The sequence below is a fragment of the Paraburkholderia diazotrophica genome (assembly GCF_900108945.1).
Taxonomy (GTDB): domain Bacteria; phylum Pseudomonadota; class Gammaproteobacteria; order Burkholderiales; family Burkholderiaceae; genus Paraburkholderia; species Paraburkholderia diazotrophica.
On record NZ_FNYE01000031.1, the window covers coordinates 1 to 57,671 of the forward strand.

The window sequence follows — 57,671 nt, forward strand, 5'->3', positions numbered from 1 at the left end:
TGAGGTTGACCCGGTTCAGCGGACAGATCTGCAGTCAGAGATTGAATGTGATTTAGCCTCCATTGGGCGTTGAGCAGCGGGTTGTCCACGGACGGGCAGCGGGGCGCCTCTCTCGCCCATGACGCTGCCCGGCGGTGGGCAACCCGCGATGCGATGTCGGTTGATGTGGCGCATGCAGGTTTTCAAATTCGAGCGGCGAGCAATAACCGATGCTGCTGTGCAGGCGGCGTACGTTGTACCAGCCTTCCAGGAATGAGAACACACTTCGACGCGCCTGTTCATGAGTTGCGAAGTGCTCGCACGACAGCAACTCTGCTTCAAGTGTGCCGAAGAACGACTCACACATCGCGTTGTCATAGGCGTCGCCGGCCGTCCCCATTGACGGTTGCACGCCGGCCTCGCGACAACGTCGGCCGAAGGCAATGGACGTGTACTGGCAGCCTTGGTCCGAATGCAGAATCACACCCTCGTGGTGTCGCTGCAGCAGTGCCATGTCGAGCGCACGCAGCATCAGTTCCGTGTACAGATGGTTCGACATCGCCCAGCCCACAATGCGCCGGCTAAACACATCGAGCACCACAGCGAGATACAGAAACCCCTCGCCGGTTGGAATGTAGGTGGCATCTGCCACCCACAGCACGTTCGGCGCGTCGGCGCTAAAGTGCCGGCGTACCAGATCGGGTGCACGTCGTGCCCCCGCACGCGGCCGTGTGGTACGTGGCCAACGCCGGCGGCTGGCGCCACACAGGCCGGCCATGCGCATCAGACGCGCTATCCGCTTGCGCCCAACGTGCATGCCTTCGCGCGCCAGTTGCGCATGGATGCGTGGCGCGCCATACGTGCCGCGCGAACTCGCATGCAGCGTACGGATGCGTGCCAGCAGTTGTGCATCACTGCCAGCATGCTGCGATGGCTCGCGTATCAGCCACGCGTAATAGCCGCTCGTCGAGACCCCGAGCAGCCGCGCCATCGTGGCTATGGGCCAGCGGGCCCGGTTCGCTTTCATGAATCCGTACCCTTCGGTGGCACGGTTCCCGTCTCCCGCGCGAACCAGGCCGCCGCGTGAGAGAGGATGTCGCGCTCCATTTTTAACTGGCGATTCTCACGGCGCAGCCGCGTAAGTTCCTGCCGCTCGGCCGTGGTCAGCCCGTCATGACGCACCCCCGCATCACGATCGGCTTGCGCAACCCAGTTGGTGATGGTCTGCGCCGTCGGTTCGAACTCGCGCGCGAGTTCCTGCGGTGTACGCCCGGCCTTGACCAGTTCCACCATCTGCGCCCGGAATTCCGCCGGGTACGGTGTGCGAGTCTTGCCCATTTCGGCACCTCCTGTAAAAGGATAGGTGTCCGTTTTTGCGGGTCAACTTCACTACGAGGGCGCATTCAAAGGGAACGGCCCGGTATTTCCTCCCGCTTCGGGCAAACGCAGACGATGTGGCAGCAGAGGCGCGTAGCCGTATTGAGGACGACATTGAGCAACTGGCGGGGGTGGCGGAATGACGGACCCGCGCTACAGCGATGCTCCGGCCTATGTGCGCGATTATGCTTGTCCGAGTAATCAATTGATGATCGCCCGTTGGCGTTCGATAACACCACGGCTTGACGTATCGAGCAGCGCATGGACGCGCTCAAGGTGTGATCGTTTCAGGACTACGCTGCGATGATCGAGGATGACAACGGGGTTGATCGATTCTATTGGGGGCCGCCAGCCTTACGCTAGCAGCAATGTTGAGATCCGCTTTTCAGCTACCTCAATACAAGTTAGCGCAACGGGCAAGACAGGATTCGCCGACGTATGGTTATAGAACAGCTGCACCGTCTCCAGAAAGCGAGTCCCGTCTAAAGGAAGGATCACCAGTTTCTCGCGATTGACGCCTCGCCGCGCGACTGCAAGCGGCATCAGGGCAAGAAACGGATACGCGGCGATCATCGCTTCGTTCGCTTGCAATGAAATGGATTGCACGCAGCCATCAGGAAACTCAAGTTCGCGTTCGTGCATCCACACTTGCAGCGCGAGAAAGGTCGGCGCTTCGCGCGGCGGCAGGATCCACGGCAGCCCCGCGAGGTCAGACGCGCCGATCGTGCGGCGCGCCGCGAGCGGATGCTCGCGCCCGCAGACCACGACGATCGGATCATTCAGAACAGCATGCGAAGCAAATGCCGCCGCTTCGGCGCGCGGCGGCCCCGTGCGGCTAAGGACGAAATCGAGCGCGCCCGCGGCGAGCAACGGAAACAGGCGGTTGCTGGTGGCCTCGTAAAAGCTCACGTTCACATGCGGCGCGCGCTTTTTCAGTTCGATCACGAGCTCCGGTGCGAAAACGGGCATCACCGTCGCGACCGCGCCCACCGAAATCTTGCCCGAGATGCCGCTGGTCAACGCGTCTACCTCGAAGCGCGCCTGTTCGAGCTGATGAAACACCTCGCGAGCGCGCTTCATCAGCGTCTCGCCGACGGGCGTAAAGAACAGCCGGTTGCCGACACGCGTCAGCACGGGCACGCCCAGGCCCGCTTCCAGTTCCGCAAGCTGTTTCGATACAGCAGGCTGCGTCACGTTGAGCTTTTCGGCGACGAGCCGGATTTGCCCGAGGCTGTCGAACATTGTGAGCAGGCGCAGGTGACTGAGTTTCAGCCCGGCCTGAAAAAAGCGCTCGATCGGATCCATAGAAGATGGACTGTCGGAAAGCGAATAACCAATAGTTATTCGCTTTACAAAAAATGTCAATTGCCCGTCATACGCCTTTGGACCACTATGGGCCGAAGGAGACGCAGCAATGCAGAGCACAAGCCGCTTAGACAGCACGATGAAACCCACAAACGTTCTTTTCATCCTGTCCGACGAACATCAGCACAACCTGATGGGATGCGCCGGACACCCGCTCATCAAGACGCCCGCGCTCGATGCGCTCGCGCAGCGCGGCACGCGCTTCAGCAACGCCTACACGCCGTCGCCGATTTGCGTGCCGGCGCGCGCGAGCCTCGCGACGGGGCGCTATGTTCACGACATCCGCTGTTGGGACAATGCAATCGCATACGACGGCAGTTCGCCGGGCTGGGCGCAGCATCTGTCGGCGAGCGGTGTGCTGACGGAATCGATCGGCAAGTTGCACTACAAGGCCGAGGCGTCGCCCGTCGGCTTCCGGAAGCAGCACCACGCGGTGCATATTCTCGATGGCATCGGCCAGGTGTGGGGCTCGGTGCGCAATCCGATGCCCGAGACAATGGGCCGCTCGCCGCTCTACGACAAGATCGGCCCGGGCACGTCCGACTACAACCGTTTCGACATGCGTGTCGCCGATACGGCGTGCGACTGGCTTGGCGAGCACGCCGACGACACGAAGCCGTGGGTGCTGTTCGTCGGCCTCGTCGCGCCGCATTTTCCGCTCGTCGTGCCGCAAGAGTTCCTCGATCTGTACGATCCGGGCGAGATCGACCTGCCGGCGCTGCATCCGTCGACAGGTTACGTGCGGCATCCGTGGGTCGAGCGTCAGGCGCGGCATATGGATCACGACGCCGCGATCGGCAGCGATGAGCGCCGGCGTCTCGCCGTCGCGTGCTATTACGCGCTCGTGTCGTTTCTCGACGCGCAGGTCGGCAAGGTGCTCACTGCACTGCGCGAGAATGGGCTCGACGAATCGACGACGATCATCTACAGCAGCGACCACGGCGACAATCTCGGCAAGCGTGGCATGTGGAACAAATGCCTGATGTACCGTGAATCGACAGGTGTGCCGATGATCGTCGCCGGCCCGGGTGTTCCGGCGGGGAAGGTGAGCGAGACGCCAGTGTCGCTGGTCGATATCCAGAATACGCTACTCGAATGCACGCGCTGCGATGCGGCGCTGATCGACGGTCCGGGCGAGTCGCTGGTTGAACTGGCATGCGCGGAAGACGTACCTGATCGGCTCGCGTTCAGCGAATATCATGCCGTCGGCTCGGAGAGCGCCGCCTACATGCTCGCGGACAGCCGCTACAAGTATCACCATTACCTTGGCATGCGGCCGGAACTGTTCGATTTAAAGAACGACCCTGAAGAGCTGCACGATCTTGCGCCGTTGCCCGAATACGCCGGCGTGCTGGCGCATTTCGAAACACAGCTTCGCGCGCTGCTCGATCCCGAAGCCGCCGATGCCGCCGCAAAAGCCGATCAGGTCAGATTGGTGGAAGCATTCGGTGGCCGCGACGCGGCGCTGAAAACGGGGACGCCCGCTGCGACGCCCGTACCGGTCGAATAGTGCGTGTCGTAGATCCACAGATAAATACGATGACGGAGACAACTCGATGACCTCAGCAGACATTGCGGCGGTGCCCCGCCAGCCAGCGATCAGGCGAAAGTGGAAGACGGTGATACTTGCGAGCCTCGGCGGCTCGCTGGAGATCTACGACTTCATCATCTACGGTGTGTTTGCGCGTGAGATTGCGCGGCAGTTTTTTCCCGCCGCCGATCCACTCGCGTCGCTGATCAGCACGTTCGGCGTGTTCGCGATCGGCTATGTGTCGCGTCCGTTGGGCGGCATCGTGTTAAGCAGTCTCGGCGACCGCTTCGGGCGGCGCGTGATTTTTCTCGTGTCCGTGCTGGCAATGTCGGCGGCGACGATCGGTATCGGACTGATTCCGGGCTATGCGTCGATCGGTGTGATGGCGCCTGTGTTGCTCGTGCTGCTGCGTCTCGCACAAGGCTTTTTCCTCGCAGGCGAATTGCCTTGCTCGATTACGTACGTCGTCGAGGAGATTCCGGGGCGTGCGAGCCTCGTCAGCGGACTTGTGATCTTCTGCCTGAATTCCGGCGTGCTGACTGCGACGCTAATCAGTCTCGCGCTGCACTCGACGCTCGATGCCGCCGATGTGCTCGCGTACGGCTGGCGCATTGCGTTCATCTTCGGCGGCGTGATCGGACTCATCTCGTACTGGCTGCGCACGTCCCTCGAAGAATCGGGCGAGTATCAGCGGCTCAAGAGCCACAAGGTCAAGCGTCCGTTCAGGAAAGTGCTGACCGATTACCCGAAGCAAGTCGCGATCGGAGTAGGCGTGGCCGGGATCGTGAATGCCTCGAACAGTCTGCTTTTTGTGGTGCTGCCTTCGTACCTGACGACCGTCCTGCACTATGCGCCAACCGCTGTCAGCGGCGGGCAGAATCTCGGTATCGCGACTATGTCTGCGTCGCTTCTCTTCTTCGCGTGGCTCGGCGATTCGGTGCCGTCGCGGCATTGGCATCGCATCGGGTCGCTCGTGATGCTGCTCGGCAGCTATCCGTTTTACCGGCTCGTGGCCGCGCATGAGATCGATCCGCTGTTTGCGTTCGTGATCATCGGCATGGTGGGCGGCTCTGTAAACGGCGCGTACGCGTATCTGCTCGCCGACCTCTTCCCGACCAACGTGCGTTTCAGCGGCATCGCGCTGTCGCTCAACCTCGCGACCGTGATTTTTACAGGCATTACGCCGCTAGTCGTCACGCAACTGCTTCATCACACGGGCGCATTGACAGCGCCTGGCATCTTTCTGACGGGCGTCGCGCTGATCGCGTTGATTGCAGGTGCTTTCATCGGCCGCTTCGGCGGACAGATTGAACGCGCGACGACCTGAGCGGGAGACCAGAAACATGCATGCACAGGATACGGACGCGCTGCACCTCGCACTCGTCGAAGCACTCGGCGCGGATTGCGTGTCGCTCGATGCCGCCGTTGCCGAAGCGCACGCCGGCGACTGGAGCGACGCACCTCGCATGCGGCCGCGCATGACCTTGCTGCCGCGCACGCCTGAAGATGTTGCGCGCGCATTGCGCGTGCTGGCGAAGCATCGACAAGCTGTCGTCGTACAGGGCGGATTGACTGGGCTGACGGGCGGTGCGACGCCGCAAGCGGGCGAGGTCGCGCTGTCGCTTGCGCGCGTCAATGCGATCGAATCGTTCGACAGGATCGGCGGAACGCTGACGGTGCAGGCCGGGGTGCCGCTGGAACAGTTGCAAACGTTCGTCAAAGCGGAAGGCTGGTTCTTTCCGCTCGATCTTGGTGCGCGCGGCACGTGCCAGATCGGCGGTAACGCGGCGACGAATGCGGGCGGCAATCGCGTGATCCGGTTCGGCACGATGCGCGAGCTGATTCTCGGACTCGAAGTCGCGCTGCCCGATGGCACGATGCTGTCGATGATGAACCGGGTCACGAAGAACACGACAGGTGTCGATCTCAAGCAGCTTTTTATCGGCTCCGAAGGCATGCTGGGCGTAATCACTCGCATCGTGCTCAAACTGGAGCCGAAGCCGTCGACGGCCAACACGGCGTTGTGCGCGGTCGCATCGTTCGATGACGCGGCGCGGCTTCTCAAGTATCTGCGCGCGCGGCTCGCAAGTCTCTCTTCGTTTGAGCTGATGTGGCAAGACTTCATGAGCGCGGCGATGGATATTGCCCATTTGAAGGCGCCGTTCGGTGACGCGTATCCCGCGTACGCGCTGGTCGAAACGCTGGGCGAATCGGATGACGACGACAGGCGCGCGCTCGAACAGTCGCTCGAACGGATGCTTGAAGAGGGCATCGTTCAGGACGTGATCATTGCGCAAACCATCGACCACGCAAAGCAGTTGTGGGCATACCGCGAGACCGTCGGCGAATTGCTGTCGAAGCTCAAGCCTCATGCGGCGTTCGACATCGGCATACCGATGGACAGGATGGAGCGCTTGGTGGAGGATGCGCGAGCTTCCTTAAGCGAACGATTCCCGCAGCAAACGCATCTGTTCTTCGGCCATCTCGGCGATGGGAATCTGCACCTGCTTTCGGGTCCGTATGCGGACGCTACCGACCTGCTGCAAGTCGAAGAGCTGATCTATGCGGCCGTGAGTAAAGCGGAAGGCTGCATTTCCGCCGAACATGGCATCGGGGTGATCAAGGGGCCGTTCCTGCACTACAGCCGCTCAGAGCCAGAAATCGAATTGATGAAGAAACTCAAGGCGCTGTTGGACCCGACGGGGATTCTTAACGCGGGGCGTGTGATGAAGTAAGGTCAGGCATGCGCCTTATGCCGAACTCGGCACAAGGCGCACGCCCGTCATACTTTCGTCGATGCGCTCACGGCATGAAGAAATCTGGCGGCGGTGCCGCGCAGACACTGGAATACTTCAAGGCGCTGTATCAGGTCGAGGCGCTGGCCAAAGCCGATCTGCCCGAAGGGGAGACGCGCGTTGACTGTACCGGCTGCGCCAGCAGCATAGCGCGCCACTGCTCGAAGCATTCAGGAAGTGGCTGGATGAACAGGAGCCGCCGGTCCTGCCAGGAAGCTTGCTGAACAAGGCGATCTCATACACACCCAACCAGTGGAACTATCGTAGCCGGTATGTGAGCGATGGGCGTGCGCCGGTCGGCATAACGTCATCGAGCGCGACATCTGGCCATTCGTCCTCACGGCTGTCCAGCGATACAGTTGCCGGCGCAAAAGCGAGCGCGATGGTCCACAGCCCGATGCTCATTTGTCGGGCCTGCAATGTCGAAACCTACGCATACCTCGTGCATGTGCTCACCGAATGACAGCAACGACCGCCCGACGGACATCACCGATCTCCTGCCGTTCAACTTCGCGAAACACCCAACCCAACTGCGGCAGTGAAAACCCATTTGATCCAATGCGTAACAGGTCCCGTCCAGTGCGCAGCTCCGGCGCCTTCGCGCAAACTTCGGCGGTCGACAATCCGATCGCGACTTGTACGTTTGCATGTCACTGGACCCGCAGGACGGGCGATAATGCGAGTCCTCTGGGTCAAATGCAATGCTCCGCTCAAATCCATTGCCAAGTCCTACACCATCTACACGCTTCATGCGCAGATCCGTGATATCGAACCTCCCGTATGGCGACGAATCCGGGTCGACGGCAACATCACCTTGCGCAAGCTGCATCACATCCTGCAAGCGGCCTTCGGGTGGACCGACTCCCATCTGCACGACTTCGAGATAGACGAACGTACTTACGCAATGGGCGACAACGACAACATGCTCGATTTGTTCGCTGAAGATCCTGAACTGCTGGATGACCGCAAGGCACGACTACACGGACTCATCTATCAAGGACATCGTTTCCTCTATCGATATGACTTCGGTGATGATTGGCATCACGACGTCCACGTCGAAGAAGTCGCGCGGACCGACCGGGAACCTCACAGCGAAGCATGGATTCTCGCTGGACAACGAGCATGTCCGCCGGAGGATGTTGGCGGTACGCACGGATATGACGAGATGTTGCGTGTTCTGAGCCAGCATCCGGGGAGCGACCAGGCCGAGGAGTACGGGACATGGGCTGGCGACGACTTCGATTCCGAACGGTTTGACCGACGCGCGGCCAATGCAACCCTCCTGAGGATGGCGTGGAACAACTGGGGCAAAAAATAGCTAACATTCACTGCTGAGCGCTACTTTTAGCGATCTGGTGTGTCTTAATCTAGCGCCCACGTTCATGCAGCAGAAAAGTCAACGACTAATGCAGTGTGAAATCATGGAGCAAACTTGGCAGAGTGTCACAGCCTGATTTTCTGAGCGAGCACTGAAGCCCGTGGACTTTCTCTTTCCGAGCCGGCTTCATGCCTCACCGCATGTGTCGACACGCCAGTACGCCCGCATCGTTCACCGTCGGGTCGCATCGATCGGACTCGATGACGCGGCGTACGGCACTCGCACGATGCGCCGCGCGAAGGCTTCGCTGATTTATCGAAGCACCAAGAATCTGTGCGCGGTTCAGTTGCTGCCAGGCCATATCAAGCTCGAAAGGTCCAGTGCAATACCTCGGGATTGAGGCGGACGACGCGCTTGAGGTTGCTGAGCAAACCGAAGTCTGATTCCTTCATGACCGGGGAGGGGACGCTTGCCGGCCCATGACGCGACATTCGGCCCATCAGATTAACGACCAGGAGACGGCGAACACCCGTCACAGGACGGAACGCGCCTTGCTGTCGGCTTCGCATTTGAGCCCGCCAGCGCGAACAGCTATGACTTACGGAACCTCCTTCCCGCCTTGGCTGAACGCGCTTTCGGCCATCTGGATCATTTTGGGCGCCATTTGTGCCGTCGCTATCGTGGTTGACGAAGTTCGACATCCACAGAAGATGTGGATCATGAATGTCGTCTGGCCGCTAACGGCGTTATTCGGCAGCGTCCTATGGATTGCCGCCTATTACGCGTGGGGACGAAATGTTGCTGGTGCCGGAAGGGAGACCGACGCGCAGCCGTTCTCCGCGATGGTGATGAAAGGAACGAGTCACTGCGGCGCCGGCTGTGCGCTCGGCGACATCATCGTCGAATGGACCGCTTTCGCATTTCCCCCTTTGGCAGTCTGGTTCGGGTGGCACACTGCGTTCGCCGAAAAGACGTTTGCTGTCTGGATCCCCGACTTTATCGTCGCCTTCCTGCTCGGCATCGTGTTTCAGTACTTCACGATCAAACCAATGCGCGGGCTGTCTATAGGCGCAGGTGTGGTCGCGGCCGCCAAGGCGGATATCGCGTCAATTACTGCGTGGCAGGTCGGCATGTATGGACTTATGGCCATCATCCAGTTCCTGTGGTTCAAGCCGGCTTACGGGGGAATTGCGAAGGTTGCGAGCCCGGAGTTCTGGTTCGCCATGCAACTCGCCATGCTTGCAGGATTCGTAACCAGCTATCCCGTTAACTGGTGGCTGATCCGTTCAGGTTTGAAGGAAAAGATGTAAATCTGCATCGTCGTCCTGCGTTGTAAGTCGGATCGCCGGGTCTCGAACGCGACAGGCACCGTGCCGAAATCATATGCGTGAATGGCGTGTCCCGACGACTCGACTGGAAGAGCGGCCCGGTGCGCCGCGCGATGCATCGGCAGACATAGAGGTCGAGGCCATGCATAGAGACCGAGGCTCATGCCGCCCGTTGAGCCATCGTGCGCGGACGGCAGCCCGGCTCAGCGGTTCAAACAGCGTGGGTAACTCCGCGGCCGGAATCAGCGCGCCCGGGCTTGAGACGTCGAGCGTAAGCACACCACCTGGTCCTATGCGTCCACGCTGACGGGCCTCCGTGCCGTATTGGACCGCACTCGTCAGCAGGTGTCGGGATTTTCACACTGGTGCATGCCATGTCCGATGATCTGCTGCTCACGGCGGAGCTCCGTGTTGGCTAAGCCTCTTGCGGGACAGAGGAGCAAGGGTTTTTACTGATGCTGTGCGGGCTGCGTCATCGCGCTTGAAATGCGACGGGCCGGACGTTACGCCTGCTGCGTCACACGACGACGGTTCGTGATCGCAAGTTATTGTATCTGCGAAACATTTTGGCCTTGAACGGCACACTCGAAGTTCAAACCTGAGTGAAAAAAGATCAGCGTTACATGAACCTCGACACCTCGAAAACTGATTCGACGCCCCTTCTTGAAAATGTAATTCCCCGTCCATATAATTAGCACTCACTGCACGAGAGTGCTAACAACTTCGCCGGCTGGCTCAGCCAGTTGGCTTTTTCCTCAGCGTACTTCAGTCCCAATCAAGAGAGGATATATCCATGAACCTTCGTCCTTTGCATGATCGCGTGATCGTCAAGCGTCTGGATCAGGAAACCAAGACCGCATCGGGCATCGTGATCCCCGACGCAGCAGCAGAGAAGCCGGATCAAGGTGAAGTGCTGGCCATCGGCCCGGGCAAGCGCGACGACAAGGGTAACCCGATCGCGCTTGACGTGAAGGTCGGCGACCGCGTCCTGTTCGGCAAGTACGCAGGCCAGACCGTCAAGGTCGAGGGCAGCGAACTGCTGGTGATGCGCGAAGAAGACATCATGGCCGTTGTCAACAAGTAAGCACTTGTTCCGGTTCATTCTCAAGAATTCAAGGAGTTAGAAGATGGCAGCTAAAGACGTCGTATTCGGCGATTCCGCCCGTGCCAAGATGGTTGAAGGCGTGAACATTCTTGCCAACGCAGTGAAGGTCACGCTGGGCCCGAAGGGCCGTAACGTTGTTCTCGAGCGCAGCTTCGGCGGCCCGACGGTCACGAAGGACGGCGTGTCGGTCGCGAAGGAAATCGAACTGAAGGACAAGCTTCAGAACATGGGCGCGCAAATGGTCAAGGAAGTGGCTTCCAAGACCAGCGACAATGCCGGTGACGGCACGACGACGGCAACCGTTCTGGCCCAGTCGATCGTTCGCGAAGGCATGAAGTACGTCGCATCGGGCATGAACCCGATGGACCTGAAGCGCGGCATCGACAAGGCTGTCGCTGCAGCAATCGAAGAGCTGCGCAAGATCAGCAAGCCTTGCACGACGAACAAGGAAATCGCGCAAGTCGGCGCGATTTCGGCGAACAGCGACACGTCGATCGGCGATCGCATCGCTGAAGCAATGGATAAGGTCGGCAAGGAAGGCGTCATCACCGTCGAAGACGGTAAGTCGCTGCAAGACGAGCTGGACGTCGTCGAAGGCATGCAGTTCGACCGCGGCTACCTGTCGCCGTACTTCATCAACAACCCGGACAAGCAAGTCGCCGTTCTGGAAAACCCGTTCGTGCTGCTGCACGACAAGAAGGTGTCGAACATCCGTGATCTGCTGCCGGTTCTGGAGCAGGTCGCGAAGGCTGGCCGTCCGCTGCTGATCATCGCTGAAGACGTCGAAGGCGAAGCGCTCGCGACGCTGGTTGTCAACAACATCCGCGGCATCCTGAAGACCGTCGCTGTGAAGGCTCCCGGCTTCGGCGACCGTCGCAAGGCAATGCTGGAAGATATCGCGATCCTGACGGGTGGTCAGGTCATCGCTGAAGAAACCGGCCTGTCGCTGGAAAAGGCAACGCTGCAGGAGCTGGGCCAGGCGAAGCGCATCGAAGTGGGCAAGGAAAACACGACGATCATCGACGGCGCTGGCGAAGCAGCGAGCATCGAAGCGCGCGTGAAGCAAGTGCGCACGCAGATCGAAGAAGCCACGTCGGACTACGACCGTGAAAAGCTGCAAGAGCGCGTGGCGAAGCTGGCTGGCGGCGTTGCAGTGATCAAGGTTGGTGCCGCGACCGAAGTCGAAATGAAGGAAAAGAAGGCACGTGTCGAAGACGCACTGCACGCAACGCGCGCAGCTGTGGAAGAAGGCATCGTGGCGGGTGGCGGCGTCGCGCTGATCCGCGCTCGCAGCGCAATCAGCGGCGTGAAGGGCGACAACGCCGACCAGGACGCAGGCATCAAGATCGTGCTGCGCGCGATGGAAGAGCCGCTGCGCCAGATCGTCACGAACGGCGGCGAAGAAGCCAGCGTCGTGGTGGCGGCAGTTGCCGGCGGCAAGGGCAACTACGGCTACAACGCAGCAACGGGCGAGTACGGCGATCTGGTCGAAGCGGGTGTCGTCGATCCGACGAAGGTGACGCGCACGGCGCTGCAAAACGCAGCTTCCGTCGCTGGCCTGCTGCTGACGACGGACGCAGCTGTCTGCGAACTGCCGAAGGAAGATGCACCGATGCCTGGCGGCATGCCCGGCGGCATGGGCGGCATGGGCATGGACATGTAATTTCCGGCAACGGAAATATATGCGGGAAGTGCGCCGCAAGGCGTGCTTCCCAAAAACAGAAAACCCGCAGCGATGCGGGTTTTCTGTTTGCGCTTCCGGGAGGCAATCCGTGTTTTGGCCGTCCGATGCCGCGATGTCGATTGCTTCAGCGAGCCAACAGGAAGTGCGCGCACAGGTGATCAAGCACATGCGACACACTGGCCATTTCGGTCTGCACGGCTGTATCGATGAGAAGATCGGGATTCTCAGGCGATTCGTAGGGTGCCGACACGCCGGTGAACGAGCCCAGGGTTCCCGCGTGCGCTTTCGCGTAGAGACCTTTCGGATCGCGCTTGGCGCAATCGTTTGCCGAAGCGGACAAATAAGTTTCGACAAACCGCTCGCGTCCGATGATGTCGCGGGCCATCGCTCTGTCGTCGCGCATCGGGGAAATCAGCGCGGCAATCACGATCAGGCCAGCGTCGTTCATCAGTTGCGCGACATGCGCAACCCGGCGGATATTTTCCCGGCGGTCTTCCTTCGAAAAGCCAAGATCGCTCGTCAGACCGTGACGAACATTGTCGCCGTCGAGCACGTAGCATGCATGACCCATCGACATGAGCTCGCGTTCCAGATGAAACGCGATGGTCGATTTGCCGGCGCCCGACAGGCCAGTCAGCCAGACGGTGACGGGCTTGTGCCCGAACTTCAGGGCACGGTCGAGTTCCGTTATCGTTCCATTGAAACGTTGCACAAAACGTTGAATGCGTTCTGCAGGTACCGCGCTGTTCCCGCGAGCGTTGCGATCGCCCGTTCCGCGGTCAAAGGTCTGAGACGGCCTCGGTTCAACGATGCGGGCGTCGCCAGGACAAACATTTTCCAATTAGCTATTTTCCTTTTTCGACCGAACAGATAGGCAGGCTTGCCGTTGCACTGCTCGAACGGGCGCTTGGGTGCGAGTCGCACCGTGGTGGGGCAAGCGAACATTAGCAGCGGGAGAATTCGGCTTACAGTTCGTCAACTCTAATCCATCAGATTTAACGCTACTGTAACATTTGATTACCGAAGTAATAGCCGGTTTGCCAATTCGTCCTTGACCGTTGGGCTGGTAGGGTGCTGTGAATCGCCCTGTGCACTGTGCGAGCAGAAGGCCTAACCCTGACAGGTCAGTGCCGCGCCTCGCCGGGCGGCGGTTCCTTGCCTCCGGCAAGCGGCACGTCTTCATCGCTGCTGCGTGCCCAGAAGAAGCGGTCCGGCAGGTAAGCGCCCATGCCCGGACGAAACGCGGCCTGCGTCGCTTGGAACAGATACTCCTGTGCTTCGCGCACGGCTTCAGCGGGCTCCTGACCGTTCGCCAGCAGCGCGGCGATTGCTGCGCCGAGCGTATCGGTGATGCCCATGACGCGCTGCTGGGCGCGATCCCACATGTCCTGCCGTATCTGGCCGTCGTCGCTGAATAGCGTGTTGACGAGCCGGTGCGTGCCCGTTTCCGTCGACAGAATGTATTCGCACCCCTGCGACAGCAGATGCGAGATCGCGGCATCGAGCGCCGGCGCTTCGGCGTCGCCGTCCGGTTGCGCGAGCGCGAGCAGTGCGGCGGTGTCGGCGACGAGCAGCGTCGTCTGTGGCGCGAGCAGATCGGCGATCGCCTCACGCAGTTCGTCGGCGGCGAGCACGTGTTCGTCGTCGAGCGTGAAGTCGGGGGCGAGGATCAGCGGGATGTCGTCGTAATCGGCGACCACTTCGGCGATTGCGCTGACCACTTCCGCGCGCGTCGCCGCACCGACCTTGAACGCGGCGATGGGCATGTCTTCCAGCAGCATCCGCGCCTGGGTCGCGACGACTTCCGGGTCGAGCCCGGTCACTTCGTCGCAGTTCGCCGAGTCGCGCACCGTGTAGCCGGTCAGCACGGACACGCCGTGGCAGCCCATGCTGGCAAGCGTCATCAGGTCGGCTTGCAGCCCGGCGCCGCCCGTCGGATCGGAGAGGCCGAAGGTGAGAACGATGGGAGGGGTGTCGCTGGCCATGAAATCTTAGATGAGTCGATAAGCGGGACGTTCGTGGGTCGTGACGCGCGAGGCGCCAATGGGGCCCGCAGACGGCTCAATTATGCGGCTTTATATCGGCATCCGGCATTTTTTCGCATCAGTCGGCCCGTCCCATCATCGATAAAGCGGCCACAGGCCGCGCCGAGCCGCTCGGGCCCCGCATCCGCTAGGCATGGGGGCGCCAACACGGTACCATCATGGCTCCCGTTTCCACGGACTTTTCGACGCGACTCAAGAATGGAATATAAGAGCTGGATGTGCCTGATCTGCGGCTGGATCTACGACGAAGAAGCCGGTCTGCCAGAGGAAGGAATCGCGCCGGGCACGCGCTGGGAAGATGTCCCTATCAACTGGACCTGCCCCGAGTGTGGCGCGCGCAAGGAAGACTTCGAGATGGTCCAGATCTGAGCGACCCATCGTTCGGCGACGGGCGGCGTCTGTTTGCCCGTCGTTTGAAGCGAAGCGCCGTAAGGCTCGAATAGCATGTTTTCGCGCGGGATGGAACATCCGCGCACACGCGGTGTCGCAGGTAACGCTTCACCGGGCTTTCATTGCGCTTTATGGCGCGCTATTGCGCCTGATTGCGGTTTTGATCCAGCAGGTGCTGTCTCGTCAGCGTCGGCGTTTGCCGACGATCGCCGACGTGTGCGACGGGCGCGCTTTTCGTCTCACGTAGCCGTTGCCGAAGCCGGTCGTATCGCGTCTTCAGGTCGTCAAAAGACGCGGCGCCGGTTCCGACCCGACGTCCGATGGCCCTGCGGTTGCTTCACTTTCGCCACTGCGGCAGTTCGGCGGCGCCATGCCGGTGTCCGCCTGACATGCCGGCGTTCCTGCAGCCTGCTCATGACTCCTCGATCCGCATCGCCCGATACGCTCGACGCTTTACCGAACCCCCGCGGCGGCGCCGTCCGTCCGGCGGAACAGGCCATTGCCGACGCCCTCGACGCCTTCGACGAGCGCCGCGACATGACCGCGCAACTGCTCGTCGCAGTGCGCGCGCTGCGCGAGGCGGGTTGGGTGGCCGCGCAACGTTTCACCGACGCACTCCTGCTGGTGTCGCCGATGGCCGTCAGCGGTCTCGCCGACGAGGCACCCGCGCGCGCCACGTTCGGCGCGGCGTTGCAGGCGTTTCACGCGGCACTGGAGCGGCGCAATCTGCGCGAGCTGAACTGCTCGCCCTTGTTGTTCTCGCACTACCAGGCACTCAGCACGCATATCGCGCAGCACACGCCCGGTTACAGCGTGACATTCGAAGACGTCGCGCTGGCCGGTCGGCCGATTCCGCCCGTCGCGCTGCGCTCGCAGTCTGCCGCACGTCTCGCGCATGCGCGGGCACGCTATGAGCGGGCGCTGCTGCCCGTGCTGCGCTCGAAGGGCAATGTCGGCACAAGCGCCGCGGTGGCGGGTGCCGTCAACGCCGCGCTCGGCGATCTCGATGCATGTCTCACGGAATTGGCGGGCCCTGACCCGTACGACTTCTGGCGTCTCGCGTCCGCGTGCGCCCGCGCGCTGCGTACACGCGGCCTGTCCATCGAAGACGCCGAAACGCGGCGTTTCTATGCGCGCTGCAATCTGGCGCTCGCGGACGAGGCGCACGGCATTCCCCTCGCGCCGCGCTCGCTCGTGCGCGCAACGCTCGCGCTTCTGTGGCGCGACTACGCGCTTTTCGGCGCGGCGGCCGAAGACACCGAACATGTCGAACTGCTGCGCGACTATGGCCTGACGGTGGACTGGCATATCGCGGGCACGCAGGCATCTGAGGCGTTGTGGGAGGCGGGCGCGCACCAGGCCGAGGCATGGGCTGCGCACGTCGCGATGACGCGCGAGCTGGGCGTGCTGACAGTCAATGCCAACGCCTACGAGGACTTCCTGCAGACGGCCGATGGCGCGATCGTTGCGCTGACCGACCATGCGCGTGCCGCGGACAATCCACAGAAGGCCGACCCCAGCGCCGCGCTGCAGGCGGGCGATGCCGCGTACCGGTTGGGCGCGGCGGCGTCTGCGCTCGGACTGGGCCAGGTGGCGCTGCTTGCCGATGCGCTCGGGCTTGCGTGGCGTCGTCGCGCGCACGCCGGCGTGTCGACGCCCGCGGTTCGCGCACACGTCGTCGTCGATGCGCCCGGCGCGCCTTCGCTCGAAGCCGCCGCCGAGGCACTGCGCGCGATGTTGCACAAGGTGGCGGCCGGTGTCGCGCCGCAGTCCGCGACGACCGCTCTCGCGGCGCTCACGCACGCGATCGAACAGGCGGCGCGTAGCGGGTCAAGGGCTCGCGCGGGTTGAAACGGGACGGTCAATTGTCCTATGCCATCCGCCGTTCGATAGCGCACGTTTCCTCTTGCCCGGCAAGGGCGAAGCGCGTGATAGAGTGCAGTTTCATGAACTGCGGTTTTTGCCGGCCGCGCACCGATGCACACAGGTTGCGCACAGGCTGCAAGCGTGGCGCGCGGTACGATCCGGCAGGCCTCCGTGTATGGGGCCAGAGGCCCGCAGTTGCGCACCGTCTTTGCTAAAATTCGACCTATGCCCAAGAGTAACGATCGCATCAATCTGACCAACCAGTTCCTGATCGCCATGCCGAACATGGCGGACCCCACGTTTTCAGGAACGGTGGTCTACCTTTGCGATCACACCGAACGTGGCGCACTTGGCCTCGTCATCAACAGGCCAACCGACATCGACCTGCAGGCGCTCTTCAGTCGCATCGATCTCAAGCTCGAAATCGAACCTCTGCTGCATGTCCCTGTGTACTTTGGCGGCCCGGTGCAAACCGAACGCGGCTTCGTGCTGCATGACGCAACGGAAAGCACGTATACGTCGTCGATGCAGGTGCCGGGCGGGCTGGAAATGACCACGTCGAAAGACGTGCTGGAAGCCGTCGCGACTGGCAAGGGCCCGCAGCGCTTCCTGCTGACGCTCGGTCATGCCGGTTGGGGCGCGGGCCAACTCGAAGAGGAAATTTCGAAGAACGGCTGGCTCACCGTTCAGGCCGACCCGAAGATCGTTTTCGACGTGCCAGCTGAAGACCGCTTCGAAGCTGCGCTCGCACTTCTCGGCATTTCGTCGTCGATGCTCTCCGGCGAAGCGGGCCACGCATGAGCGATATAGCCGGACGTGAAGCGACGCTGCTTGCGTTCGACTATGGCGAAAAACGCATCGGCGTCGCCGTCGGCAATTCACTGACGCGCAGCGCTCGGCCCCTCGTCGTTCTGCCAAACCGCAATCGCGAATACCGTTTCGAAGCCGTCGGCAAACTGATCGACGAATGGAAGCCTGATGCGCTCGTCGTCGGGCTGCCGATGCATCCCGACGGCACTGCACATGAGCGAACGCAGCTTGCCAAACGCTTCGGCAATCAGCTGAACGGGCGCTTCAATCTCCCCGTCTCGTGGGTCGACGAGCGCTATTCGTCCGTCGAAGCAGAGGCGGGCATCCGCAGCGGGTCGAGACAGGCCGGCATGCTCGACGCCGAAGCCGCGTGCATCATTCTTCAGCAATATCTGGACGGACTTTCCGACGATCATGAGTTCCATTGACGCCGAGGCGCTTTATCGCGCCGTGCTCGAACAGATTCGCGCCGCATACGGCGACACGCTCGGTGGTCCTGACGGCGCGGTGCTCGCCGGCATCTACAGCGGGGGCGCGTGGCTCGCCGAGCGGCTCGCCAAAGACCTGAACGTCGCGACGTTCGGCGTCGTCAACGTCGCGCTGCATCGCGACGACTACGCGAAGAAAGGTCTGCACACGCAGGCGAGCCCGACGTCGTTGCCGTTCGAGGTCGACAACCGCCGCATCGTGCTCGTCGACGATGTGCTGTACACGGGCCGCACCGTGCGTGCCGCATTGAACGAACTCTACGACTACGGGCGCCCCGCATCCGTCGAACTTGCCGTGCTCGCGGACCGTGGCGGCCGCGAGTTGCCGGTCGCCGCGCGCTTCGTCGGCGGCACGGTCGAAGTGCCGGCCAATGCAACGCTCGTGCTCGCGCGCGATGGCGAACGCTTCACGTTTCACACCGAGCCGCGCGCGGATTGAACGCACTCACGCAAGTAGGACGGCAACATTCGCAGCAGGGCATCGAAAGTGTGGCGCACAACACGCATATCGCATGCGAGCAACACGCGTCCGGTTCGGAAACGATTCATGTCTCGCAGCATCATCCGAAAAGCGGCACGGCAAAGTATCACCGCCAGGCATCACCTGCAGTCCCAAGTCTGATTCAGGAAGACCATGAATACGCCTAACCCGGTTTCCCAAGGTTCCACCGACAACGCCGCCGCGCCAGCGGACCGTTTTCGCTACGGTTTCCTGAAGGGCAATCCGCAGCTCACGAAGAACGGCGAGCTGAAGCATCTGCTGACGATCGAAGGCCTGCCGCGCGCGATTGTCAGTCACATTCTCGATACTGCCGAGCAGTTCGTCAGCGTGACCGACCGCGAAGTGAAGAAGGTGCCGTTGTTGCGCGGCAAGTCGGTGTTCAACCTGTTCTTCGAAAACTCGACGCGCACGCGCACCACGTTCGAGATCGCCGCGAAGCGGCTGTCGGCGGACGTGATCAATCTGAACATCAACGCTTCGTCGACGAGCAAGGGCGAGTCGCTGCTCGACACGATCAACAACCTGTCGGCGATGCATGCCGACATGTTCGTCGTGCGCCATGCGTCGAGCGGCGCTCCGTATCTGATCGCCGAGCACTGCGCGCCGCACGTGCACGTGATCAACGCTGGCGACGGCAGGCACGCGCATCCGACGCAAGGTCTGCTCGACATGTACACGATCCGCCATTACAAGCGCGACTTCACGAATCTGCGCGTGGCGATCGTCGGCGACATTCTGCATTCGCGCGTCGCGCGCTCCGACATTCACGCGCTGACCACGCTCGGCGTGCCGGAAGTGCGCGCGATCGGCCCGCGCACGCTGTTGCCGGGCGGTCTCGAGCAGATGGGCGTGCGCGTGTTCCACAACCTCGACGAAGGGCTGAAAGACGTCGACGTGATCATCATGCTGCGTCTGCAGAACGAGCGGATGAGCGGCGCGCTGCTGCCGTCGGCGCAGGAATACTTCAAGAGCTGGGGGCTGACGCCCGAGCGTCTCGCGCTCGCGAAGCCCGATGCGATCGTGATGCACCCGGGCCCGATGAACCGCGGCGTCGAAATCGATTCGCAGGTCGCGGACGGGCCGCAATCGGTGATCCTCAATCAGGTGACGTTCGGCATCGCGGTGCGCATGGCTGTGATGGGCATCGTCGCGGGCAACAACGACTGATCCGCAGGCGGTTCACACAACCACATCAGGCACAGGCAGGTAAAAAGGCAGGGCATGAAGATCCATATTCAAGGCGGCGCGCTGATCGATCCGGTCGCGGGCACCGAGCGGCAACAGGACGTATTCATCGCGGCGGGCAGGATCGTCGCGCTCGGCAGCGCGCCTGCCGATTTCAACGCGGCAAAGACGATCGACGCGAAGGGCCTGTATGTGGCGCCCGGTTTCGTCGATTTGTCCGCACGGCTGCGCGAGCCCGGCTACGAGCACAAGGCGACGCTCGAATCGGAAATGGCCGCGGCGCTCGCGGGCGGCGTGACGACCCTCGTGTGTCCGCCCGACACCGATCCCGTGCTCGACGAGCCGGGCCTCGTCGAGATGCTCAAGTTCCGCGCGCGCAATCTGAACCGCGCGCATGTGTATCCGCTGGGCGCGCTGACGGTCGGCCTCAAGGGGCAGGTGATCACCGAGATGGTCGAGCTGACGGAAGCGGGCTGCGTCGGCTTCTCGCAGGCCGATACGCCAATCGTCGATACGCAGATACTGCTGCGCGCGCTGCAGTACGCGAACACGTACGGCTATACCGTGTGGCTGCGTCCGCAGGATGCGTATCTCGCGAAGGGCGGCGTCGCGGCAAGCGGACCGCTCGCGTCGCGCCTCGGTCTGTCGGGCGTGCCCGTATCGGCGGAAACGATCGCGCTGCATACGATTTGCGAACTCGTCCGCGTGACGGGCGCACGCGTGCATCTGTCGCACGTGTCGTCGGGCGCGGGCGTCGCGCTCGTGCGCGCGGCGAAGGCAGAAGGCTTGCCCGTCACCTGCGACGTCACGATCAATCACGTGCATCTGATCGACATCGACATTGGCTATTTCGATTCGCAATTCCGGCTCGATCCGCCGCTGCGCTCGCAACGCGACCGCGAGGCGATTCGCGCGGGCCTGCTCGACGGCACGATCGACGCGATCTGTTCGGACCACACGCCCGTCGACGACGACGAAAAGCTGCTGCCGTTCGCCGAGGCGACGCCGGGCGCGACAGGGCTCGAGCTGCTCCTGTCGCTGACGGTCAAGTGGGCGGACGAGGCGCGCATTCCGCTCGCGAAGGCGCTGAACCGCGTCACGGCCGCGCCCGCCGACGTGCTGAAGCTGCCCGCTGGCCGCATCGACGTGGGCGCAACCGCCGACCTGTGCGTGTTCGACCGCGGCGCGCATTGGCGCGTCGAGCCTCGCGCGCTTAAGAGCCAGGGGCACAACACGCCGTTTCTCGGCTACGAGCTACCTGCGCGCGTGCGTGCAACGGTTGTCGGCGGGCAGGTTGCGTTCGAGCAGCGCTGAAAAAAGCCGGACATCGGCAGAAACGCGGCAAAGAAGCTCAAATGAATCGGAAGGTAAGCGGAAGACTCCAACCATGAAGCTCGCATTTCGCAAGGTTCGGCTGGTCGTGCATCTGCTGTGCGGCATGTGGACCGTCTGGACGCGTTTTCCTCGTGCGACTGCGCAGCAGCGTCTGGAAATGAATCGCGCCTGGTCGCTGCGCATGCTGCAGTTGTGCGGCATGCGTCTCGTCGTGCACAACGATGGCGTGCGGCTCGATGAAGGCGTGCTGGTCGTCGCGAATCACATTTCGTGGATCGACATCTACGTGATCAACGCGTGGAGGCCGACGCCGTTCGTGTCGAAGGCGGAGATACGCAAGTGGCCGATCGTCGGCTGGTGCGCGCAGCAACTGGGCACGGTGTTCATTCAGCGCGAGAAGCGCAGCGACGCGAAGCGCATCATGCACGAACTCGCCAACCGGCTGAACGCGGGCGAGCTGATGTGCGTGTTTCCGGAAGGCACGACGTCCGACGGCACTCAGCTGCTGCCGTTTCACGCGAACATGTTTCAGGCGCCCGTATCGGCGTCGCGCCCCGTGCAGCCGCTCTGCCTGATGTATGAAGATGCGCAAGGCCGGCAATCGACGGCGCCTGCGTATATCGGCGAGATGTCGCTTGGCGAATCGCTCGATGCGTTGTTGCGCGGCGGCCCGCTGAGCGCGCATGTGTATGTCGGCGCGCCGCTCGCGCCGGGTGACGACCGGCGGTTGCTGGCGGGCGAGGCGCAGGCTTCCGTGCAAGCGGCGCTCGTCGTGTTGCAAGACCCGGAGGCGCGCCGCTCCGGACGGATCGCCGACCGGACGCAGGCGTTCATCGACGCCAGTGCGACCAGCACGACAGAACCGTTGGACGGCGGTTCGGACGTCGATCTGACGCGCCACGCGTAACGATCGGGGCTCCGATCACGCGCCGATCAGGTACCAATCAGGTACCAACCACGCGCCGATCAACCGGCGTCGGCGCGGCAGCCATCGCATTCCACCTGCGCGACCGTGCGCTCGGCGGGCGACTGCGCCAGTCGGACGGCGGTCAGCTGTGCGCCCCACACGCAGCCCGAATCGAGTCCGATCAGGTTGTCACGGATCATCAGTCCGAGCGCGGCCCAGTGTCCGCAGACGATTGTGATGTTTTCCGTCTTGCGCCCCGGCACGTCGAACCACGGCATGAAGCCTTTCGGCGCCGAGTCGATGCCGCCGCTCGACGAAAAATCCATCGCGCCGTCGGCATTGCAGAAGCGCATGCGTGTGAGCGCGGTGCAGGTCAGACGCAGGCGGTCGATGCCTTTTAGGCTCGGTTTCCATTGGTTCGGCTCGTTGCCGTACAGGCCCGCGAGCGTCTCTTTCCAGCCCGGCGCGCGCAGCGCGCGTTGCAGTTCGTCGGCGAGTTCCAGCGTCAGATCGACGTCCCATTGCGGCAGCACGCCCGCATGCACGAGCAGCATGCCGTTCTCGTAGTGCGCGAGCGGGCGGTGGCGAATCCAGTGCAGCAGATCTTCGGCGTCGGGCGCGGCAAGGATTTCGTCGATCGTGTCGCCTTTCTTCGATTTGCGGATGCCCGCCGACACCGACAGCAGATGCAGGTCGTGATTGCCCAGCACGGGAACCGCCCGATCGCCGAGCGCGATGATGTCGCGCAGCGTGGCGAGCGATTCGCGGCCCCGATTGATCAGGTCGCCCGCGAACCACAGCTGCGCATCGGCGGGGGGCGCGGCCTTGGTCAGAAGTTGCTGGAACTGGGTGCGGCAGCCCTGCAGATCGCCGAAAGCGACGGGAGGGGAGCTGGTGGAAACGGTCATCGGGAGAATGGGTGGTTCCAAAGGACGCGCGGCGGCAGTGTCGTGACGCGATGGATGCCTGCTCGATAGGTGAACCGGTACGCTGCCGCCGACCTGTGCTGCACAACGCGACATGATAGCGCGCTCGTGACGCCGTCGTTGAGCGCGCTTGCGCCCCAATGCCCCGGCATCCCGCCGACGGGGACGAGCGCGGAAATATTTTTTGACTTTTCCTGAATTTTTGAGGATTTTCTGGCCGCCAAACTCGCTTTTAAGCGCCTTGGGAATGAAGTGGGTCGATTTATTCGTCCGATATAATCGTCCGGCTGTCTGCACGGCGAGCATCTCAGAGCATGGGAGGAAGGGTTTGCGGCATCCGTCTGAGCCAGTCATCCATCGCGTGCTTCTTACGGGGGCGAGCGGTTTCACTGGTGCTTACGTTCGTGAGGAACTGGCCGATGCGGGCTACGAGGTCATCGGCACGACGGCGGGCGCACCGGAGCCCGGCGAGCGCAAACTCGACATCACATCGCTGCCCGACTGCCGACGCCTGATCGGCGAACTCAAGCCCGCATTCATCGTGCATTTGGCGGCGATCAGCTTCGTCGCGCACGACGACCCGTTGGATCTGTACAACGTGAACGTGATCGGCACGACGAACCTGCTGCAGGCGTGCGTCGACGTCGGCCACGAGCCGCGCAAGATCCTGATCGCGAGCAGCGCGAACGTGTATGGCAACGCGGAGGGCGTCGTCGACGAAGCGACCGCGCCCGCGCCCGTCAACCATTACGCGGCGAGCAAGCTGGCGATGGAGCATCTGGTGCGGACATGGTTCGATCGCCTGCCCATCGTTGTCACGCGGCCCTTCAATTACACGGGGCGCGGGCAATCGGAGCGTTTCCTGGTTCCCAAAATCGTTTCCCATTTCGTCCGGCGGCGGCCCTTTATAGAGCTGGGAAATCTCGACGTCGCGCGCGATTTTTCCGACGTGCGGATGGTATCGACCGCCTATCGGGCGCTGCTGGAATCGCCTGTTGCGGGCGAAACGCTCAACGTTTGCAGCGGCACGCCGCGCACGTTGACGGACATCGTCGACATCGTGCGGGAAGCGACGGGGCACGATCTCGAAGTCCGCGTCAATCCAGCGTTCGTCCGTCAAAACGAGGTCAAGGTGCTGGTGGGTTCGGCGGAACGGCTGAACCGCGTGGTGCCGGAGATGCCCGCCATCGGGCTCGAAGACACCATCGACTGGATGCTTGCTCTGACCTGACTTACAAAACGTCTCAGTTTGTTAGCGCACTGGTGTTTCTCATTGACACCTTTATAATTGCCGGTTACAAACCGCGCGCTTCGCGGGGTCGGTCAACTTTGCCGGAGTTCGGGCCACTCGGGTAAAGGCTGCCGGGTTTTCACAGCGGCGGCTAGCCGGCCACTCGGTCGAGAAAATTTCTAGAAGGAATCCCATGATCCTGGTAACGGGCGGTGCCGGCTTTATCGGCGCCAATTTCGTGCTTGAATGGTTGAACGCCTCCGACGAGCCAGTCCTCAATCTGGACAAGCTCACTTATGCCGGTAATCTGGGCACCCTGAAATCGCAGCGGGACAATCCCCGTCATGTGTTCGTGCGCGCCGACATCTGCGACCGCGCGACGCTCGACGCACTCTTCGCCGAGTACAAGCCGCGCGCGGTGCTGCATTTTGCAGCCGAGAGCCATGTCGACCGCTCGATCCACGGGCCGGCGGACTTCGTGCAGACCAACGTCGTCGGCACGTTCACGCTGCTCGAAGCCGCCCGCGCGTACTGGAGCGCACTGAACGATGCGGACAAGTCGGCTTTCCGCTTCCTGCATGTGTCGACGGACGAAGTTTTCGGTTCGCTGTCCGCAACTGACCCGCAGTTTTCCGAAACCACTCCCTATGCGCCGAACAGCCCTTATTCGGCGACCAAGGCTGGTTCCGACCATCTCGTCCGCGCCTATCACCACACGTATGGCCTGCCTGTACTGACGACGAACTGCTCGAACAACTACGGCCCGTACCAGTTCCCCGAAAAACTGATTCCGCTGATGATCGCCAACGCGCTCGGCGGCAAGCCGCTGCCCGTCTACGGCGACGGTCAGAATGTGCGCGACTGGTTGTACGTTGGCGATCACTGCAGCGCGATCCGCGAAGTGCTCGCGCGCGGCGTGCCGGGCGAGACGTATAACATCGGCGGCTGGAACGAGAAGAAGAACCTCGAAGTCGTCCATACGCTGTGCGACCTGCTCGACCAGAAGCGTCCGAAGGCGCAGGGCTCGTATCGCGATCAGATCACCTATGTGACGGACCGTCCGGGCCACGATCGCCGCTATGCGATCGATGCGCGCAAGCTCGAGCGGGAGCTCGGCTGGAAGCCGGCTGAAACGTTCGAGACGGGGCTCGCGAAGACCGTCCAGTGGTATCTCGATAACCAGGAATGGGTCGACGAAGTCGCTTCGGGCGAGTACCGCAAGTGGGTCGAAACCAACTACGCGCAACGCGCGTAAGGGTGGCACGATGGCACGCAAAGGCATCATTCTCGCGGGCGGATCGGGCACGCGGCTGTATCCGATTACCCATGTCGTGTCGAAGCAACTGCTTCCCGTGTACGACAAGCCGATGATCTATTACCCGCTGTCGACGCTGATGGTCGCGGGCATTCGCGACGTGCTGATCATCTCGACGCCGCAAGACACGCCGCGCTTTGAGGCGATGCTCGGTGACGGCAGCCAGTGGGGCATGAATATCCAGTACGCGGTGCAGCCGTCACCGGACGGTCTCGCTCAGGCGTTCATCATCGGCCGTGAATTCGTGGGCAACGATCCGTCGGCGCTGATTCTGGGCGACAACATCTTCTACGGTCACGATCTTGCGAAACAGCTGGAGCGTGCGAACGCGCGCACCGATGGAGCCACGGTGTTTGCGTACCACGTGCACGATCCCGAGCGCTATGGCGTGGTCGAATTCGACAGGGAATTCCGGGCGCTGTCGATCGAAGAAAAGCCTGCAAAGCCTCGTTCGAATTACGCGGTCACGGGACTGTACTTTTACGACAACAAAGTCTGTGATATCGCCGCCGATATCAAGCCTTCCGCGCGCGGCGAACTGGAAATCACGGACGTCAATTCGCGCTACCTCGAGCAGAAGAAGCTCGACGTCGAGATCATGGGGCGCGGGTATGCGTGGCTCGACACCGGTACGCACGATTCGCTGATCGAGGCGGCGACGTTCATCGCGACGCTGCAGAAGCGGCAGGGATTGGTTGTCGCGTGTCCGGAGGAAATCGCTTACCGGCGCAAGTGGATCGACGGCGATCAACTGATCGCGCTCGCAAAGCCGCTGTCAAAGAACGCGTATGGGCAATATCTGCAAAACATTCTTACGGACCGAGTCGCATGGCCATCAGCGTAACCGCAACTGCACTTCCCGAAGTCAAGATTGTCGAGCCGAAGGTGTTCGGCGACGCACGCGGGTTCTTCTATGAGAGCTTCAACGCACGTGAATTCGCCGAATCTGTCGAGCCGGGTATCGAGTTCGTGCAGGACAACCATTCGCGCTCCGTCAAGGGCGTGCTGCGTGGCTTGCACTATCAGATCGAACATGCGCAGGGCAAGCTCGTGCGTGTCGTTGAAGGTGAAGTATTCGATGTGGCCGTCGATATTCGCAAGAGCTCGCCGAACTTCGGTAAGTGGGTTGGCGTGAACTTGTCGGCTGAAAATCACCGGCAGTTGTGGGTGCCGCCTGGATTTGCGCATGGTTTCGTGGTGCTGTCGGAAGCAGCGCAGTTTCTTTATAAGACCACCGATTACTGGTACCAGGCGCACGAGCGCAGCATCGTCTGGAATGATCGCGATATCGGCATCGAATGGCCGATCGATTTCGAACCGGTGCTCGCGGCTAAGGATGCGGCGGGTAAGCGTTTGTCCGAAGCTGAAATTTTTGCGTAACGGAGATGGTTATGAATCCGCGTGCCGTTGAGCGCACCATACTCATAACGGGTGTAAGCGGCCAGGTCGGTTATGAACTCGCGCGCACGTTGCAGGGCTTGGCGCGGGTGGTCGCGGTCGACCGTTCGGTGCTCGATCTGTCGAATCTCGATCAGATTCGCTCGGTCGTGCGCGATACACGTCCCACGCTGATTGTGAATCCCGCGGCTTACACGGCGGTCGACAAGGCGGAAAGCGAAGCAGAACTGGCGATGCGCATAAACGCCGAGGCACCGGGCGTGCTTGCGGAAGAGGCGAAAAGACTGGGCGCGGCGCTTGTTCATTATTCGACTGACTATGTGTTTGATGGCACGAAGGATAGTGCGTACGTCGAAACGGACGCGACCAATCCCCAGAACGAGTACGGCAAGAGCAAGCTTGCGGGTGAGCAGGCTATCCAGGCATCAGGCTGTGCGCATCTGATTCTCCGCACGAGTTGGGTCTATGGAATGCGCGGCAAGAACTTTCTGCTGACCATGCTGCGGCTGGGAGCGGAAAGGCCGGAGCTTAAAATCGTCGCTGACCAGTTTGGCGCGCCGACATGGAGCAACACGATTGCGACGCTAACGGCGCATATCGTTGCGCAGTCGATCGCTTTGGATGATTCGGCGGATTGGTGGCACGGGCGAACGGGCGTTTATCATTTGACGGCTGGCGACTCAACTTCATGGCACGGGTTTGCATCCGCAATCTTCGATCAGGCCCGTCTCGAGAACCCGCCGCGCTTGCTTCCTATCCCCGCTTCTGACTACCCGACGCCAGCAACGCGGCCTGCAAACTCGCGAATGTCCAACGACAAGCTCGCGCAAGTATTCGGGCTGCGTGCGCCTCGCTGGGAAGACGCGTTGCGGCTGTGCATGGAGGCGCGTTGAGCGACACTTCCGTCGCATCGCAAACGGGGTGCGTGGTTGTCTTCTACAGGCCGGATCAGGAGTGTGTCAAACGCGCTAACCGGCTCTCTCGACTGTATTCAGTCATTGTCATCGATAATACTGAAAAGACAGTAACGGCGGAATCACTCGGCTTGACGCCCGCGATCCATTACGTGCCTAACGGCTCCAACCTCGGCATTGCAACAGCGCTGAACCAGGGGATCGAGCAGCTTCTGGCACAAGGCATGACGTGTGCGCTGTTGTTCGATCAGGACAGCGAGCCATCTGATACCCTGCTGAAGGGGCTGCCGGCCCTGATGGCGCGGACAGGCTCCGACCGCCGTGTCGCGCTTATCGGGCCAGCGTACGACGACGCTCGACTAGGTGGCGTCGCCCCGTTCGTACGCTTTCGCTATTTCAAGCTTGAACGAGTTGCGCCTGTGGGCGACAGGCTCATTGACGTCGATTTCCTGATTACCTCGGGCTCCTGCATCAATCTGGGCTGCTGGCACGAAGTCGGACCCATGGACGATTCCCTCTTTATCGATTTCGTCGATCTCGAATGGTGTGTCCGGGCTCGCAACAAGGGTTTCAGAATACTCGGGGTGCCGTGGTTGACGCTGTCACATCAGTTGGGTGGGCCACCCGTCAAGGTGCTCGGCCGGAACTACCCGATGCACAGCGCGGTCCGTCATTACTACCTATTTCGCAATGCGATCGCGCTGATGCTTCGCCCCGATATGCCGCTAACATGGAAGACGACCGAACTGGTGAAGCTGCCAGGTCGTTTGCTGATCTACGCGCTGTTGCCGGCAAGTGGCGGCTCGCATCTGAAGATGGCGATCAAGGGCATTTACCATGCACTCACGAGGCGCATGGGGCGCCTATAGCAATGCCGTTGCGCGGTGTCCATGCGATGCACCGACACCGCGCCCCGACCGATGCCTAATCAAATTGTCCGACGCGGGGCGGATCGGCGAGTGAAAAGGGAGCCATCGACGTATCGAGCGTCAGATTGGGGCTGTACGCTGGATCGTGCGCAATCAGGTCGGGCCAACGCGTCTCCATCCAGCGCACTTCGCGGACGAACCGCTGATACTTGTCGGGATCCATGTCCGACCCACGCGATGCCGATTCGTGGTGGTAGAGCTCCGCATGAGGGGTCCACACATTGCGATATCCCGCCTTGAGCACCTTCGCGCAGAAATCGACGTCGTTGAATGCCACGGCGAGTTCCTCGTCGAGCCCGTCGACCTCCTCGTAGATGGATTTGCGAACGACGAGGCATGCAGCCGTCACTGCCGACAGATTTTGCGTGACAACGGCACGTCCAAAGTAGCCCTGCTGCCAGCGGTGCAGTCCATGGTGCAGGTGTCCCGCGACGCCGCCAAGGCCGAACAAGACGCCGCCGTGCTGAAGCGTTTCGTTCGGATACCATAGCCGCGCGCCGACGGCACCCGTGCCGGGCTGTGCCGCGAGACCGACCAGCTCGTCGAGCCAGTCAGGAGAGATGACTTCGATGTCGTTGTTCAGCAGACAGAGGAATTCCCCCGTTGCGTCAGCGGCCGCACGATTATTGAGTGCGGAAAAATTGAAAGGCGAATCGTCGCGAATAATGCGGACATCAGTACCCGCGATCTGCGAGAAATAGTCTAGCGTCTGCTTTTCCGTGCTTCCGTTATCGACAACGATGATTTCGTAGTTCGTATAGCTTGTTTTCTGTTTGACGCTCGTGATGCACTGCTTAAGCAGTTCGACTCGATCGCGGGTCGGAATGATGATGGACACACGAGGCACGTCGTCCGGCACGGCATACCGCACCCGGATCTGGCCTGCATCGCCGAACGGTTCTTCCACCGAGGCAGCGATTCCGCTACGCGCCAGATGTTCCTCGACTGCACGCACGCGCGCAGTGTGCGCGTAAGGTTTCTCGCTCCCGCTCTGCGCCGTGCTGCCAGGCAAGATGCGCCAGTGGTAAAGGATGTGAGGAATATGGACTACGCAGTCGTGTCCCGCGATCTCGAGACATCGCAAGATAAGATCATGATCCTGGCTGCCTTCGAACCCCCTGCGGAAGCCGCCCGCCTCACGCAGCAACGCCGTCTCATAGACGCCAAGATGAGAGAAGAAGTTTTGGGCGAGAATCAGGTGCGGGTTCCAATCCGGCTTGAAGTAGGGGGCAGTGCGCTGACCTTCGAGCGTCAGCTTGTCCTCGTCGCTGTAGAACAGGCGTCCCTCGGGATGATGGTTGATGTAGCTCGCGACCATGAAGAGGGCGTGCTCGGGCAGGATGTCGTCGTGATCGAGAAGCGCGACATACTCCCCGTCTGCAAGTTCGAGCGCGCTGTTGCTAGCCGCGGAAATGTGGCCATTCTGCTTGCGCACCACGAAGCGGATCCGTGGGTCCGCAGCTGCTGCCTCGGTCAGGACCTGCGCCACGCGCGGGTCGGGAGACGCATCGTCCGCAACGCAAAGCTGCCAGTGTGGATAGAGTTGAGCTCGTACCGATGCGATCATCTCGCGCAGCAGTTTCTCGTCGCTGTTGTAGGTTGGGACCAGCACCGAGATCAGCGGCTTTTTTGGCAGCGCTTCTACGCGCGAACGTAGCTCGGCGCGCTTCGCATCGTCGAGTGTGTCATAGCGGTCGATCCAGGCCTGATAGCGCCGGTTGGACGGCGGCGCATCGGCAAAGCCGCCACCCTGATTGAGACGGCTCAGCCGCCCCGTAACGCCGCGCAAACCTTCGCGGCGAATCAACGCGCAGTAGTATCGCAGCGCGCTCAGAACGCCGCCTCGAACTTCCGACTGACGGCGGAGGGTATGGAGCGCGGCGCGCAGCAAGTGGGTGAAGCGGCCTGCGTGCGCACTTGCGGATCTCAGCGGCGCAGTGATCCGCCAGGAGCTTGACGCTTTCAGTGCCTGAATATCGAGTTGCAGTTTTGCGTTCTGGCGTTTCAACGCTTCAATCTGGGCTGATTGCTTGCGGGCATCTGCCAGTTGGCATTCGAGAGCGGCAATGCGGCGTTGCGCGCTGTCGAGCGCGTCCTTCGGATCCGGTCTAGATTGGTCCAAATCGTCAATCTCGTGTTGTGGGAAGACGGCGAAGACCGTGATGCCCGTTGTTCGGCGACCTGCGCCGTCGTCGGCGCAACTTACCCGTGCCGTTGGAGGACGTCCGTGAAGCCGGTACAATAGTGACGCCGATTTCGGCCCGATTCTCCGTCCCGGGCGGTTTTGCGATTTCGGCTTCGGCGCTTCGCGTAAAAAAGAATATTTTCCCACATTTTCCGACGCTCCCGGCATCACCGGTCACACAGGATTGTCTTATGCAAGCTAGCGTTTCAAGCCCTCGCGGCGAAAGCAGAGCCGCGAAAGCAGCTCGAGACGTCATCGAAGGTGTAACAAATTATCCCGTCTGGGCGACGTTCGCGTGGCAAGACATCCGTCAACGCTACAAGCGCTCGGTCCTTGGCCCGTTCTGGATTACGTTGACGATGCTCGTGACAATCGCCGGTATGGGTCCATTGTATGGCGCGTTGTTCAAGATCGATTTACATACGTTTGTGCCATATCTGGCGCTTGGGATTATCACGTGGGGGCTGCTTTCTTCGCTGATCCTTGATGGGTGCGCATGTTTCAGCGCTGTCGAGACAGTCGTGCGATCCGTGCGGTTGCCCTTAACACTTCACGTGATGCGCGCAATGTGGCGCAACTTCGTCATGTTTGGCCATAACATCCTCGCATATGTGCCGATCATGCTGTTCTTGGGCATTGCGCCGAAATGGACGTGGCTGATGGCCATCCCCGGGGCGCTTCTGGTCCTGCTCGCCGCGTTCCCCGCGTCCATCATTCTCGGCATTTTTTGCACGCGTTTTCGTGATATGCAGCCGATTGTCGGCAGCATTGTGCAGCTCGCATTTTTTCTGACGCCGATTATCTGGAAACCTGAAGCATTGGGGGAGCGCGCCTATCTGGCCTCGTTCAATCCGCTGGCAGTATTCATGGAAATCGTGCGTGGTCCGATCTACGGCACGATTCCTTCGCAGAATATTTATCTGGGTGCGATCGGGATTACCGTCGTCCTGTACCTGATTGCGGCACCGCTCTTCGTGCGCTTTCGCTCCCGCATCGCGTTTTGGATCTGAACGATGGCCTTTCTCACTCTTGACAAGTGCACGCTGCATCTGCCCGTCTACGGTACGGGCAACCGCTCGCTCAAGCAGATGGTGCTGTCCGCTGCCACGGGCGGCCGCATTGCCGCGGGTAGCCGCAACATCACCGTGGTTGAAGCGCTACGCGACATTACTCTCGATATCCGTCCAGGCGATCGTGTCGGCCTCGTCGGCCACAATGGCGCCGGCAAGACGACCCTCTTGAGGTTGCTGGCCGGTATCTATGAACCGACGTTCGGCGCGCTGCGCAGTGAAGGGCGCATCACGAGCCTGCTCGATGTGACGCTCGGACTCGACCACGAAGCAAGCGGATACGACAACATCATGCTGCGCGGTCTCATGCTCGGCGCTTCGAAGGCGCAGATGCGCGAACTGACGCCGTCCATCGCGGAATTTTCGGAACTCGGCGAATACCTGCACATGCCCGTGCGGACCTATTCGAGCGGTATGGTGCTGCGCCTCGCATTTTCCATCGTGACAAGCGTCGAGGCTGACATTTTGTTAATGGACGAATGGCTCAGCGTTGGTGATGCCTCGTTTGTCGCGAAGGCGGAAGAGCGAATGCAGTCGTTTGTCGGTCGCGCCAGCATCATGGTTCTGGCATCTCACAACCCACAGATCATCAGCGATCTTTGCAACGTGAAGCTCACGCTCGAACACGGCACCATCAAGGCGATCGAGCGATCGTCCGGGGTGCCAATGACCGTAGTCTAGACCGTAGTCTAATGAGATGTTGGCACAGGCCAGCAGGTGCCACAAGATGGTTTGCGCCTGGCGTTGTCCGGCGCGTTTCGAGATATCACGATGACAGCACAGTTGCCCCCGACGGGCGAACGTTTTCTTCCGGAATTGATGCCCGGTGAGATTGCCTTGGAGCATCAACATCGCTATCACATCGCGGCCGTGCTGGCACGCGGACTTGATGTGCTCGACGTGGCATCAGGGGAGGGCTACGGTTCGAGTCTACTAGCCGACGTTGCGAAGTCGGTGGTTGGTGTCGATATCGACGAGGACGCAATCGGGTTCGCGTCGCGCAAGTACTGCGCGGCGCCCAATCTGAGGTTCGCCGCGGGAGCTTGCTCTGCATTGCCGCTCCAGGACGCAAGCGTCGATCTCGTCGTCAGCTTCGAGACGATCGAGCACCACGATGAGCATGAAGCCATGCTGGCGGAAATCAAGCGCGTGTTGCGGCCGGGGGGCATGCTGATCATCTCGTCGCCGGACAAACATGAATACTCCGACGCTCCGAATTATCGCAATCCTTACCATGTTGCGGAACTCTACCGGGACGAGTTCGAAGCACTGCTTGGCAGGTGGTTTCGATCGTACCGGCTGTATGGTCAGCGTGTTCGTCATGCATCGACGTTTTTTGCGATAGAGGACCGAGTTAGCAGCGCTGATCGAATTGCCAACTTCGTTGTGGACGATACCGTAGGCACGATTGTACAAAGCGCGAGCGCCATTGCGCCTCGTTACCTTGTCGCGATCGCGTCGGATCATGCGGAACTGCCCGCGCTTGCCGTGGGTACGTTCGCGGATCGACAGGAAGAGCAACGTATCGAGCGGCTTGGCGCTGAACTGCAATCGGCGCAAGAAGAAGCCTCGGCCACACGGCAGCAAATTGCCGATTTGCAAAGTCAAAATCGTGTCCGAACTGAAGAGGTGAGTCATCTTCGGCTGGAGCTTCAGGAGTGGCGCAAACATGCGGATGCGCTTGAGGTTCGTGCCGGCGCACAGGAAGCGGCGCTGCGCCAGATCGGGGAGCGCCACGCGAAGCAACTGATCGAGGCACATGACGGCGGGGTTCAGTTTGCCAAGCAGAAAATGGAAGGCGAGCTAAGCTCGTTACGTAGTGCGCTCAGCGGGGTTCAGTTTGCCAAGCAGAAAATGGAAGGCGAGCTAAGCACGTTACGTAGTGCGCTCGCGCATAGCGATGCGCAGTTTCAAAGCGTTGTTCGTTCGTGGTCCTGGAGAATTACGCGCCCCCTGCGGGTCGGGCGGCGATTGGCGGCAAGGTTCAAGCGACATGCTCTGAATGGCACGGTAGTTCCGACAAGAGCGCAAGTGACATCTGTCGCCGAAGAATTCGACGAAAAGTATTATTTGCGGCGCTATGCCGATGTGGCAAACGCGGGTATCGACCCATACCAGCACTACGCAATGTTTGGGCGACCTGAAGGGCGCTCGGGACGGCCGCCCAAGCTCGTGCTGCGCCAGACCGGCAGTGCAACGCTTGCGACCGCCTCATTCATCCATGACGTTGGGCCAGAAGCGTCGAATAACACGTCCGACGGTGCTAGGCGCGGCGCGGTCCTCGTCGTCAGTCACGAGGCGACGCGCACCGGTGCGCCGATTCTGGCCTGGAACATTTGCCGAGAACTGCGCGAGCATTACGAGGTTGTTGCGCTTCTTCTCGGTAAAGGGCCGCTGCTGAACAACTTTGACGAAGTTTGCGACGCGGTAGCCGGACCCTATACGCCAGCAGATCGTGATCCGATGGCGTTGTCGGGCGTGATTGGCGAGTTGTGCGACCGCTATGATTTCGAGTTTGCTGTGGTCAACAGCATTGCTTCTCGTTCGGTTCTGCAACCCTTGGCCGAACGATACGTGCCGTCGACTCTACTGGTTCACGAGTTCTACAAATTCCATTGTTCGCCGGATGAACTTGTCGACACCTTAGCATGGGCTTGCCAAGTTGTATTTTCCGCGAAGATAGTGCTGGACAGCGCTGATATCGAGCGCACTCATCCGGCTAAAGGGTACGCACATGTGGTGCCGCAAGGGAAATCGCAGATTCCAGGTGACACTAGGGACACCAGGCCAGACGAAACCAAGGGCGTCACCGATCAGGAACCACGCGTCAAGGCGCTTCAGAATAAGATTTTGCGTGGCCGTACAAACAAGCCTTTCATTGTGCTCGGCGCCGGCACCATTGAATACCGCAAGGGCGTCGACCTGTTTGTAGCGACCGCGGCAGAGATCGAGCGCTATGCACCAGATGCCGACATTTTGATGGTCTGGGTAGGGGGCGTCGTAGAAGGGTACAAGCAATACGCCGAGTTCGTCACGACGCAAGTCGAACAGTCCGGACTCGCCGATCGAATCGAATTTGTCGGAGAAACTCCGGACCTCGAAGCGCTGTATCGCTTTGCTGAAGTCTGCTTTGTTCCTTCCCGACTCGATCCGTTGCCCAATATTGCACTCGATGCAATCACCGCGGGCTTACCGGTTCTGTCGTTCGAGAACGCGACGGGCGTCGCGGAGAATTTCAAGGGCGATCCACAACTCGAACAATGCGTGCTGCCCTTTCTCGATGTTCAGGAGGCAGCACGGCGCATCATTGCGCTCTACAACTCGCCAACTGACAGACGACTATTGTCGCAGCGAATGACGGCACTCGCGGCAGACCGTTTCGACATGTCTCGCTATGTCGCGAAGTTGATCGATTTGGCGAAACCGGGTCGGCGCCTTGTTGAACAAGAACGTGCAGACATTCAAACATTACTGAGCGGAAAAGATTTTGCAGAATGGTTTTACCTGCCGTCTGGATCGCTGACGAGTCGGGAAGAGGCAATTCAACAGTACGTCAAGGCCTCGCAAGCCGGTATTTATCTGCGTAAGCCCGCACCGGGGTTTTACCCTAACAAATATACGGAGTGCCATGCCCTGAGCCAGACGCGGGCTGAACCGTTCGCTCACTACATTGCGGCTGGGAGGCCCTCTGGAGCATGGCAGGAAGAACTTCTCGACGTGTCGTTGCCGCAACCGGCGAGTGGCAGCGCGGGGCGGATCGCCGTGCATATTCATGCGTTCTACCCAGACTTGCTAGCGGACATCGTGCGGAGGCTCTCTGCCAATGAACTGGAGGCCGATCTATTCATTAGCGTTCCGTCAGCGGTAATTGGGGCCGAGTGCGAAAACCTGCTGTTCAGCTATAGAGCGGGGACGCGGACAATTCGCGTTGTCCCGAACAGTGGCCGGGACATTGGACCGTTCGTGACTGAATTCGGCAGCGAGTTGCTGCAGTACAATGTCATAGGACATTTCCATACCAAGAAGAGCGTCCACGTAGATCCCAAATCGAACCTCGTGCGCAACTGGGTCAATCATTTGATGGAGACGCTGTTGGGCACCCAGCACCGCGCGGCGGAGGCGATCGTGTCGGCGTTTGCGAATGACCCGAAACTGGGCCTTGTGTTTGCAGACGATCCCCACTTGATCGGCTGGGACAAGAACTTGCCGTTTGCCAAGCCACTTGCTCAAAAGCTCGGACTCGACCGGCTTCCCGAGCAGTTTTTTTCGTTCCCGGTCGGTACGATGTTTTGGGCACGACCCGCCGCGCTCAAAGCTTTGTTCGAGTCGGGACTGCAGTGGGAAGATTACCCCTCCGAGCCGCTTCCTATTGACGGATCCATGCTGCACGCTCTTGAACGCTTGCTGCCCAGTATCGTCCAGCACGCCGGCTATCGTCGAAAGGTGACCTATGCTGCCGGTCTTACTCGCTAAGGAGGGCGTTCGGCGATGAACGATTTCACTGCGGCGGATGTCGACGGCAAACGCGTACTGGTACTTGGCGGAAAGGGGTTTTTGGGAACGCACCTGGTTGATGCTTTTGTGCGCTGCGATATTCCAGTGCGCGTCTTTGATAGGCGTGCGCGGCAGAGTTTGGATCCCGCGTTGGTCGACGTTGTCGATTCGCAAAACGACGTGGCGCGAACATCCAATATTGAGGTCGTGACGGGCGATTTTGCCAGTGGTGAAGGACTTGCCGACGCACTTGACGGCGTCGACCTCGTCTATCATCTCATTAGTACGACTGTGCCAAGCACGTCGAATGCAAATCCAATTGCAGATGTACAAGGCAATCTGATCGGTACGCTACGGCTTTTGGAAATGATGCGGGACGCGGGTATCCGACGGATCGTGTATGTGTCATCAGGCGGGACCGTTTACGGTAACCCGTCGATATTGCCGGTACCGGAAACGCATCCGCTTCAGCCGCTATGTTCGTACGGCGTGGTCAAGGTGGCTGTGGAGAACTATCTGCACATGCATGCCGAGCTGTACGGCCTAACGTCAAATGTATTGCGGGTAGCCAACCCTTACGGTACGCATCAGCATCACATTGGCGTGCAAGGAATCATCCCGACTTTCTTCAAGAAGATCGCCGATGGAAGTCTTATAGAGATATGGGGCGACGGTTCAGTTGTTCGCGACTATATACATGTAAACGACGTCGTATCCGCATTGCTGCGCGCCGGTGCTCGTGATCGATCAGGCACCTTCAATATCGGCAGTGGAATTGGGCACAGCGTGAACGAAATTCTCGAAATCGTTCAGCGATATGTTGGACAGCAGGCCGACGTGCGCTATCTGCCTCAGCGGAACTTCGACGTCGCACAGATTTATCTGGATATTTCGAAGGCGCAAAGGGAACTCGACTGGCAACCGTTGCTGTCGCTCGATGCGGGCTGCGCGCTGTACTGGCAGACAATCAAGCAGCCGGCGCGTCCCCGGAACGCTGCAGGCTATATGGAGCCGCCACAATGAGCCGGGCCGACTTCGTTCAAGCAAGGGTCTTTTATCCTACTGTCGATGCTCTGGCGTCAGAAATCGCAGCGTTTCATGAAAGTGGGGATCTCGACGCCGCACTTACCCGGATTCAGGCCTTTGTACAGGCCGTGATTCTCGATAGGCGCGCCGTTGCCAAAGTGTTTGCTGATCCGGTGCTCGACGCATGGTGCCAGCGCATTGGTTTGGCAGTTGCCCGGCAGCTTCCTGATAGCCAGGCAGCGACGGACGCGGGGCGTGTGGACTGCGTGATTCTTGCTACAGAACTGTACCGAGCGGGCGGTCATACGGCTGTGATGGAGGATCTCGTACAGACGACGGGGCGATTTGGGCCCGACACGGTCATACTAATGACTGACGCTCTGCACACAGCGAATCTATCGATCGTTAAGGATCGTTTTGGAACTGCGGTGCGTGGCGAGATCGCACCTGCTGGTAATCTCGTGGACAAGTTGCGTTGGACCTTGTCCCGGCTTGCCGCGCTGCGACCGCGCCAGCTCATGCTGTTCAATCACCACCATGATCCCGTCGCGATCGCTGCTGCTCAGCCGGGTGTAGCCGATGAGACGGTCTTTTATCACCACGCGGACCACCAGCTTTGTCTTGGCGTTACGTTGCAGCACACGTTGCACGTGGATCCTCATCCTATGGGGTTTCATCATTGCCGTGAATCGATCGGGCTCGAAAATAACGTCTACTGGCCGCTGGTGGTAAAAGATCAAGGGTGGGCTCCGTTGCCAGTGGATCCGACAACGACAAGTGGCCTCTGCACGTGCTCTTCCGGGTCGCCCAACAAGTTCGAGCACGACTACAAGTATCAATATGTGGACGTGTTACCGCATATCCTTTCGATAACGCGCGGCACTCATATTCACATTGGCCCGCTGTCAGACGAAACGATCGCTCATATTCATGCGGGTCTCGATGCGCGGCAGGTGAATCGCAAGCGTTTCGTACATGTTCCTTGGGTGCGTAGCGTCTGGAAGACGCTTTGTGATTATCGAGTTGATCTTTATCTCGCGTCGTTCCCGCTGGGCGGCGGTCGCGTCCTTATCGAGGCGATGGGGGCAGGTGTGCCGATCATCGCGCACGATTGCTATCTCTCGCCATTCATGGGCGGCAAAGATATGCTGTACCCCCAAGCTTTCGTTTGGCGGCATCCCGACCAATTGTTCGGTTATCTTGCCAGACTTCAGCGTCAGTACTTGGCCGCAGAGGGCAAGTCGGCGCGCCTCCATTATGAGCGCCACCACACTGGCGCGGTATTGAGGGAGTGCATCGACGCCGGGTTTGCGACCAAGCCTGCGCCGCCCATGCGCGCCCATGTGGGCGACCCCCTCCAGGAGTTTCTGGATGACGTCCACTACGCACTTCGCGATCACCTCACGGCAGCGGAGGTTGCGCCCGTTTTCTCCAGGCGCGACCTTCTTGAAAGCGAGTTATTGAAAGAGCGCACAGCACGAGAAATACAGTCCCAAGCGCTAGAGGTTGCGTATGTCGCACAGACGAACGCATTGATGCAGCGCTATGCTGAGGAGAATGCCGCGCTTCGCGCTGCCTTGGCGCAGATAAAAGCGACGAAGACCCCCGTTCAGCAATGACCAATCGGCTCTCGATATTTTGCAACCGAGGCGCCTTTCGCCCGCAATGCGAGAGTCTTGTCATTACAGCGCGGCTAGCGAGGAGTTTCAGGTGAATTGGAAAAAACTCGGTCTGGTATATGCACCCACGGGTCTCGGTGACTGGGCCGTGCAGACCGCGACGTTGCCAACGCCCGTTCGGCATGCGTCTGGTGCCATTCGAGTATTCGTATCTTTTTGCGATGCTCGTGGCATTGGGCGACCCGGATATGTGGACGTTGACCCATCCGATCCGACGCGAGTGCTGAAAGTATCGCAAGAGCCGCTGATCGACATCGGTGTACCAGGCACATTTGACGACAACGGCGCGGTGGTGTGTAGCGTCGTCGATGTCGGTGGGGGCACGTACTATATGTATTATGTCGGCTTCGAGCAGTGTCTAAAGGTTCGGTATCGCCTCTTTATCGGCTTGGCGATTAGTACAGACGGCGGTGAAGCGTTCTGCAAGTACAAGACGACTCCGATCCTCGATCGAACCCCAACTGAACTATATTTCCGCTGCGGGCCATATGTGTTACTCGACGGCGGGATTTTTCGGATGTGGTACATCGCAGGCTCAGAATGGACGGAAGTCGAAGGAAAGAGCATGCCGGTATACACACTCAAGTACCTTGAATCGAAGGATGGTTTGATGTGGGGCGACGAAGGCGTATCCAGCATGGACATCACAAACCCTGACGAACATGGCTTTGGTCGCCCTTGGGTGGTGCGTCATGCCGACGGATTGCATGAACTTTTCTATTCAATTCGTCGTCGCTCAGTTGGGGCCTATCGGCTCGGCTACGCTAGGTCATCCGACGGTCTGAACTGGGAGCGCAGGGACGCCTCGCTCGGACTCGACGTCACGCCGGGTTCGTTTGACTCGGAGGCGATCGAATATTCTGCTGTTATCGAGGTGGATGGTCGGACGTATTGTTTCTACAACGGCAATGCATTTGGCCGTGATGGTTTCGCAGTTGCTGAACTTGTTCACCGGTGATGCCGAGTCAAGCGACTCGACTGCAGTTCGTCGCGTGTGCGAATAGATCTTTCGAAAGGTGCCTCTGTGGCTGAAGACAAGGATAAGTACGCTCGCTTTGCCCGTCTCGGGTTCGACGACTTTCGAGCCCTTGCAGGAGACGAATCGCTGACAGCCAACGAGAAGGTGGGTTTTCCCGAGAGTTACCGGGCCAACAAGGAAGGATCAATCTTGGCTGATCTTATCGCCAAGCTTCCCGTACTTAATGACGCGAAGCGCATTGTGGTGGACATCGGCCCTGGTTGTGGTGATCTTGCGCGGCTTTTCATCGACCATTGCGAACAGCATGAGCACGAACTTGTCTTGATCGATTCGGAAGAAATGCTGGCACAACTGCCGGACGCTGCGCATGCCAAGAAGATAGCGGCCTATTATCCGCAGTGCCCAAGGGTATTCGAAGAGTATACGGGCCGGGTCGATGCGATCGTCGTCTATTCAGTATTCCAGTATGTGTTTGCAGAAGGCAATGCGTGGGATTTCGTCGACCGCTCGATGTCGCTGCTCGCTCCGGGCGGGCGCCTGCTGCTCGGCGACATTCCGAACATCACGCGGCGCAAGCGCTTCTTTGCAAGTGAGACTGGTGTTCGATTCCACCAGGCGTTCACTCAAACGGACGAAGTGCCGAAGGTCGACTTCAATGTGATGGAACCGGGGCATATCGACGACTCTGTAGTGCTTGCGGTCGTTGCGCGAGCGCGAATGTCAGGCTTCGACGCCTATATCATGCCGCAAGCCGACGACTTGCCGATGGCGAATCGGCGGGAAGATATCTTGATCGTACGTCCGTGAGGGGCTCATGGAAAAGACACGCAAGCTGGTGATTCTAGGAGACTCGGCTTTTGCCGAGATTGCCTACGAGTACTTCACGCACGATTCCTCATATCAGGTCGTTGGCTTTTCGGTCGAGCAAGCGTTTCTCAAGCGTGACGAGCTGTTCGGGCTGCCCGTTGTCCCATTTGAGTCGATCGATGCACATTTCTCGCCGACCGAGCACTTCTTCTTTGCCGCGATCACGTACGTCCAACTCAATCGCTTGCGCACGCGTCTATATAAGGCCGCAAAGGATCTCGGCTATCAGCCCGCGTCTTATGTAAGCAGCCGTGCGTTCGTCTGGCGCAACGCCGAACTGGGCGAGCATTGTTTCATCTTCGAGGGCAACGTGGTTCAGCCGTTTGTCCGGATTGGCGACAACGTCGTGCTGTGGAGCGGCAATCATATTGGCCATCATTCGGTGATCGGCGCGAATTGCTTCGTTGCCTCGCATGCAGTCGTGTCCGGTTTCGTGAACATGGGCGAAAACTGCTTCGTTGGAGTGAACACGACGTTTTCTAACAATATCGTCGTCGGCAAGGATTGCCTCATCGGTGCCGGAGCCGTGGTCGCGCGCGACGTGCCCGAGGACAAAGTGGTTAAGGGCGAAGCGGGTGAACCGACGGGGAGTGCACGTCGGTTGAATCGGGTCAAAGAGTGATGCTTATGTGCTTTGTGATCTTCAACGATGACTTCCGGATTGAAACGGCATGAAGGTAACGCGTTATACGAAAGCTGATGCCGAGCAATGGGACGCCTTCGTGCGTGCATCCAAAAATGGCACATTTCTGTTGCAGCGCGCGTACATGGATTACCACAGCGATCGTTTTGCTGATCACTCTTTGATTTTCCATGACGACAAGGGCCATCCGGTCGCGTTGTTGCCAGCCAATGAACGTGATGGCGTGTTGCAGAGTCACGGCGGTTTGACCTATGGCGGGATCATATGCGACGAGTCGATGACTACGCCGCGAATGCTTGAGGTATTCGATGTGTTGCTTGAACACTTGCGAACCAACGGCTTGAACCGTCTCCTCTACAAGACGATCCCCTACATCTATCATCTCAATCCTGCGGAGGAAGACCGCTACGCACTGTTCCGTGCGGACGCTCGCTTATATCGGCGGGACGTCTTGTCGGTCATTTGCCAAGACCGCCGCTTGCCGTTTCAGAAGCGGCGCGCGCGCAAAGTCAGTCAGGCGCAGAAACTCGGCCTCGTCATCGAGGCGTCCGAAGACCTTGAAGCTTTCTGGGCGATTCTCGAAGCAAATCTGGCTGCCGTGCACGGCGTGAGGCCGGTGCATTCGGTCGAAGAGATGCGGTTGTTGAACAGTCGTTTTCCAGACCAAATTCGATTGCACGTATGCAAGGAAAACGGCGGGATTGTTGCGGGCGTTGTTGTTTTCAATGCAACCCGCGTTGCACACGTTCAATACATCTCGAGCAGTGAACGCGGACGTGAAATCGGTGCTCTCGATCTGCTGTTCGCGACACTCATTGAACGCGACTATGCCGACCAAGCTTACTTTGATTTCGGAATCTCCAACGAACAGGAAGGTAAGGTGATGAACGTTGGTTTGATTGAGCAGAAGGAGGGATTTGGCGCGCGTGCTGTCACCCACGACTACTACGAACTAAGCGTCGTCTAGTTTCGCGGGTACCAGCATAAGCTCGTATCAGGCCGCGTCGAGTGCCGCGAGAAGCGCTTCGCATACGAGATCGACCTGTTCGATGGTCAAGTGCGGACCGATCGGCAGGCTCATCACCTCACGGCTCAATGTGTCGGCTAATGGGCAGTCCACCTTTGCCGCAGATGTTTCAGCATAAGCGGCGCTGCGCCCGGGCGGAATGGGGTAGTGAATCTGCACGCCAATTCCAGCTTCTGCGAGAACGCGCATCACTCGCTCTCGTTTCCTGGTTCGCACCACATACAGATGCCATACAGGCCTCGCTGCATCGATGACTGCGGGGAGCACGACGTCGGCGCCGGTGAGACGTTTAAAGTAGTGCTCGGCGACAACGTTGCGGCGGGCGTTCCAATCATCCAGAACCGAGAGCTTTGCGCGTAGAAATGCGGCCTGCAGTTCGTCGAGGCGTGTGTTGTAGCCGGCGGAGTCGTGTACGTACTTTTGACGCGACCCATAGTTCGACAAGTCGCGCACACGGTCAGCGAGAGTGCTGTCGTTCGTAACCACGGCGCCGCCGTCGCCAAGTGCACCGAGATTCTTGCCAGGGTAGAAACTGAACGCGGCTGCGTCTCCGAGTGTGCCTGTGCGCTTGCCGAGATAGGTAGCGCCATGCGCTTGCGCCGCATCTTCGATGACTTTTAGGCCATGCTTGGCCGCGATCTGGGTGATGGGCGCCATGTCAGCGGGCTGGCCGTATAGATGGACAGGCATGATCGCCCGAGTGCGCGGCGTGATCGCTGCCTCGATGCGTGCCGGATCGATGTTGTGCGTAGCCGCGAGCGGCTCGACAGGGACGGGCGTTGCGCCTGCGTGCGTTACCGCGAGCCAAGTCGCGATGAAGGTGTTGGAGGGGACCAGCACTTCGTCACCGGGGCCGATGTCGAGCGCCCTTAAGATTAGGTGAAGCGCGTCTAGTCCGTTACCGACGCCGATACAGTGTTCTGCGCCACAGTAAGCGGCAAACTCGCGCTCGAATGTGGAGACTTCGCTGCCGAGAATGAACCATCCAGATTGGATCACGCGCGCGTACGCAGCATCCAGCTCAAGATGAAGCTCGCGATTGCCGGCGGCGATATCCAGAAATGGAACGATGGCCGTCATGCATCTTCCTTTGCTGCGCTAAGAAAATCTTCGTACTGTCGATAATAATCGCCTTCGTCGTATAGCTGCGAGGCAAGTGCAAGGCAGACCGCATTTGAAGAAAAATTATCGATCTCCCGCCATATCAAGCGCGGAATGTAGAGCCCTTGGTGGGGACGGTTCAAGTGAAACACTCGGCGCTCGCGCCCGTCATCGACGTGGACGTCGAAACTTCCTGAGATGGCGATAAGAACCTGTTGGAGCTGCTTGTGGCTGTGTCCCGCGCGCGATGCGCCACCCGGAATATCGTACAGATAGTACACGCGCTGGATGTCGAACGGAACCTGGCGTTCATTCTCAATAGGGGTTAGTGTGCCGCGGGGATCGTGAATTTGCGGGAACTCCAGTATCTGGCAATCGGATACGTTGGCCATGAGTGAAATCTGTTGGTTATGCATTTGGTTGCTGAAAAATACCCCTACGTCGGATGGTCGGACACGTGCGGCACACCCTTCATCCCGATCACGGTATTTGCCTTATGACTGTCGAATCACCAATCTCTTATAACACATGGTTAAAACATAGATCGATGTCCTGCTCGGCAACTTCAAAGTCACAAGCCGACCAAATCCAGTGTGGATGGGTCCGAGGGTAGCTGATCCCGTTTATTATCCACGACTGCTGTCCGAGTGCAGCCGAAATGCTGGTAAAGGTATGGCATGTGACGTTTGTAGAGGAAAGCATAATGATTTTGGCGTCGCGTGGAGCGAAGAGCGCGTTGGTGAACGCTGCTCCGCCAGGGCCCGCGATAACTTCAGCGTCTGAGAGAAGTTCAATTTGCTCATCAAGGGTCATCCGACCAGTGTCAACAAAGGAAAACCCAGCTCGATTGAATTTTTCGAGAACCCTACCCTCATTGAGCATCGAGCGCGGGCTGCCTTCGCTTCGCTTAAGATATAAACGCTTGCCGGCCTTTGCCTTCAACGTCTTGGCGTTTGGAACAAGCCTGTCTCGCATGAATAGTACGGCATCCGGATGCGCGACCATCGCCGTCGATAAGCGTGAAGGCACAATCAACGAATTGACGCCCAGCGGTTCGGAGAAATCTACGGCCCGAAGGCGGGAATGTTCGATGCCAAGCCGATGAAGCAACTCGATCTGCCATTGCGCGGCATTCACGTCGACCAGGATCGGTGCGTCTTTGTGGCGATCACTGTCAATTACGAGACTGAGCCGCGGTACCTCATCCAACAACCAGTGGTAGTAGTTTTGATTGTGACCAATATAGATGCAACCTGAACTCACGTATGGCATTGCTGCTCTGCAGGCAATGAGCGCGCGATTGTCTGACACGGCGCGGACCACGTCCGTAAATAACGGTAGATGACATGCCTTCATATGGGCGGAATCAGCAATCAAGTACTGCCGATTCGCGAGAATCATCCCGTATCGAGGCAAAATTTCCGCATATTCGTATTCGACGACATACGAAGCATCAAAATGTAGCTCACTCAGAACTGGGATGATTTCGCCGTCCCGAACTACGCATGCTTTGACGGACTGCGTAGATGGCTCGTTGACCTGACAATAGGATGTGTCGTTTCGGGCGCCCAAATCGGCTACGGTCGTGATCTCGGCATCGACAACGCGCCACCACCCCGACCATGACTCAAGCGCGGTCTCATAAAGAGAAACACCGGCTGCCCGATTAATAGGAAAAATCCTTGCGGCATTGCTGAACCTTTCTTCAAAGGTCGAAACGCAAAGTGCAGAGTATTTCCGATCGGCATCCAGCGCATGCTGCCAATTGCCCGCTTGGGTGTGGAGATACGCAAGTAGCCACCAGCCGTCGGCATTATCTTGTTCCACGTGGACTGCGTCCGTCAGTACTGAAATTGCCTCAGAAAAGCTCCGATCGTGCCACGTCTTGGTTTGGGCAAACCGGGGCAAATGCTTGAGGGAATTGATTGCGATTCCTTCGACGTGGTAGGAATTGAATTCATGCGCCCATACGGCCTGTAACGCCAACAAATCGCCAAGACCGCGAAGCGCAATGCTCCGGACCGCGGATTTGCCGGCCAGCCACTGATACAGCATCTCTGAATCATCGAAAAAACCCTGAATCTTCAGTACGTTGGCAAAATAAAGCCACGCGCCGAGCCATGGGGACTTCGTGACTCGCGTGCCATGAGGTACGGGTCTCGCGGCCCGGTTGCGTTGACACACGTAGATCTGGCACTGAATTTCTACATTGGAACCCAGCCCCTTCATGAAGCGAGCTGCCGACACCGAGAAGAACCTGCAAGTGCTAAGTCGGTGTTCAGAGCGCTGGATTGCGGGAATGCTCCTTCTTCGCAGTGCGTGGATCGACAAGAGTAGAAAAAATAGTAGCGTGTGGAAGGTCCTCGTCCGCACTAGGCTTTTTCCAGCGCGCACATACAGCCTACGAATCGCCATCGAGGGGCGAAGCATCGATGCCGGTGCAGTTTGACTGTGTGATTGCATATCCTTCCGTGTCGGGAACCTTCTCCGTGGAGCGGGGTTCCATTGTAGCGTCGCAGTCCCTACTCTTTACCGGTTTTTACATTACGAAATACTTTCTTTGCATCTCATTTTCGTCTATACATTACGCTTTGCGGGCACTTCTGTGCGACGATAGGGGCATGTCGCAGGCATACTGTCATGCGCTGGTTCACGATTGCCACATGAGTTTTCGCGTCCGCGCCACGAATTTGCCTTCATCTCCAATGTTTGCAAATCGCCGTTTTTCCGCTATTTAGCTCCGGCGCACAAACAGCTTTTGAAATATAACCTTAGGTTTTATGAAACTTCTTGGACGTAGAAAATTAGTTACCGAATCGATTCAGTCCAGTGAACCTTTATTCACGCCGCTGTTTGTAGGAGGTCCTCCACGTTCAGGCACAACAATCTTGCACGCGTTGATTTGCAGTTCGGAAAGGACGAATAACTACATCGGTGAGTGCAGTTACTTCACGGCTTTGCTTCAGCCGCTGGCAACTGGCCTAAACGTGTTTGACGCACATACGCGTTACTATTTTGATTCCCGCGAGGAACTGATTGCTCATCACGGGGAAATACTAGATTGCGAACTGCAGCGGATTTGGCGTCGTTTAGGTCGGCCGGAAGTGGTTGCGCTCAAGGATCCAATGCTGACCCAGTTTTTCGCCATTACTGCTCAGGCGCTGCCGAGGGCGCGCTTCGTACTTTCAGCCCGTGACCCGCGCGCCACTATTTCGTCCCGCATGGAGGTCGCACAAAGGCAGGCTGGAGGAAATCCGATTACGGAAGCGAAAATCGCCGAATTTTGCGATGAATACGTTAGGTTGTATCGGTCCGTACTCGACAATCGGCAGCACTTTGGGGATCGCCTTTGCATCGTAAACTATAAAGATCTTGTCGAAGGCTCCGCGAATCGGGCTTTGGAGAAGTTCGGCTGTGGCCGTATTGTGCCAGAGCGTGTTTCGACACGCGAGGATAATCCTGGCGCGTTCGCGATGGACGAGTGGGCGACAGATCTGCTCGGAACGCTTCCGTCGACAAAGTCTATCAATCGATTCAAGGCACATCTCGATTCCCGTACGGAAGAACTCATTCTGAATGCTTGCGGTGAAGTTGCCGTTGAGCTTGGGATCTTTACTTGATGTGTGATTTGATTTGGCGATGCAACCAAGAGAGGTAGGCTAATTCGCCCTGACACCTTGTGCATCTTGATCACTTGCACCTCCGAAGCGGACCAAATTGGGGTCTCCATGATAGAAAATTTTACCAATCCCTTTGCCGGGCATACCAAGCGTGGAAAGCCGAATTTTCGACCGACTTTTCGCCGATCCGACGATCGACGCGGAAACTCTCCGGATAGCGCGCGAACTTCACGGCAACGGCTTTACGAGAACGTGACCGTTTAATGAGAGGAAAAGCTATTGTCGCCGGAGTGCTGGCCGTTCTGATCTGTATGCTCAAGTACCCCCACCGGTTATTCCGAGGGTTCTTATGGGCCGAGGACGGTCCGATATTCATCCTCCAAGCGGCGCAGCACGGCTTTCGTGCGATCTGGATACCATATAACGGCTATCTGCATGCGATTCCGCGGTTGATTGCCGGTTCATGGACGGCCCTTTCTACACCGGACCATTTCATACACGGATTCGCATGGACCTGCACTGCCGCTTACTTCATCATCGCATATAGCCTTTTTTGCCTGTCGAGGCGTCACTTCCCGTCGAACTGGCGAGGCCATCTCCTGTCTCTCTCCGTCGCCGTATTGCCGTTCGCTGTACCCCAGTCTGGCGAGATCTATTTCACGATTACCAACCTGCAATGGTTTTTCTCACCCCTACTGGCATTCCTAGTCATCGATTTTGGCGTGGGCATTGATTCGCCGATACGGCGCTGGAGCGCAATGGTTCTGGCATTGACTGGGCCGTTCGGTGTTCTGTTGTTACCGCTCGCTGGCGTGTTGTGGTTATCGCATCGTTCGCGTCGGCTGCGGCCATTGCTCCCTTATCTCATGGGCTGTGCGATGCAATTGGTCTCATATACGCTTACGCACGGTCAGGAGACCTCATCACGGATATCGAATTACGCATTGACCAAGGATTTCCCGACTAGCGCAATCGGCGAAGTGTTCGTGCCAAATTCGGTTGACTTCTTCTATCAACACCAAGGTGTGTGTCTTCTAGCTACGTGTGGTCTCCTCGCGCTCGCGCTGCTCAACGGCATTCGGGCTACCAAGCTTTCTCTCCCGCTATTCATTGCGGCAGCGGTTCTATGGACAATTGGCGTCATCCGCCAAGGCACACCAGATATGCTGATTCATTGGTATGGCTATGGGGCACGCTACCTGTTCATGCCAGAACTGTGTTTTGGTGTCGGACTTCTGTTTGCGGCGGTATCTGGTGTGCTGACAATTGGAAGGCTCGCCGCAATTACGTTGCTCTGCACGATGGTCTGGAAAGCGCCATTGCCAATTGTTCCACATGCTGACGACACCGCGGTGACCAAGGAGAGTGGCATGTTTATGCTGCGTTTTCCACCTGCGCGCGAATTGCAGCTGAACACGTCAGAGGGGAACTCGGCATTTTCGTTGAAGTAAACGCCGCTCCGCTACGAGTGGTCACGCTGCCGGTATTAAACATCAAAAGCGCACTTTTGGTGGTGGGGTTAAGCAATCGCTTTGCTCACCTCGTTCATTGCACGATAAATGACTCACGCTACATGACTTTCATGCTTCATTCCGGACAGAACACGGAAATGCTGTCTTTTCCTTTCGCGCTCGCATAGCCCTCGAACCCGGTTTTAACAGCCGCCTTATCAATTGCCATCTGCATATCCTGCCTATCGGTTCCAGTCAGACCGGCGCCCGTCACGACGCCGTCGGAAACGAAGAAGATCACCTTGGGCACCCGATGGGCCTTTGCGTCGAATGCCCAGCCAGTCAACCGAACGTGTGCTGGATCGGAGGTAATCGGCTTCACCGAATCGATGGCTGAATCGCAAGCGCTGAGTTTTGCCGACGCTGGCGTCTTGCCCATTGCTTCGCGCGCGGAACGCATCTCCGGGAGTCCAAACACAGACAAGTTATATCGGATGCCGTTATTCACCACGCGTCTCAGTTGCCGGCGCTGATCTTCAGTTTCCTGCGGATAGACGTGTGCGATTGAATCACGGTCATCGATGTCTAGATTGAGAGCCAATGCTGCTCGCGCTCTCTGGAGTGCGTTCTCCCGACCCGCCAGCGAGAATGCGGCGAGCTGAGACGTGAACAGCATCAGCGGAATAAATACCGATAGCGTAGCGACGACCGCCGTTGTCGCTGTGTGTACGCGGTGGAGGTGGACGAACAACAGAAGCAGAACGCAGTAGAGCAACATGATGGGTGTTTCATATCGTCCGGCTAGCGCTGCGTCGAGCCCGAAATTTGCGCGGCTGATCGTTGCTGCTGCACCGGCTGCGCCGATATGCACAGCAAACAGAACGAGCGCAAGGAATGCCGGATTCCGTGTCGCTCCGCGTGTCCACTGCACCGCCAGATAGATAGCCGAAAAAATTGCTGCCGCACCCACCAGCATCGTAAGCACGTCGTTGTGAAACATAAACCCAATTGGTGCACCGAAAAACATAAGCAGGAACTTCATCATGGTCCGGAATGGTGCTCCGGCGTGCGGCAGGGCATGGTAGTGGTATGCCCAGGCGGCAAACGTCAGAACCGCGACGCATATGAGAGATAGCATCCGGCGGATCGTACTCTGTCCGCTGAGCGCTAGCATCGCTATCAGTAGAACGGGAGTAAGCAGACCGTTGGCCATCGTGACGGTGGAAAGCATGCCGAGCAATACGGCTACGACAAATCGCACCCTGCGTCCCGGTTCATGCACCCATCGCGCCATCGAGAACAGTGCAAGCAGCGGCAGCAGATAGGCCATATAGAACTGGCTCTGATATCCCCAGTTAATATTCTCGGCCTGCAGCCACGAAAAACACGGTACGGCGATTAGAGCGTTGCACAGGTAGGAAAGGCGTTGGTTCTCGCTGGTCAGTGCGCGCGCGATGAAGCACAGAGTAAGCCAGAGAGCGAACATCAATACGATGTTGGCCGCGATGAGGAAGTGCGACAGGCCTTGAAAGAATCTATAGTCGATCCAAAAAAGGACTTTTGTCAGGATGATGCGGTGCTCATTCGCTTGTTCGAGAAACGCCAGCCACCGATTGCCTTGCAGTCTCCCTGCATAGAACTGGAGCGTGCCGTCCCACATGTCCCAGAACGGGACAGGAGAGAACCATTTCACTGCGCCGATGATGGTCGAACCGATAAAGAAAGCTGGCGCCAGCCAAGGCAGAATGATGCGAAGCACAGAAGTGAAGGTCTGCGCCTCGGCGCGCATTATCGGTTTTTCGGCGTTGGACGTCGACAAAATAGGTCTCCTGTTCTTCGATGCCACGCAGTCTACCCCAAACCGAGATGACCAATCGCACGTATCGTTAGCTCAAGGAAGTAACTTAAACCCTGTTGGCAGCGATTTTGACGTCTGGTTTCGGTTGAGGGCTGCCTAAAAACGAACTCACACCTTCGCGTGTGAACACGTTCCTTGGGCGGGGCGCGGTCACGATGTTTTTCATGATTGCGGCATTCCTGTTCTGGAGTCGAGCAATCGGCTCGAATGGACGTATTGACGCACGCCAGTTCTACATTTCACGCATCAGGCGCGTCGTTCCGATGTACCTGTTGGCGTCGGGCCTTCTGGTCATAACAGTACTAGCTCTGTTACTGCAGCAAGTTCTTGCGTGGCTTCTATTTACTATCCCTGGTACACCTCCCATTAATGGCCTAGAAAAAACGTACCTCATCAATACAGTTTTCTGGTCTCTCGCATTTGAGTGGAAGTTTTACCTGCTTTTCCGCTAATGGCCGTTTTCGCGCGGGGATACAGCCAGTGGATCATAGCCATGGCGTCGACCTTATTGATATACGCATTCTCTCAGACGAGCCTTGAATGGTTCTTCCTGTTCGGCTGCGTGACGGCGGTCCTTGTGCGCATCGAATGGCTCCGTCAAGTCGCGCGCCATGGACTCGCGTCTTGGCTCGCGATCACGTGCATGGGGGCCGCGCTCCCGATTGCGTGGAACCTCCGGGACGCAACTTCACGGTCGATTGCCGAGCGGAAGAACGAAATCCTGCGCACGAGTAAGTTCGCTGTTGTGAGCGAGAAGGCAAGCAGAATTAGCGTCGGTACGGCTGGATGAGTGTCGAGCAGGGACATGGAGCAATCAGGAAGGCAAGCGCGGCTTATATGACAGTAATTTCACGTCCTATGCAGGAAACGGCTTTCGGCGTGTATCGGGTTCGCCACGGCAAATTGAGCATGTCATTCGCGTGGCAGAACCCACCGCGCTCGCCGGCTATTGCTTGAAACTCCATTTCTTATGTCCGATGAAACTGGTGAACACGGGCACGATTACGCCGATCAGATGAGCGATGTCCCTCGCGTGCCAGTTCAATCCCGCTAATGGAAAGGCATAGTACGCAAGCACAACGCTAACACCCCACGTTTGCAGTACGGCGACAAGATTGACCAGGGTAAAGAAAAACACCGACCGCGCCGTCGACTGCGTGCTCTTGGTGAACACAAACAGCTTCGCAAGAACGAATGCCGTAATCATCCCCGTTAAATAAGCGACCACAATCGCCGGAGAGTAGGGCATCCAGAAGTTGTATACGATCCGGCTGCCCCAGTTGACCGCGGCTGCGAAGCCGCCGGTCAACAGGAACATCAAGAAGTCCTTCGAAACGAAGGTTTGCTTCACAAGCACATGTGTCCGCGTCATAACATCCTCGCCATCTTGCGCGACAGTCCGATGCTCTCGGAGATCCCCCGGTCTTCAGGGTAGTAATAGGACGTGTCCGCAACGAGCAGGCCCTTTACAGGTAACTGTATTGGCGGCAAGCGGTCGAGAAAGCCCGGCTCGCAGATTGGCTGCGCGAACCGGTACCGGCTCGCACGCGCATCGATGAAGTCGTCCGCCTTCAGGTCCGGATTGATCTTCATCAGATAGCGCTTCACCTTGTCGATGAACGCCGAATCTGGCTCGCGGTATTTCGGATGCTCGCCTGGAATGTAGAACGGCACGTAGACGATGTGATGATCGAGCGGTCGAAGATTCGTGTATTCGACGATACCGGGGATGTCCATCTCCGGGTCGTTCGTGTTCAGCCAGAAGTTTTCGGTGACCGCTTTCTTGAGCTTGGCGATCACGCACACCACCGCCACGTTCTTGACGCTCTTGAAAGCATCGAGAATATTCGCCGGCAGGTCGGGCATCACGCGAGGCACGTACGGCAGCGGAATCGTGCTGATCACCTTGTCGAAAGGCAGCACTTCGCCTCCCGCTTCGATGCCGGTGACTTTGCCGCCTTCGATCACGACTTTCTGCGCCGGGGTGCCGAGATGGAATTCGCCGCCGTTGGCTTCGATGTAGCGGCGCATGCCCTCCAGCAGCGTATCCGACCCACCCTCGAGATAGCCGAGCTTCTCGTGAAATATATTGTAGCGCGAGCGGCCAATTCGCCGAATCCGGCTCCAGATCCATGCGGCCGACAAGTTATATGCGTAGTCGTAGAACTTGTAGTCAAACAGGCGTCGCCACAGCACCTCCCACGCTTCCTCGCCAATCCAGCGGCGAATCCAGCCAGTCGCCTCGACGTGATCGAGCGGCTTCCAGTCGTTGCGTTTTGTGGACAGAAACGCATGCAATCCGTAGCGGAACTTCGCTTGCAGGCTGAGGCCCTTGAAATTCAGCAGCGCGACTGGGTTGCCCCACGGCTGCACGCGCCCCTGATAAAAGTAGCCCATCTTGGTTTCGCGCCACTGCATCTTCTCTTCGATGCCGAGCTCGCGCAGTACTTCGAAGAACGCGTGGTCAGAAATCGCGTGAAAGTGGTAATACCGCTCGATCGAAAGTCCGCCAAAATCGAAGCACGCAGCCATGCCGCCGACGCGATCGTCGGCTTCGAAGATGATCGGCTTGCGCCCGTCCTTCACGAGTTGATAGGCGGCGCCAAGACCCATAGGCCCCGCGCCCAGTACTGCGATGCGTTCTCCGCTCATAGTCGTTATCCGGTCAGAATTCGAGTGCGATGTGGCTGTACGTCGGATCGTTGAAGGTCTCGTCCATCGCTTTCGCAAAGGGCGTCGCGCGAACCTTGAAAATGCCTTCCCAATCGATGACCTCAAATTCGTCGCCGGCTGTCAGCGCCTTGAGCTGATCTGCCGTAAAGGGCGGATTCTTGCTGAAGAGCGCGTAGACCTTCAGTAACACGTAAAAGAGGCCGTAGGGGATGCGCACGATCGCACAGCGCGCGCGCGTGGCCCGCTTGATCTGGCGGATGATGTCGATGTAGTCGACGCGTTCGAGTCCCGTGATGTTGAAAGCCTGGTCTTTGAGCCGCGAATCGATGCAACTGATGATGACGTTGCAGAAGTCGCCGACGTAAAGCGGTTGGCGCATGTATTTGCCGCTGCCGGGAATGGGGAACACAGGCACGCGGTGCATGAAGCGCGAAAGCCAACCGAGATGTTTTCGATCGAACCACCCGAACATCAGCGTCGGCCGCAGCACGACGCATTCGATGCCCGATGCAACGACGATTTCCTCCTGCTCGCGCTTCGTTTCCGTGTACCAGTCATCGCCCACCGAGTTCACGACGGAAGAACTGATGTGCACCGTGTAGGGAACGTTGCAGCGCTTGATGACGTCGAGAATGTGACGCGTCGAATCGATGTTGTTGCGCACAAAGGGGTCGCGCGTCGGCGCGCCGATCTGGGCTTGCAGCATGACGACAACGTCGGCGCCTTCGAAATGTTTCGCCCAGTCGCCTGGCTCGGCAAGATCGGCGAAGATCGCGGTCACATCCGGGTGGACCGAGCGCAGGACTTCGAGGTTGGCCTTGTGCTTGTCCAGGACGACAAGATTCGTGTACCCGCGCGCTTTCAGTCGCGCGACGAGGTTCTGGCCGACGAGGCCGGCGCCGCCTGGAAGAATGATGCGGGTCTGGTTCATGCGCATGACTCAATAAGAAACTGCAGGTTCGTGCCGATAGGCAAACGTCAATGATACAAATATTCGGCGGCGGGACCGCGCGATTGGCTAATGGCTGGCGGGCGAACTGGCGAGTGGCATCGTGCCCGTCGCTTTCATGGCGCAATAGCGGCCATCCGCCGTCCGCGCGGCTATGTGGATTTCTCCGGTTGGCGGCGCCTTGAAAAACGCGGTCCAGCCGCTGTAGCGCGCGCGCCTGCCTTCGTGCGCGCGCGCGTCGGGGCGCGGTCCGCCCGTCACCCCTGTGCCGAGCGTCGCATTGCTGCCGTCCGTGACCACCACGAAACGCGGCGTAGACTGCCCGTTGCTATCGTAGATCCAGCCCGTCGCCCTGAGCATGTTGGGATTGCTCGTGAGGAAGACGCCGTCGATGGCGCCGTCGCAGGGCGACTTGCTGTCGATGCGTTGCGGCGGCACCAGATAGTCCGGCTGTCCGGGCGCGAATATCGACACCTGCGCTTCTTCAGCGGCCTTGGCAATGTTGACAAGCGTTTCGGGGAATGGATAGACCGCAGTGACAATTTGTGGATCGTAGACGTGCGAGCGCAGTGCCAGCCCGGCAACAAGCCGCGAATGAGTTACATCGTGTGCGTCGTTAAACGCGGAGCGCTGTGCGTAGACGATCAGACCCGTGGCGACTACAGCAAGCGTGAACACCGCTCGGCGTTTGTCTACCGTCTCGACGTTGAGCGCCGCGAACAGGATGAGGGCAAGCCAGGCTGCGAGAGACGCTGTGGTATAGCGCGACGAAAGCGCCGACTCCACGCCAAATCCAAGGCGTCCGCTGGCCGTGACCAGTGCATTCCCCGCGATGAACACCGTGACGCACAGTAAAGCGATGGCGCGCACGGGGTGGTTCGGGTGCCGCAGCAATTTTGCGCAGAATGCGATGAGCGTAAACAGCACCAGCGCACCCGTTACATAAGCTCCAAGGTAGCCAAGGTGTGCCTTTTGAGCGGGCGCGCCGAGATAGAGCAGGACGTAACTCCCGGCGATAATGGGATGTTCACGCAGTGCGGCGACAAAATTGCCACTGCTCGCAGGTTTGTGCCAATCGACGAAATATCCGATCCATACCGTGGCAGTAACTGCGAGTGCGAGCAAAATGGCATGGAGTTTGAGCCGCTGATAGATCGCTTGCGCAATCAGAACTGGCAGGACCAGTACGCCGCTCGACATTGAAAACGCGGAAACCGTGCCGCTTGCCAGCGCTGCGATGAGCCATGCGAGCGATTTCGCAGCGTCTCCCCGTGCTTGGGCTCGTGCGGTCAGGTCGAGTGCGTGAAAGGCCAGCAGCGCGAACAGGTAGACAGCAAACCATTGACTCTGAAAGCCCCACGTGAAGTTTTCTTCCTGGATCCATGAAAACGTGAACACCAGAATGACCCCGAGAAGCGAAAGGCGCATCGCGCGATCGAGCGACGAATAACGGCAAGTCACGCGATAGAACGCGAGTGCGAGCAACACGGCAAGCACGAGATTCGCTGCCAGCGAAAGCAGGTTTCTCCCGCCGAAGTAGCGAACGTCGGGAAAAAAGATGAGGCGCGAAAAGGTGAGGCGGTGCTCGTTATGCTGCTCGAAGAACGAATGCCACGGATTCTGCAGGGCGCGCATATAGAAGCCGATCATGCCATCCCACTGGTCGCTGAACGGCAGCGGCGAGTAATGGCGGCACACTGCGTAGAGCGTCGTGGCGAACGTAAATACGCCGAGCGCAAACAATAAATGGCCGCCAGAGAATCGCGTTGTCGTCATCGAGCGCGTCTTAAAGCGATGTGCGTTTAAACACCGGCTTAGGTACCGACCGAATGATGAGCATAATGAGCGACCAGAACCAGGGTGTGTAGATGACATCCTTGCGTTTATCGATGGCACGCAGGATGTCGCGTGCGACTTTCTCCGGTGTTGCAACGAGAGGCCCCGGCAGCGGGAGCCCGGCAGTCATCGGTGTCGCCACAAAACCTGGCTTGATCGTCAGCACATGGGCGCCCGCCTTGAACAGACGCGCATTCAGGCCTTCGCAGAACGCAGAAAGGGCGGCTTTCGCACTGCCGTACAGGTAGTTTGACGGACGGCCGCGATCGGCGGCGACCGACGAAATGACGGCCAGCGTGCCGCGCTTCTGCGCTTCCAGCGAGTTTGCGATCGGCGTGAGCAAGGCGATCAGGGACGTCGCGTTCGTGGTGAATTCGTTGACGGCGATCGCCGGATCGGACTGACACGCAGTCTGGTCCGGCAACGTACCCGGCGCGACGAGGACGACATCGAGCGCGCCGAGCTCAGATGCGCATCGTTCGAGCATCGCCGAATGAAGATCGACGCGATTGATGTCGAGCTGATGGCAGGCGGCAAGTTGAGCGCCGCGCGCCGTCAAATCACCCGCGACCTGCTTTAGGCGCTCGCCATTGCGCGCGACCAGAAAGAAGCGCGCGCCTTCTTTCGCCCACTGGCGCGCGCACGCGATGGCGATAGCCGACGTGGCGCCGACGATAAGGATGTTTTTCATATTTGGGTAGTCCGTTCCCAGAAGCGTGACAGGATCGCGGGATCGCGTAGCGCCTCAAGTTGCTGCCACTGCGGATAGGCCGTGCGGAAATCTGCGCCCGACATGTGAGCGTCTTTGGCCGGATAGATACGCCCGCCCGCTTCGCGCACGACTGCATCAAGTTTGGTGAAAAGCCGCTCGTTAACCGCATCGCGCTGAGGAAAATCGAGCGCGAGCGATGTGCCCTCGAGCGGGAACGACAACAGGCCCGGGGAGGGGATCTTGCCGCAGCGCTTGAGCACGGCCAGAAAAGAGCCCGTGCCGCTCTTCGCAATCGCGGCGAGCATCGCGTGAATGGCATCGCGAGCGACGCCTGCCGGCACGACACACTGATATTGCTGAAACCCGGCGCGTCCGTAGATGCGGTTCCATTCGAGCAGGCTGTCCAGCGGGTAGAAGTACTGGTCGTAGCCGACCGTCGACTTCACTTCGGCGGCCATTTGTCGTCGGTAGTAGAACTCGTTGAACGTCCGGAGCGTCATGCGATTGAAGATCGGTACGGGCAGCGTGAAGGGTACCGTGTACTTTTTCCGGCGATCCGCTTCGAGCGGGCCAGCGCTCGCATGATCGCCAACCATGTAGACGCCGCGGCCGAGCGCCGAACCGCGCGACTGGCAGTCGACCCAGGCCACCCCATACTCGTGCAACGGATCGAGCCGGTCCGACAGTTCAAAGAATTCGTCGAGATTCGCAAACCGGATGCTCGTGACGTCGATCAGACTCGAACGGATCGGCATCAGTTGGATTTCGGCCCACAGGA

The 57,671-nt window shown here is 59.2% G+C and carries 48 protein-coding genes and 3 pseudogenes (1 of these 51 running past the window's edge); 35 read left to right on the plus strand and 16 right to left on the minus strand.

The features are described 5' to 3' along the window. Positions 1–172: 172 nt before the first annotated feature. Together BMW76_RS29095 and BMW76_RS29100 are read right to left on the minus strand one after the other, a co-directional pair. A pseudogene (locus tag BMW76_RS29095) lies at positions 173–1,317 on the minus strand (IS3 family transposase); the annotation flags it as partial. Between the two features lie 393 nt (positions 1,318–1,710). Further along, positions 1,711–2,661, minus strand: a complete 951-nt coding sequence (locus BMW76_RS29100) for a LysR family transcriptional regulator (RefSeq protein ID WP_090871555.1) — start codon at positions 2,659–2,661, stop codon at positions 1,711–1,713. 139 nt (positions 2,662–2,800) lie between these two features. Here BMW76_RS29100 and BMW76_RS29105 point away from each other — a divergent pair, with 139 nt between their 5' ends. From BMW76_RS29105 to groL, 9 genes and pseudogenes are all read left to right on the plus strand, one after another. Beyond that, positions 2,801–4,231, plus strand: coding sequence for a sulfatase-like hydrolase/transferase (locus BMW76_RS29105; protein WP_090871692.1), 1,431 nt, complete (start codon positions 2,801–2,803; stop codon positions 4,229–4,231). 46 nt (positions 4,232–4,277) lie between these two features. Beyond that, positions 4,278–5,579, plus strand: a complete 1,302-nt coding sequence (locus BMW76_RS29110) for an MFS transporter (RefSeq protein WP_090871557.1) — start codon at positions 4,278–4,280, stop codon at positions 5,577–5,579. A gap of 16 nt (positions 5,580–5,595) precedes the next feature. Continuing rightward, entirely contained in the window at positions 5,596–6,987 is a 1,392-nt protein-coding gene (locus BMW76_RS29115; RefSeq protein ID WP_090871559.1) for an FAD-binding oxidoreductase, read from the plus strand. Between the two features lie 98 nt (positions 6,988–7,085). Beyond that, positions 7,086–7,507: pseudogene (locus BMW76_RS29120) on the plus strand (IS66 family transposase); the annotation flags it as partial. A gap of 216 nt (positions 7,508–7,723) precedes the next feature. Further along, positions 7,724–8,365 (plus strand): plasmid pRiA4b ORF-3 family protein, encoded by a 642-nt coding sequence (locus tag BMW76_RS29125; protein WP_245763420.1) that lies wholly within the window; start codon positions 7,724–7,726, stop codon positions 8,363–8,365. Between the two features lie 58 nt (positions 8,366–8,423). Then, positions 8,424–8,808: pseudogene (locus BMW76_RS42050) on the plus strand (integrase); the annotation flags it as partial. Between the two features lie 150 nt (positions 8,809–8,958). Then, entirely contained in the window at positions 8,959–9,675 is a 717-nt protein-coding gene (locus tag BMW76_RS29135) for a DUF4396 domain-containing protein (protein ID WP_090871561.1), read from the plus strand. Positions 9,676–10,486: 811 nt separating this feature from the next. Beyond that, a complete protein-coding gene (gene groES / locus BMW76_RS29140) occupies positions 10,487–10,777 on the plus strand; it encodes a co-chaperone GroES (protein ID WP_090871563.1) in 291 nt (96 codons plus the stop codon). A gap of 43 nt (positions 10,778–10,820) precedes the next feature. Beyond that, positions 10,821–12,461 carry a chaperonin GroEL gene (gene groL, locus BMW76_RS29145; RefSeq protein WP_090871565.1) on the plus strand — a complete coding sequence of 547 codons (1,641 nt, stop codon included), beginning with the start codon at positions 10,821–10,823 and terminating at the stop codon, positions 12,459–12,461. Positions 12,462–12,606: 145 nt separating this feature from the next. Here groL and cysC read toward each other — a convergent pair whose 3' ends face one another. Next, complete coding sequence (gene cysC, locus BMW76_RS29150) at positions 12,607–13,194, minus strand: adenylyl-sulfate kinase (RefSeq protein ID WP_407669036.1); 588 nt, start codon at positions 13,192–13,194, stop codon at positions 12,607–12,609. 412 nt (positions 13,195–13,606) lie between these two features. Further along, the gene (locus BMW76_RS29155; RefSeq protein WP_090871567.1) at positions 13,607–14,467 is read right to left on the minus strand and encodes a hydroxymethylpyrimidine/phosphomethylpyrimidine kinase; all 861 of its coding nucleotides are present in this window, start codon (positions 14,465–14,467) and stop codon (positions 13,607–13,609) included. Between the two features lie 258 nt (positions 14,468–14,725). On the opposite strand from BMW76_RS29155, the gene BMW76_RS29160 reads away from it, so the two are divergent. The 8 genes from BMW76_RS29160 to BMW76_RS29200 all read left to right on the plus strand — a co-directional run bounded on the left by BMW76_RS29160 (position 14,726) and on the right by BMW76_RS29200 (position 22,010). Then, positions 14,726–14,896, plus strand: a complete 171-nt coding sequence (locus tag BMW76_RS29160) for a rubredoxin (protein WP_004186709.1) — start codon at positions 14,726–14,728, stop codon at positions 14,894–14,896. Between the two features lie 435 nt (positions 14,897–15,331). Beyond that, positions 15,332–16,768, plus strand: coding sequence for a hypothetical protein (locus BMW76_RS29165; RefSeq protein ID WP_090871569.1), 1,437 nt, complete (start codon positions 15,332–15,334; stop codon positions 16,766–16,768). Positions 16,769–17,008: 240 nt separating this feature from the next. After that, positions 17,009–17,584 (plus strand): YqgE/AlgH family protein, encoded by a 576-nt coding sequence (locus BMW76_RS29170; RefSeq protein WP_090871571.1) that lies wholly within the window; start codon positions 17,009–17,011, stop codon positions 17,582–17,584. After that, on the plus strand, positions 17,581–18,021 hold the full coding sequence (ruvX, locus tag BMW76_RS29175; RefSeq protein ID WP_090871573.1) for a Holliday junction resolvase RuvX: 441 nt from the start codon (positions 17,581–17,583) through the stop codon (positions 18,019–18,021). Before BMW76_RS29170 ends, ruvX begins: the two co-directional genes overlap by 4 nt. Further along, positions 18,008–18,520: a bifunctional pyr operon transcriptional regulator/uracil phosphoribosyltransferase PyrR gene (pyrR, locus tag BMW76_RS29180; RefSeq protein WP_090871575.1), complete on the plus strand. Its 513-nt coding sequence runs from the start codon at positions 18,008–18,010 to the stop codon at positions 18,518–18,520. Before ruvX ends, pyrR begins: the two co-directional genes overlap by 14 nt. 195 nt (positions 18,521–18,715) lie before the next feature. Further along, positions 18,716–19,750, plus strand: coding sequence for an aspartate carbamoyltransferase catalytic subunit (locus BMW76_RS29190; RefSeq protein ID WP_090871579.1), 1,035 nt, complete (start codon positions 18,716–18,718; stop codon positions 19,748–19,750). Between the two features lie 54 nt (positions 19,751–19,804). Beyond that, positions 19,805–21,082, plus strand: a complete 1,278-nt coding sequence (locus BMW76_RS29195) for a dihydroorotase (protein WP_090871581.1) — start codon at positions 19,805–19,807, stop codon at positions 21,080–21,082. A gap of 73 nt (positions 21,083–21,155) precedes the next feature. Continuing rightward, positions 21,156–22,010, plus strand: a complete 855-nt coding sequence (locus BMW76_RS29200) for a lysophospholipid acyltransferase family protein (protein ID WP_090871583.1) — start codon at positions 21,156–21,158, stop codon at positions 22,008–22,010. A gap of 59 nt (positions 22,011–22,069) precedes the next feature. Here BMW76_RS29200 and BMW76_RS29205 read toward each other — a convergent pair whose 3' ends face one another. Next, a complete protein-coding gene (locus BMW76_RS29205; protein ID WP_090871585.1) occupies positions 22,070–22,918 on the minus strand; it encodes a symmetrical bis(5'-nucleosyl)-tetraphosphatase in 849 nt (282 codons plus the stop codon). A gap of 346 nt (positions 22,919–23,264) precedes the next feature. On the opposite strand from BMW76_RS29205, the gene BMW76_RS29210 reads away from it, so the two are divergent. The 6 genes from BMW76_RS29210 (at position 23,265) to BMW76_RS29235 (ending at position 28,663) form a co-directional block, all read left to right on the plus strand. Beyond that, positions 23,265–24,167 (plus strand): NAD-dependent epimerase/dehydratase family protein, encoded by a 903-nt coding sequence (locus BMW76_RS29210; RefSeq protein WP_090871587.1) that lies wholly within the window; start codon positions 23,265–23,267, stop codon positions 24,165–24,167. A 193-nt stretch (positions 24,168–24,360) separates the two neighbouring features. Next, complete coding sequence (rfbB, locus tag BMW76_RS29215; protein ID WP_090871589.1) at positions 24,361–25,422, plus strand: dTDP-glucose 4,6-dehydratase; 1,062 nt, start codon at positions 24,361–24,363, stop codon at positions 25,420–25,422. A gap of 10 nt (positions 25,423–25,432) precedes the next feature. Then, entirely contained in the window at positions 25,433–26,326 is an 894-nt protein-coding gene (gene rfbA, locus BMW76_RS29220; protein WP_090871591.1) for a glucose-1-phosphate thymidylyltransferase RfbA, read from the plus strand. Continuing rightward, entirely contained in the window at positions 26,311–26,862 is a 552-nt protein-coding gene (gene rfbC / locus BMW76_RS29225; RefSeq protein WP_090871593.1) for a dTDP-4-dehydrorhamnose 3,5-epimerase, read from the plus strand. The genes rfbA and rfbC overlap by 16 nt, the downstream gene beginning before the upstream one ends. An 11-nt stretch (positions 26,863–26,873) precedes the next feature. Then, positions 26,874–27,773 (plus strand): dTDP-4-dehydrorhamnose reductase, encoded by a 900-nt coding sequence (gene rfbD, locus BMW76_RS29230; RefSeq protein ID WP_090871595.1) that lies wholly within the window; start codon positions 26,874–26,876, stop codon positions 27,771–27,773. Further along, positions 27,755–28,663, plus strand: coding sequence for a glycosyltransferase family 2 protein (locus BMW76_RS29235; RefSeq protein WP_090871597.1), 909 nt, complete (start codon positions 27,755–27,757; stop codon positions 28,661–28,663). Before rfbD ends, BMW76_RS29235 begins: the two co-directional genes overlap by 19 nt. A gap of 55 nt (positions 28,664–28,718) precedes the next feature. Here BMW76_RS29235 and BMW76_RS29240 read toward each other — a convergent pair whose 3' ends face one another. After that, positions 28,719–30,614 carry a glycosyltransferase family 2 protein gene (locus tag BMW76_RS29240; protein ID WP_245763427.1) on the minus strand — a complete coding sequence of 632 codons (1,896 nt, stop codon included), beginning with the start codon at positions 30,612–30,614 and terminating at the stop codon, positions 28,719–28,721. A 278-nt stretch (positions 30,615–30,892) separates the two neighbouring features. Between BMW76_RS29240 and BMW76_RS29245 the strand changes: the two genes are divergently transcribed. The 9 genes from BMW76_RS29245 (at position 30,893) to BMW76_RS29285 (ending at position 42,633) form a co-directional block, all read left to right on the plus strand. Further along, positions 30,893–31,918 (plus strand): ABC transporter permease, encoded by a 1,026-nt coding sequence (locus BMW76_RS29245; protein ID WP_245763422.1) that lies wholly within the window; start codon positions 30,893–30,895, stop codon positions 31,916–31,918. Positions 31,919–31,996: 78 nt separating this feature from the next. After that, positions 31,997–32,659 carry an ABC transporter ATP-binding protein gene (locus BMW76_RS29250; RefSeq protein WP_322789312.1) on the plus strand — a complete coding sequence of 221 codons (663 nt, stop codon included), beginning with the start codon at positions 31,997–31,999 and terminating at the stop codon, positions 32,657–32,659. A 90-nt stretch (positions 32,660–32,749) separates the two neighbouring features. Beyond that, on the plus strand, positions 32,750–36,451 hold the full coding sequence (locus BMW76_RS29255) for a rhamnan synthesis F family protein (protein ID WP_090871603.1): 3,702 nt from the start codon (positions 32,750–32,752) through the stop codon (positions 36,449–36,451). Between the two features lie 15 nt (positions 36,452–36,466). Beyond that, entirely contained in the window at positions 36,467–37,495 is a 1,029-nt protein-coding gene (locus BMW76_RS29260; RefSeq protein ID WP_090871605.1) for an NAD-dependent epimerase/dehydratase family protein, read from the plus strand. After that, entirely contained in the window at positions 37,492–39,117 is a 1,626-nt protein-coding gene (locus BMW76_RS29265; RefSeq protein WP_090871607.1) for a glycosyltransferase family protein, read from the plus strand. The genes BMW76_RS29260 and BMW76_RS29265 overlap by 4 nt, the downstream gene beginning before the upstream one ends. Before the next feature lie 91 nt (positions 39,118–39,208). Further along, on the plus strand, positions 39,209–40,135 hold the full coding sequence (locus BMW76_RS29270) for a glycoside hydrolase family protein (protein ID WP_177200530.1): 927 nt from the start codon (positions 39,209–39,211) through the stop codon (positions 40,133–40,135). 66 nt (positions 40,136–40,201) lie between these two features. Continuing rightward, a complete protein-coding gene (locus tag BMW76_RS29275) occupies positions 40,202–40,963 on the plus strand; it encodes a class I SAM-dependent methyltransferase (protein ID WP_090871609.1) in 762 nt (253 codons plus the stop codon). A 7-nt stretch (positions 40,964–40,970) separates the two neighbouring features. Beyond that, complete coding sequence (locus BMW76_RS29280; RefSeq protein ID WP_090871611.1) at positions 40,971–41,645, plus strand: acetyltransferase; 675 nt, start codon at positions 40,971–40,973, stop codon at positions 41,643–41,645. Positions 41,646–41,694: 49 nt separating this feature from the next. Then, the gene (locus BMW76_RS29285) at positions 41,695–42,633 is read left to right on the plus strand and encodes a GNAT family N-acetyltransferase (RefSeq protein ID WP_090871613.1); all 939 of its coding nucleotides are present in this window, start codon (positions 41,695–41,697) and stop codon (positions 42,631–42,633) included. Between the two features lie 27 nt (positions 42,634–42,660). Here BMW76_RS29285 and BMW76_RS29290 read toward each other — a convergent pair whose 3' ends face one another. From BMW76_RS29290 to BMW76_RS29300, 3 genes are all read right to left on the minus strand, one after another. Further along, on the minus strand, positions 42,661–43,773 hold the full coding sequence (locus BMW76_RS29290; RefSeq protein ID WP_090871615.1) for a DegT/DnrJ/EryC1/StrS family aminotransferase: 1,113 nt from the start codon (positions 43,771–43,773) through the stop codon (positions 42,661–42,663). Beyond that, positions 43,770–44,186, minus strand: coding sequence for a sugar 3,4-ketoisomerase (locus BMW76_RS29295; RefSeq protein ID WP_090871617.1), 417 nt, complete (start codon positions 44,184–44,186; stop codon positions 43,770–43,772). The genes BMW76_RS29290 and BMW76_RS29295 overlap by 4 nt, the downstream gene beginning before the upstream one ends. Positions 44,187–44,313: 127 nt before the next feature. Further along, positions 44,314–46,023, minus strand: coding sequence for a glycosyltransferase family 61 protein (locus BMW76_RS29300; RefSeq protein WP_177200531.1), 1,710 nt, complete (start codon positions 46,021–46,023; stop codon positions 44,314–44,316). A 551-nt stretch (positions 46,024–46,574) separates the two neighbouring features. On the opposite strand from BMW76_RS29300, the gene BMW76_RS29305 reads away from it, so the two are divergent. Then, complete coding sequence (locus BMW76_RS29305; protein WP_090871621.1) at positions 46,575–47,414, plus strand: sulfotransferase family protein; 840 nt, start codon at positions 46,575–46,577, stop codon at positions 47,412–47,414. A 263-nt stretch (positions 47,415–47,677) separates the two neighbouring features. Then, positions 47,678–48,865: a hypothetical protein gene (locus tag BMW76_RS29310; protein WP_090871623.1), complete on the plus strand. Its 1,188-nt coding sequence runs from the start codon at positions 47,678–47,680 to the stop codon at positions 48,863–48,865. Between the two features lie 136 nt (positions 48,866–49,001). On the opposite strand, the gene BMW76_RS29315 is transcribed toward BMW76_RS29310, so the two are convergent. Then, entirely contained in the window at positions 49,002–50,684 is a 1,683-nt protein-coding gene (locus tag BMW76_RS29315) for a hypothetical protein (protein WP_143062345.1), read from the minus strand. 161 nt (positions 50,685–50,845) lie between these two features. Here BMW76_RS29315 and BMW76_RS42860 point away from each other — a divergent pair, with 161 nt between their 5' ends. Beyond that, positions 50,846–51,175: an acyltransferase family protein gene (locus BMW76_RS42860; RefSeq protein WP_090871627.1), complete on the plus strand. Its 330-nt coding sequence runs from the start codon at positions 50,846–50,848 to the stop codon at positions 51,173–51,175. A gap of 494 nt (positions 51,176–51,669) precedes the next feature. Here the strand turns inward: BMW76_RS42860 and BMW76_RS29330 are convergent, their stop codons facing one another. The 6 genes from BMW76_RS29330 to BMW76_RS29355 all read right to left on the minus strand — a co-directional run. Continuing rightward, the gene (locus tag BMW76_RS29330; protein ID WP_090871630.1) at positions 51,670–52,095 is read right to left on the minus strand and encodes a GtrA family protein; all 426 of its coding nucleotides are present in this window, start codon (positions 52,093–52,095) and stop codon (positions 51,670–51,672) included. Continuing rightward, on the minus strand, positions 52,092–53,375 hold the full coding sequence (locus tag BMW76_RS29335; protein WP_090871632.1) for an NAD(P)/FAD-dependent oxidoreductase: 1,284 nt from the start codon (positions 53,373–53,375) through the stop codon (positions 52,092–52,094). Before BMW76_RS29335 ends, BMW76_RS29330 begins: the two co-directional genes overlap by 4 nt. Positions 53,376–53,388: 13 nt before the next feature. Next, positions 53,389–54,327 carry an NAD-dependent epimerase/dehydratase family protein gene (locus tag BMW76_RS29340; protein WP_090871702.1) on the minus strand — a complete coding sequence of 313 codons (939 nt, stop codon included), beginning with the start codon at positions 54,325–54,327 and terminating at the stop codon, positions 53,389–53,391. An 87-nt stretch (positions 54,328–54,414) separates the two neighbouring features. Beyond that, a complete protein-coding gene (locus BMW76_RS29345) occupies positions 54,415–56,121 on the minus strand; it encodes a hypothetical protein (protein ID WP_090871634.1) in 1,707 nt (568 codons plus the stop codon). 10 nt (positions 56,122–56,131) lie between these two features. Further along, positions 56,132–56,872, minus strand: a complete 741-nt coding sequence (locus tag BMW76_RS29350; protein ID WP_090871635.1) for an SDR family oxidoreductase — start codon at positions 56,870–56,872, stop codon at positions 56,132–56,134. Then, a protein-coding gene (locus BMW76_RS29355; protein ID WP_090871637.1) for an FAD-binding oxidoreductase crosses the window boundary here: on the minus strand, positions 56,869–57,671 show its 3' portion. Its footprint extends 514 nt past the window's final position; 803 of the gene's 1,317 nt are visible here — the last part of the coding sequence; the start codon falls outside the window, past its right edge — the gene reads right to left on this strand; it ends in the stop codon at positions 56,869–56,871. Before BMW76_RS29355 ends, BMW76_RS29350 begins: the two co-directional genes overlap by 4 nt.

What these genes read in the sequence shown, in the direction of transcription:
- BMW76_RS29170 (WP_090871571.1), top strand. Translation starts at nt 17,009, where the DNA reads ATGCCCAAGAGTAACGATCGCATCAATCTGACCAACCAGTTCCTGATC.
- BMW76_RS29110 (WP_090871557.1), top strand. Translation starts at nt 4,278, where the DNA reads ATGACCTCAGCAGACATTGCGGCGGTGCCCCGCCAGCCAGCGATCAGG.
- BMW76_RS29330 (WP_090871630.1), bottom strand. Translation starts at nt 52,095, where the DNA reads ATGACGCGGACACATGTGCTTGTGAAGCAAACCTTCGTTTCGAAGGAC.
- BMW76_RS29160 (WP_004186709.1), top strand. Translation starts at nt 14,726, where the DNA reads ATGGAATATAAGAGCTGGATGTGCCTGATCTGCGGCTGGATCTACGAC.
- ruvX (WP_090871573.1), top strand. Translation starts at nt 17,581, where the DNA reads ATGAGCGATATAGCCGGACGTGAAGCGACGCTGCTTGCGTTCGACTAT.
- BMW76_RS29340 (WP_090871702.1), bottom strand. Translation starts at nt 54,327, where the DNA reads ATGAACCAGACCCGCATCATTCTTCCAGGCGGCGCCGGCCTCGTCGGC.
- BMW76_RS29290 (WP_090871615.1), bottom strand. Translation starts at nt 43,773, where the DNA reads ATGACGGCCATCGTTCCATTTCTGGATATCGCCGCCGGCAATCGCGAG.
- BMW76_RS29195 (WP_090871581.1), top strand. Translation starts at nt 19,805, where the DNA reads ATGAAGATCCATATTCAAGGCGGCGCGCTGATCGATCCGGTCGCGGGC.
- rfbA (WP_090871591.1), top strand. Translation starts at nt 25,433, where the DNA reads ATGGCACGCAAAGGCATCATTCTCGCGGGCGGATCGGGCACGCGGCTG.
- BMW76_RS29260 (WP_090871605.1), top strand. Translation starts at nt 36,467, where the DNA reads ATGAACGATTTCACTGCGGCGGATGTCGACGGCAAACGCGTACTGGTA.
- BMW76_RS29335 (WP_090871632.1), bottom strand. Translation starts at nt 53,375, where the DNA reads ATGAGCGGAGAACGCATCGCAGTACTGGGCGCGGGGCCTATGGGTCTT.
- rfbC (WP_090871593.1), top strand. Translation starts at nt 26,311, where the DNA reads ATGGCCATCAGCGTAACCGCAACTGCACTTCCCGAAGTCAAGATTGTC.
- pyrR (WP_090871575.1), top strand. Translation starts at nt 18,008, where the DNA reads ATGAGTTCCATTGACGCCGAGGCGCTTTATCGCGCCGTGCTCGAACAG.
- BMW76_RS29250 (WP_322789312.1), top strand. Translation starts at nt 31,997, where the DNA reads ATGGTGCTGTCCGCTGCCACGGGCGGCCGCATTGCCGCGGGTAGCCGC.
- BMW76_RS29155 (WP_090871567.1), bottom strand. Translation starts at nt 14,467, where the DNA reads ATGGCCAGCGACACCCCTCCCATCGTTCTCACCTTCGGCCTCTCCGAT.
- BMW76_RS29310 (WP_090871623.1), top strand. Translation starts at nt 47,678, where the DNA reads ATGAGAGGAAAAGCTATTGTCGCCGGAGTGCTGGCCGTTCTGATCTGT.
- BMW76_RS29200 (WP_090871583.1), top strand. Translation starts at nt 21,156, where the DNA reads ATGAAGCTCGCATTTCGCAAGGTTCGGCTGGTCGTGCATCTGCTGTGC.
- BMW76_RS29205 (WP_090871585.1), bottom strand. Translation starts at nt 22,918, where the DNA reads ATGACCGTTTCCACCAGCTCCCCTCCCGTCGCTTTCGGCGATCTGCAG.
- BMW76_RS29305 (WP_090871621.1), top strand. Translation starts at nt 46,575, where the DNA reads ATGAAACTTCTTGGACGTAGAAAATTAGTTACCGAATCGATTCAGTCC.
- rfbB (WP_090871589.1), top strand. Translation starts at nt 24,361, where the DNA reads ATGATCCTGGTAACGGGCGGTGCCGGCTTTATCGGCGCCAATTTCGTG.
- groES (WP_090871563.1), top strand. Translation starts at nt 10,487, where the DNA reads ATGAACCTTCGTCCTTTGCATGATCGCGTGATCGTCAAGCGTCTGGAT.
- BMW76_RS29165 (WP_090871569.1), top strand. Translation starts at nt 15,332, where the DNA reads ATGACTCCTCGATCCGCATCGCCCGATACGCTCGACGCTTTACCGAAC.
- BMW76_RS29265 (WP_090871607.1), top strand. Translation starts at nt 37,492, where the DNA reads ATGAGCCGGGCCGACTTCGTTCAAGCAAGGGTCTTTTATCCTACTGTC.
- BMW76_RS29190 (WP_090871579.1), top strand. Translation starts at nt 18,716, where the DNA reads ATGAATACGCCTAACCCGGTTTCCCAAGGTTCCACCGACAACGCCGCC.
- BMW76_RS29345 (WP_090871634.1), bottom strand. Translation starts at nt 56,121, where the DNA reads ATGACGACAACGCGATTCTCTGGCGGCCATTTATTGTTTGCGCTCGGC.
- BMW76_RS29295 (WP_090871617.1), bottom strand. Translation starts at nt 44,186, where the DNA reads ATGGCCAACGTATCCGATTGCCAGATACTGGAGTTCCCGCAAATTCAC.
- rfbD (WP_090871595.1), top strand. Translation starts at nt 26,874, where the DNA reads ATGAATCCGCGTGCCGTTGAGCGCACCATACTCATAACGGGTGTAAGC.
- BMW76_RS29280 (WP_090871611.1), top strand. Translation starts at nt 40,971, where the DNA reads ATGGAAAAGACACGCAAGCTGGTGATTCTAGGAGACTCGGCTTTTGCC.
- BMW76_RS29300 (WP_177200531.1), bottom strand. Translation starts at nt 46,023, where the DNA reads ATGAAGGGGCTGGGTTCCAATGTAGAAATTCAGTGCCAGATCTACGTG.
- BMW76_RS29350 (WP_090871635.1), bottom strand. Translation starts at nt 56,872, where the DNA reads ATGAAAAACATCCTTATCGTCGGCGCCACGTCGGCTATCGCCATCGCG.
- groL (WP_090871565.1), top strand. Translation starts at nt 10,821, where the DNA reads ATGGCAGCTAAAGACGTCGTATTCGGCGATTCCGCCCGTGCCAAGATG.
- BMW76_RS29135 (WP_090871561.1), top strand. Translation starts at nt 8,959, where the DNA reads ATGACTTACGGAACCTCCTTCCCGCCTTGGCTGAACGCGCTTTCGGCC.
- BMW76_RS29105 (WP_090871692.1), top strand. Translation starts at nt 2,801, where the DNA reads ATGAAACCCACAAACGTTCTTTTCATCCTGTCCGACGAACATCAGCAC.
- BMW76_RS29125 (WP_245763420.1), top strand. Translation starts at nt 7,724, where the DNA reads ATGCGAGTCCTCTGGGTCAAATGCAATGCTCCGCTCAAATCCATTGCC.
- BMW76_RS29255 (WP_090871603.1), top strand. Translation starts at nt 32,750, where the DNA reads ATGACAGCACAGTTGCCCCCGACGGGCGAACGTTTTCTTCCGGAATTG.
- BMW76_RS29100 (WP_090871555.1), bottom strand. Translation starts at nt 2,661, where the DNA reads ATGGATCCGATCGAGCGCTTTTTTCAGGCCGGGCTGAAACTCAGTCAC.
- BMW76_RS29115 (WP_090871559.1), top strand. Translation starts at nt 5,596, where the DNA reads ATGCATGCACAGGATACGGACGCGCTGCACCTCGCACTCGTCGAAGCA.
- BMW76_RS29285 (WP_090871613.1), top strand. Translation starts at nt 41,695, where the DNA reads ATGAAGGTAACGCGTTATACGAAAGCTGATGCCGAGCAATGGGACGCC.